We start from the raw sequence: 56,203 nt of genomic DNA, 5'->3' as shown, positions 1-56,203 counted from the left end.
ATACGCCCGGCGATCTGGTTCGTGGAGTTGTAGACCAGCAGGGTCTGTACGGCGGGCAGCAGCGCGCCGTCGGCGGCACCCAGCAAAAAACGCAGGACGCCCAGCTGCCATGGCGTTTGCACCATCGACATCGGGATAAGCAGCAGGACGGAGATCACCAGCGCGCAGATCAGGATTTTCTCGGGACCAACGCGGTCACCCAGTTTACCCAGTCTCGGGGCGCTCTGCAGCGCCGCCACGCCGGGTACGGAGGCAATCAGCCCGCTGATGAACGCAATATTGCTGACGTTACCCGCCAGGTCGCGAACGTACAGCGTCAGAATAGGGGCAATCGACCCGGTAGCCACCTGAATAATCAGGGTTGTCACGAACAGGCTCAGCACCAGTCTGGGATTTTTGAGCGAGGTCAGCACCTCTCTGGCGTGGAGCATCTCTTTTTTTGGCGACAGGCGTGAAGTTTTCCCGGATACAGAGCAGGGTGACGATGAAGCACAGGAACAACACGCTGGCGGTGATGAAAAAAACCGGCCGCAGGCCGTAGTTATCCGCCAGTAATCCGCCGGCCAGCGGTCCCAGCAGAGCACCGCTCACGCCGCCGGTGGAGAGTGTTCCTAGCGCCCAGCCGCTCTTATGGCGGGGGATTTGCGTGGCTATCAGGGCATTCGCGTTGGGAATAAATCCTCCCAGCAGGCCCAGCAGCGCGCGCAGGATCAGAAACTGCCAGACGTTCTGCGCCACGCCCATAAGCGCCATGATAATGGCCATCCCCAGCGCCGAACGCAGCAGCATGATTTTACGTCCCTTGCGGTCGGCAAGGCCGCCCCAGAAGGGCGAGGCCATCGCGGAGAAGAGAAACGTGATGCTGAATACCAGACCGGACCACATATTGAGCGCGCTGTGGCCCGTTACGCCAAGCTGTTCGACGTAGAGCGGCAGGAAGGGCATGACCAGGCTAAAGGCCGCGCCGGTAAGAAAACAGCCAAGCCACGCAACCGCGAGGTTACGCTTCCAGTTTATGGGGGCATCTGAGGGTGACATAACTATCCGCATAATGAGGTGCAGAGCACCTGAAGCATAAAGTAATAAGCCTGCTAATTATGCGCCTGGGTTATGATTGCCGCAATGACGAGGAGCTTTTAAAGCTAAAACGGCATGCGGCCCTGAAGACCGCATGGGGATTAATAGCGGGACGGCGTGCCTTGTGGACGCGTTTTAAAACGGCGGTGCAGCCACATGTACTGCTCGGGCGCCAGCATGATGCACTTCTCCACAACGCTGTTCATCCAACGCGCGGTGGTTTCCGCATCGTCAAGCGGTGGCGCAAGCTCCGGCTCCAGCATCATCAGCTCGTAGCCTGAACCATCCGGCTTACGGCGAGGGACGAAAGGCACGATGGCGGCTTTGGACATCCGCGCCAGCATCCAGGTACCGGTCGTTGTGGCGGCCTCTTCAACGGCGAAGAAGGGAACAAATACGCTGGCCTGTGGGCCATAGTCGTGGTCGGGGGCATACCAGACCACTTCGCCGGATTTCAGCGCGCGGATCATCCCCTTCAGGTCCTTACGGTCGATCATGCTTTTGTTGGAGCGCATGCGGCCGTTGGTCTGGATTAAATCGATGACCGGGTTATCGTTAGGACGATAAACGCCAATGCCGGGCGCCTGCATGCCGAACATGCGCGCCCCGATTTCCAGCGTCAGGAAATGAACGCCGATCAGCAAAACGCCCGTCTGGTTGGCCTGAAGCGTATGCACAGGCTCCATGCCGGTTCCCGTTACCTCGCTCCAGCGGGCCATGCGTTTGTCCGGCCAGAACCACGCCATACCGGTTTCCATGAGCCCCATCCCGACGGATTCGAAATTCTTCGCGACCATATCGTGACGCTCTGGCTCGCTCATCTGCGGAAAACACAGCTCAAGATTGCGGTACGCGATTCTGGCGCGACGCTTCATAAACAGTTGCGCGAAGCGGCCCAGAAATTTACCCAACCGAAAAATAACAGGGTAGGGAAGCTGTACCAGAAGCCATAAAAAGCCGATGCCAAGCCAGGTCAACCAATAGCGGGGATGCAAAAGGGCGGCAGTAAATTTTGGTAACTGGGTCATGTCTTTCCTGTGTTCAAACGTCCTGTTTTGCTAGTGTCTCATTTTTTGAGACATAGCCAAAATATCTGCTTTCGAAGCGTACACGAATACAGCAATTGTTAAGCCTGATTAATCAGGGTGTGTGAAATGTAGCGTAAATTGTGGGGATGTAAATTGGTTTTGTTTGCTATATGATGCCGACCGATTTTTCATTCTCTCTAACGATTCCAGGACTGTACACCATGCCAGTGTTACACAACCGCGTATCGAATGAGATGTTGAAAGCGCGTATGTTGGCTGAAACCGAACCGCGCACAACCATCTCTTTCTATAAATACTTCACGATCGACGATCCGCAGGCGACCCGCGATGCGCTTTATCAGGCGTTTACGGCCCTGAACGTCTTCGGTCGCGTCTACCTTGCCCGTGAAGGCATCAACGCGCAAATTAGCGTACCGGAAAGCAAAGTCAGCGCCTTCCGCGAGTGTCTTTATCAGTTCGATCCGGCCCTCGACGGCTTACGCCTGAACATTGCCCTGGACGATGACGGGAAATCCTTCTGGGTGCTGCGCATGAAGGTGCGTGAACGCATCGTGGCGGACGGTATCGACGATCCTGAGTTTAACGCGGCGGATGTCGGTGAATATCTCAAGGCTGCGGAAGTGAATGCGATGCTGGACGATCCGGATGCCGTGTTCATTGATATGCGTAACCACTATGAATACGAAGTGGGGCATTTCGAGAACGCGATGGAAATCCCGGCCGATACCTTCCGCGAGCAGCTGCCCAAAGCGGTTGAGATGATGCAGGAACATAAAGATAAAAAGATCGTTATGTACTGCACCGGCGGTATCCGCTGTGAGAAAGCCAGCGCGTGGATGAAGCACAACGGCTTTAATAAGGTCTGGCATATTGAAGGCGGCATTATCGAGTACGCCCGCCGCGCCCGCGAGCAGGGTTTACCGGTACGCTTTATCGGGAAAAACTTTGTCTTTGACGAGCGTATGGGTGAGCGTATCTCGGAAGACGTTATTGCCCACTGCCACCAGTGCGGCGCACCGTGCGATACCCACACCAACTGCAAAAACGACGGGTGTCATCTGCTGTTCATTCAGTGCCCGGCCTGTGCCGAGAAGTTTAACGGCTGCTGTAGCGAACTGTGCAGCGAAGAGAGCATCCTGCCGGAAGAAGAGCAGCGTCGCCGTCGCGCAGGACGTGAAAACGGCAACAAGATTTTCAATAAATCACGCGGCCGTCTGAATACCAAACTGGGTATCCCTGACCCGGAATGATAATAACGCCCGGCACGGCGAAAGCCTGCCGGGCGAATCTATTATGATTTCTGCTGTACACCTTCAACGGAAATAATCAGCTCAACGTCCTGAGACGCCGGGCCTAAATCCGTTGTGATATTAAAATCTTTCAGGTGAATTTTACCCGCCGCTTCAAAACCTGCGCGTTTACCGCCCCACGGATCGTCACCCTGACCCAGTAATTTAGCATCCAGCGTGACCGGTTTTGTTACGCCGTTAAGCGTCAGGTTGCCGGTAATATTCAGCTTATCACCCTCTTTTTTCACTTCCGTGGAGGTGAAGGTAGCCTGCGGGTATTTCCCGACATTGAGGAATTCCCCACTGCGCAGATGTTTATCACGTTCAGCATGATTAGTATCCACGCTGTTGGTATTAATGGTTACGTTGACCTTATCGGCGGCAGGATTCTTCTCGTCAAAGGTGAATGTGCCGTCAAAATCTTTAAAGGTACCGTACAGCCAGCTGTATCCCAGGTGCTGAATACGGAAATTGACGAAAGCGTGCTGGCCCTCCTTATCAATTTTATAATCAGCCGCCACGGCGGAACCGGCGGTGAATAACAGAGAACCCAGGGCGATACCCAGCAGGTGTTTTTTCATTTTATGCTCCAGAGTCAACTGACGAGCGGCCAAGCATGCGCTTTAGCGTATCGTCTTTATCAATAAAATGGTGTTTGAGGGCGGCAAGCCCGTGCAGCACGGACAGGATCACGACGCTCCACGCAAGCCAGAGGTGAACGACCCCGGCGGTGTCAGCCTGAGCGCCCGCATCGCTGAGCGTTGCCGGGACGTCAAAAAGGCCAAAGACGCTAATCGGCTTACCGTCCGCCGTTGAGATAAGGTAGCCGCTGATCAGAATGGCGAAGAGCAGCGCATAGAGCGCGATATGCGCGGCGACTGCACTGACGCGGGTAAATTTGCCGTGGGTCTTCGGCGCGGCGGGCGGCGGGGAAATATGTCGCCAGATCACGCGAAAAACCAGACCCAGCATCAGGAGAACGCCAATGCTTTTATGTAACTCCGGTGCCTGGTGATACCAGCCGTCGTAATAGCTGAGCGTGACCATCCAGAGTCCAAGGCCAAACATACCGTAGACGGCAATAGCAAATATCCAGTGCAAACCTATGGATATTATTCCGTAGCGCCGGGAGGTGTTACGCAGTTGCATCAGAATGTCCATTTTCATATTAACCGAAGGGTAAAAATGAACGGGAAGATGTGACATTGCAACTGAAATAATTGTCTATTGATTTGTATTTTATTTATTTCAGCAATTTTGAAAGGAAAGGGCGAAGGTAATTCAATGCCTTCGTGCAAGAGGAATTGAGAGTTTCAATAAAGCTAAATTAATGTCAATTATTGTCAGCCAGGGTTTTCAATAAAATACAATGTAAACAAAATCAATAATAGCCAGCAGCGCCCACAATAAGATATAGAGCATGAAATGCTCGCGAATATTATTCATCAGAAAGCTAACGATCCTGCGCATAATGCCCCGTAATGCAGTGTGAATAAAACGGGCCCCGGTACCTCCAGAGCCCGTGCGGATTATCCGTTAAAACGCGAGAGCGAGAAGGGCGTCAGATCAAACTGCGGCGTGATGCCCTGGGCAAACTGCGCGGCAATCTCGCCCAGCACGGAAGCGAACTTAAAGCCGTGGCCGCTCAGCCCGGTGATCAGCAGGACGTTGTCATGCCCTGGCAGGGTATCAATGATAAAGTCTTCATCCGGCGTGTTGTCGTAGGTACAGGCCGCGCCATAGAGCAAGCCACCGACGCCCGGAAGGATAGTACGCAGGAACGAGAAGGCTTCCGAACCATCCTGTGGACAGGCGCCAAAAGGCTTACGCTCTTCAGGGGAGGCGATCGCCTGGCCACCGTTGTGTTTACCGATTTTCAGCGCGTCTTTCTCGGAAGGGAAACCGTAGAACTGATCGCCATTCGGCAATTCGCCGGTGAAGGCTGGGAATTTATTCTGCGCGCTGTAGCGCCCATCCGACTGGAACCAGGAGAAGACCTTGCGCACCGGCTGGATTGGCAGTTCCGGCAGCAGGCGAGTGACCCAGGTTCCTGCGCTGACAAGCAGGCGGGACGCTGAATAGTCGCCGTCAAGAGTCGTTACCGTGACGCCATTCTCGTCATGGGTGATGGCCTCCACCGGACAGTTAAACAGCTGCGCACAGCCGGCCTTAGCGGCAAGATCGATCCAGGTTTTGATCGCCGTTTCACAATGCAGCACGCCGGAGTGGGCTTCAAAGAGGCCGATGTAATCGTCCGGGACGGTAATTTCAGGCCAGCGCGCGGTAATGCCCGTCGCGTCCAGCTTCTCGACATCAAGATTAAAGGCTTTTGCACTGCGTTCGACGCCGGCGAGAAAATCAGAATGAGCGGGGCCAAGGTTGACGACGCCGGTACGCTCGAAAATACGCTCTTCGGTCTGTTTCGCCAGCTCGTCCCACAGCGTCTGGGCGCGAAGCACCAGCGGCACATAGCGCTCGCCTTCTCCATACGCATGGCGCATGAGACGGGTATCGCCATGATGGCTGCCCTCAGAATGAGGAGGAAGGTGGGCATCGATCATCATGACCTTCAGACCTGCCTGTGTTGCGTAATAACCGGCAGCGGAACCCACGGAGCCGCTACCAATAATGATTAAGTCGTATCTCATATGCATCTCATAAACTGATGTTTTGTTAGCAGAGTAATTAACAACGCGGGGTTAGACAAGGGAGAAATAAATAAGGCACCGCGTGGGTGCCTGTAGAGAGAAAAATGGGCATAAGCTTAGTGCCGTTTATACTCATTTTCCTGATAGTCGCCAGATTCTATTTTTGCAATACCTGCCTCTAAAATAGAAATAAACTGACGGGCGACGTCTGTTGTTAGCCACAGCGTCTGTCCAACTTCCGCTTCTTCACGGTTGAGTTGATTCGGGGTCTGGTAGTGCAAACGCAGCATCAGCGCATCGTAGCTATCTACGGTACTGATATCCCAGCCAACCAGTGGATGGGTCTGGATCACTTCACTATTCTTTTCCATTATAACCCCCTTAATGCGTGTTAGAAGACAACGGCTCTGAGGTTCAATGCATGTTTTTCTGAAAGCATCTTCAGTATACCAAGTAATAAGGGTTCCAACGGGAAAAATAAACAGGTGGCAACACATTTTTCTGCTTTTTAGGATTGTTCGAACAATAAAACACCATCTCGTTCACGATTTTTAAAGAAGATGCCGAATTAATTTGAACTTGCAGGATTTTTAGACAAAAAAAAGCCGGGGCGACCCGGCAAAAAAACACAATGAGGGAGCAGTGTTAATCTGTGATAAACCAGTCGTCTGCGCTTTCCCACGTTTCCTGCAGGATTTCGCTGATGCGATCTTTATCTTCTTTCGCAGCACCAATGACGGAGAGGTTGTTCGCCGCGGCGTAACGCACCGTTACGGCACCCGCGTTGTCGGGAAAGGTGTTGTTAATACGGCGGGATAATTCGCCTGCCAGTGCATCAAGCGCGCCGGCAGGCAGAACAGTTGTTTTGGCTATGGTGACTTCAATACGCATAAATGCCCCCTGTGTAATATACTGTTTATTTATACAGTTATATTATCGGTTTGACAACAAGGGGCATTGATTTTTTAACGTTTTACCGTCCAGTTAACGGTTTCGCCCGCCAGGAATGGGATCAGCGTGTCATCCGTCAGCGCAATGGACTCCTCAACGTGGCTCGCTTTACGCTCCAGTTCGATGAAGGTGTCGTTGACCGGCAGGCCGTAGAAGCGCGGGCCGTTAAGGGAGCAGAACGCTTCAAAATGTTCGAGCGCGTTCATCTCTTCAAAGACGGTCGCGTAGCTGGCCAGTGCCGTTGGGGCGTTGAAGCAGCCTGCACAGCCGCAGCTCGCCTCTTTGCGGTGGCGGGCGTGAGGTGCGGAATCGGTGCCGAGGAACGCGCGGGAGAACCCGCTGGCAACCAGCTCGCGCAGCGCCTGCTGGTGGATGTTGCGTTTGAGGATCGGCAGACAGTACAGGTGAGGACGTACCCCGCCCACCAGCATGTGGTTACGGTTAAACATCAGGTGCTGTGGCGTAATGGTCGCGGCGATAAGATCGTTGCCGTCGCGCACATACTCTGCCGCGTCTTTGGTGGTGATATGCTCAAAGACCACTTTAAGCGCGGGCAGGCGCTGGCGCAGAGGCTCCATCACGGTCTCGATAAAGCGGGCTTCACGGTCGAAGATGTCAATCTCGGCATGCGTGACTTCACCATGGACCAGCAGCGGCATGCCCAGTTTCTGCATGCGTTCCAGAACCGGCATGATGGCATCAATGCTGGTGACGCCGTGGCTGGAGTTGGTGGTGGCATTTGCTGGGTAGAGTTTCGCCGCCGTAAATACGCCTTCGTTAAACCCGCGCTCCACTTCGTTCGGATCCAGCGAGTCGGTAAGATAGCAGGTCATCAACGGGGTAAAATCGTGTCCCGCAGGAACGGCATCCAGGATGCGCTGGCGATATGCCATCGCGGCATCGACGGTGGTGACTGGTGGAACCAGGTTAGGCATGACAATCGCGCGGCCATAAATTTCGCTGGTATAAGGCACGACGGTTTTCAGCATATCGCCATCACGCAGATGGATATGCCAGTCGTCAGGGCGGCGGATTTTAAGAACCTGGGGTTGTGCAGTCATGGAAGCTCCGGCTTGTCAGGAATCAGTCATAAGGATGGCTGTTTTTGCCGGACACAAATCATAAGCGGAAACGTTTTCGTTTGCACACTTTTCCGTAAAAAAAAGGGCGCCGCAGCGCCCTTCAGGTTAATCAGTGAAAGGAATGATAATTTCTCCCGGTTTCACCTCTATGCCTTTTGCATATTTTTTCGCCAGAGCTTCACCCTTGCTTTTGTCTTCGCTTAAGACGTACGCGGGCTGCTGGTTAAAGTAATTACGCAGCGACTGGTTCAGATAGGGCATCAGGGTTTGCAGAACCGGTGCCATCTTGTCCGGCGACACCTGCGCATCGACGACTTCCATCTCCTGCAGGAAAATCGCCCCTTTCTCTTTGTTGAAAACGGGCAGGGCCTTCAGCTTGAGCTTGATGTTGGCCTTCTGATTGCCAAAGAGGGATGACATATCGAGATCCGCATCACCGGCCAGGGTGACTTTGTTTGGCTCTTCACGTCCGATCTGGCTGGTCAGGTTCGTCAGGACGATATGCGCGTCCGCCAGTCCCGGCACGCCAATGTCTTTAGAGAAATTGTTATGTTTTTCCAGCGCCTGATTAATTTCCTGTTCACTGACGGTATATTGCGTGAGCTGGTTACAGCCAACCAGCAGGCCGCTGACTACTAATGCCGCGGCAAAGACAATTTTCTTCATAGTGTTCCTCAACGAAAAATCGGCGCTTCTGTCCTGTTACGCCAGTATGTCAGTGTGAATTGGCAGAAACCAGCAGAAAAAACTGAGAAGTGGGGCGGGAGGGACTCCCGCCCGAGGGAAAGGCTACGCGCCAGGCTCGAGCATCCCGCTCGCGCTGCGTTTCGGGCTGAACTGCCACCACAGAGCAAGGAGCGTCATAAAGCCCACCACGCCGAGCATCATCCACGGGAGTTCGGGCTGGTTTAACGCTTTGCCGGCATCAAACAACCAGCCGCCACCCGCGTAACCTAATGCGCCGCCAAGCGCCAGCCCCAGCCGGCTGAAACCCATATAGCTGCCGCGCGCACGCGCATCCGCAAGCGAGGCGCTCAGCGTTTCACGGGCAGGCTCGGCGATGATCGACCCTATATAGAACGTGCAAATCAGCGTAAACAGCTGCTGGAGAGAGTTCACCAGGCCGATCGGCATCATGCTCAGCGTCATCAGGAGCAGCCCGGCCATCAGGCGATGCTCCAGACGAAAGCGCCGTTCGCTCCAGCGGGCAATCGGATAAAGCAGCGTTAACGACAGGCAGGCTTCGATGGCGTACATCCATTTAACGGCTGCAGGGGTCCCCGCGATATCGTTAACCATGATCGGCAGCATCAGCATGACCTGTACAGCCAGCATGTAGTATCCCGTCAGGGTCAACACATAGGTGACAAAACGCCTGTCGCGCAGGACGCGGCCAAGCCCTTCCCGGACCGGCGCTTTGACCGTCGACAGTTTCCAGGCGGGCAGGAACAGGCCATTGAACAGCGCGCACAGAATAAAGAGCACCGCCCCAGCGGCGCAGACCAGACGGAAGTCATACTGCAGCAGCCAGCTTCCCAGCAGGGCGCCGATAACCGCCCCGGCACTGTCCTGCATCATCAGAATCGAGAAGAAACGGCCGCGGTGCTGGGGGCGAATAAGCTTTACCACTAGCGCGGTGCGTGGCGGATCGAACAGCGTGCCGCCGATACCGGAGAGGAAACAGGAGAACCAGAGCAGCCAGGGCTCCTGGGCGACCGCCATCGTGGCAAAACCTGCCGCGCGCAGCAGCATACCGGTAACGATCATCGGTTTAGCGCCAAAGCGGTCGGCAATGGCCCCGCCAAAGACGCCCAGGCCCTGCTGGACAAACTGGCGTAGCCCCAGGGCAATGCCAACCATTAATGCCGCCCAGCCCATCTGATCGACAAAGCGGATCGATATCAGCGGAAAAACGACAAAAAAGCCGAGCACGACCAGCATGTTATCGACGAGCAGGAAATATTTACCCAGGCTCCTGGCCTGTGATACGCGGGACATTTTCCCTCCAGGGAAAATAAGAAGGTGAGCACGCTAACATTCTGCGGTGTCGCCGCGTTTTTTCCCACCCCCGTGGGTGACAATATTTTTTTATCAAAAGGGTGCTTTGATAGAGAGTTCTCATCGAAAAATGTGAAAAGAGGTGAAAATGGTATGTCACTGTTTTCACAGACGGCACAGGCGCAGGTATAGTAAAGCTAATGGGTCAGCAGAAGTGACGGGAAGGAGTGGTATCGATGTTTGGCTATCGCAGCAATGTGCCAAAAGTGCGTCTGACAACGGACAGGCTGGTCGTTCGTCTGGTGCATGAGCGTGATGCCTGGCGTCTGGCGGATTATTACGCCGAGAATCGCCAGTTTTTAAAACCCTGGGAACCCGTTCGGGATGAGAGCCATTGTTACCCTTCCGGCTGGCAGGCGCGCCTCAGCATGATTACGGAATTTCACAAGCAGGGCAGCGCGTTTTATTTCGCGCTGCTGGATCCTGAAGAGAAAGAGATTATCGGGATCGCTAATTTTTCAAACGTGGTGCGCGGGTCGTTTCACGCCTGCTACCTTGGCTACTCCATCGGCCAGAAATGGCAGGGGCAGGGGCTGATGTACGAGGCGTTAACGGTGGCGATCCGCTATATGCAACGCACGCAGCATATCCATCGCATTATGGCGAACTATATGCCGCACAATCAGCGCAGCGGCAATTTGCTGGCCCGCTTAGGGTTCGAGAAAGAGGGTTACGCCAAAGACTATCTGCTGATAGACGGAGAGTGGCGCGACCACGTTCTGACGGCGTTAACCACCCGGGACTGGACCGCAGGTCGTTAAGGAGAAAAGATGAAGTATCAGCTAAACGGTACAGAAGCGCGCGTGATTGGGTGCTTACTCGAAAAACAGGTTACCACGCCGGAGCAGTATCCGCTCTCCGTCAACGCCGTGACCATGGCCTGCAACCAGAAGACCAACCGCGAGCCGGTGATGAACCTCAGCGAGTATGAGGTTCAGGACGTGCTGGATGCGCTGGTAAAACGCCACTACCTGCGCACCGTCAGCGGCTTCGGCAACCGCGTGACCAAATACGAACAGCGCTTCTGTAACTCCGAATTCGGCGACCTGAAGCTGAGCGGTGCGGAAGTGGCGGTCATCACCACGCTGCTGCTGCGCGGGGCGCAGAAGCCGGGAGAGCTGCGCACGCGCGCTTCCCGTATGCATGAGTTCAGCGATATGCAGGAAGTTGAGCAGACCCTGGAAGGGCTGGCCTCACGTGAAGACGGCCCGTACGTGGTGCGTCTGGCGCGCGAGCCGGGCAAACGTGAAAGCCGCTATATGCACCTGTTCAGCGGCGACGTTGATGTCGCTACCGCTACCGTGGAGAGCGACGCGGGATCCTCAGCAAGTAATGACACTCTTGCCGCGCGCGTAGAAGCGCTGGAAGACGAGGTCGCCGGGCTGAAACAGCGCCTGGATGCGTTGCTGGCACATCTGGGAGACTGACGGTGAAAAAATTACGCGTAGGCGTGGTGGGGCTCGGCGGCATCGCGCAAAAAGCCTGGCTGCCTGTTTTAGGTGCAGCAACGGACTGGACCCTGCAAGGGGCATGGTCACCCACCCGAGAAAAGGCAGAACGTATCTGCGAAACCTGGCGCATTCCGTATGCTGCCTCCCTGCAGGATCTGGCCCGCGAGTGTGATGCTGTTTTTGTGCATACCTCAACGGCAACCCACTATCAGGTGGTAAGCGAGCTGCTCAATTTAGGGGTTCACGTCTGCGTGGATAAGCCGCTGGCGGAAAATGTTCAGGATGCCGAACGTCTGATTGAGCTGGCCGCGCGCAAAAAACTGACGCTGATGGTGGGCTTCAACCGCCGCTTCGCGCCGCTTTACCAGCAGCTTAAGGCGCAGTCGGACACGCTCGCCTCGCTGCGGATGGATAAGCACCGCACCGACAGCATTGGGCCAAACGATCTGCGCTTCACCCTTCTGGATGATTATCTGCACGTTGTGGATACGGCGCTGTGGCTGAGCAACGGTAATGCGCAGCTGAAGAGCGGTACCCTGTTAACGAATGACCAGGGGCAGATGGTCTACGCGGAGCACCACTTTGCCGTTGAGCATCTTCAGATTACCACCAGCATGCACCGTCGGGCGGGAAGTCAGCGTGAATCCGTGCAGGCGGTGACCGAGGGCGCGCTGTACGACATTACGGACATGCGCGAATGGCGGGAAGAGAAAGGCAATGGCGTGGTGACGCTCCCGGCGCCAGGCTGGCAGAGCACCCTCGAGCAGCGCGGTTTCGCAGGATGCGCCCGTCACTTTATCACCTGCGTGCGAAATCAGACGGTTCCTGAAACGTCCGGCGAGCAGGCCATTATGGCGCAGCGCATTGTGGAAAGGCTCTGGCGCGATGCCATGAGCGAATAACTCGCTGTAACATCTGCGGATAGTAATTCGTTGAAATCCGGTTAGACTAAGCGCCGCTTGTTGGCTTTGCCGGGTGGCGCTTACGCTAACCCGGTCTACAAATCCGTATGGTTCTGGAAATTCACGTTAATGAACTTATTAAAATCGCTGGCGGCCGTCAGCTCGATGACCATGTTTTCCCGCGTGCTGGGTTTTGCACGCGACGCCATTGTGGCAAGGGTATTTGGTGCAGGGATGGCCACGGACGCCTTTTTCGTCGCGTTCAAATTGCCGAACCTGCTGCGTCGTATTTTTGCTGAAGGGGCGTTTTCCCAGGCATTCGTGCCCATTCTGGCGGAATATAAAAGCAAGCAGGGTGAAGACGCGACGCGCGTCTTTGTTTCTTATGTCTCCGGGCTGCTGACGCTGGCTTTGGCGGTGGTGACCGTTCTCGGGATGCTGGCCGCGCCGTGGGTGATTATGGTGACCGCGCCCGGTTTTGCCGATACGGCTGACAAATTTGCGCTGACCTCGCAGCTGCTGCGCATTACTTTCCCCTATATTCTGCTCATCTCGCTGGCCTCGCTGGTGGGGGCGATCCTGAACACCTGGAACCGCTTCTCTGTTCCGGCGTTTGCGCCGACGTTTCTCAACGTCAGCATGATCGGTTTTGCCCTGTTCGCCGCGCCGCACTTCAACCCGCCGGTGCTGGCGCTGGCCTGGGCGGTTACCGTCGGCGGCGTGCTGCAGCTGGCGTACCAGCTGCCGCATCTGAAAAAAATCGGCATGCTGGTGCTGCCGCGCATCAATCTCAAAGATGCCGGGGCGATGCGCGTGATCAAGCAGATGGGGCCCGCTATTCTCGGCGTCTCCGTCAGCCAGATCTCGCTTATCATCAACACCATCTTTGCCTCTTTCCTCGTGTCCGGCTCGGTTTCCTGGATGTACTACGCCGACCGTCTGATGGAGTTCCCGTCCGGGGTGCTGGGCGTCGCGCTGGGGACCATCCTGCTGCCGTCGCTGTCGAAAAGCTTTGCCAGCGGCAATCATGATGAATATTGCCGCCTGATGGACTGGGGTTTACGTCTCTGCTTCCTGCTGGCCCTGCCGAGCGCGGTGGCGCTGGGTATTCTTGCCAAACCACTGACGGTGTCGCTCTTCCAGTACGGGAAATTCACCGCCTTTGATGCCGCCATGACCCAGCGCGCGCTGATTGCCTACTCGGTCGGCTTGATGGGGCTGATCGTCGTCAAGGTTCTGGCGCCCGGGTTCTACTCGCGTCAGGACATCAAAACGCCGGTGAAAATTGCCATCGTGACGCTGATTATGACCCAGCTGATGAACCTGGCGTTTATTGGTCCGCTGAAGCATGCCGGCCTGTCGCTGTCTATTGGTCTGGCGGCCTGTCTGAATGCCGGGCTGTTGTACTGGCAGCTGCGCAAGCAGGATATTTTCACGCCGCAGCCGGGCTGGGGAAGTTTCCTGGCACGTCTGATCGTTGCGGTACTGGTGATGTCAGCCGCGCTGCTCGGCATGATGTACGTGATGCCGGAGTGGTCCCTCGGCACCATGCCTTATCGTCTGATGCGGCTGATGGCCGTGGTAGGCGTCGGGGTGGTGGCTTACTTTGCCACGCTCGCGGTGCTGGGGTTCAAAGTGAAAGAGTTTGCCCGCCGTACGGCATAAACGCCAAAAGGGGAGTTCACCTTATGGTGCTCCCCGCTGCATGATTTGTCGCACAGGCGTCAAATCGAAATCTTTTTAACTCCCGCAATACGTGCAGTCGCTGTTTGACCATCCGCACCGTACAGTCCGGTTTCTTTATGCGGTTTCAATACCTCAAGCGCCTGCTGATTACGCTCAATCTGACCTTCCAGTAGCCAGCCGTTGTGCTGGTTAAGGTCGCGCAGGTGCTGGGTTTTTTCGGTAATGGTTTGCCAGCGCTCAATAATATCGTCATTGGCGCTACGCTTAGGATCCTGCTCAGCGCGGCGCTGCTGCTCCAGATAATCCAGCGTCGCCAGTAGCGAACTCTTATCTTCAGTAATACGCTGCAGCGCGCTGCCGTTGATGTGACCGGAAGAGAGATGCTGCTGTTCAGCGTCCATTACCGTTTTCAGGTCGTTAAGAACAACCGTCATTTGATCCAGTATTTCTGACAGTCGACTCATACGGTTAGTTACTCTGTAAGAAACTCTGTGCTTCCTGAATCAGGGCGTCAGCGATTTTGCTGGTGTCCATTTTCAGCTCACCGTTACGAATAGCCGTTTTCAGCGCTTCAACACGTTCCATATTGATATCGTTGCTGCCTGGCTGCATCAGTTTTGCCTGTGCGTCGCTCAGGGTCACGCTGGTGCTGTTGGACGTTGACGGTTTTTCCAGACGCGTTTTCTGCGCAGGAGCGTCATTCGTTTCGCGAGGTTGTACAGCGCTTACCGGCTTCAGGGCTGATGTACGATCAATGCTCATAGTGTTGTCCTCATCGAGGGTTCGCGGCGTTTGCGCCTGACATCATCATTAGTGGAATATTTATCGGCACGCGCCGCGAAATCTTTAAAAAGATTATAGGTTAATCAGAATATTCCCATCAGAATCGACGGTTCCGCTCACCACCTGGCCTGAGGACATTCTGACGCGGGCGTTTTGCGCCACCGCGGCATTGTTTAACGCTTTCCCTTCACTGTTGATGCTAAAGCCATCTCCGTTGGCCACCACCATCACCTGTTGACCCGCTTTTACCCGCCATGACTGACGCAGCATTGAGAGCTGTATCGGCTGGCCGGGTGCGACATCGCGCAGGCTGACGGCGTCCTGTGCCTGGTTCATTTCCAGCATGGTGCGTGGAGGCAGCTGGTCCAGACGGCCGCGTTTTAACGTCACGCTGTTCGTCTGCAGCACGCTGCCGCGCGCAATGGGCACGGCGGCGACAACATAATTGCCCGTCGCCTGAACTGCAACCTGTAAATAGCGTTTTTCGTTCGCGCAGCGTGCCAGCACGTTCACATTTCCCCACAGCCGGGTGGTTCCCGTCACGCTGAATGACGGTTGGTCACAGGTCGGGTACAGATTCGATGGGGTGCGCACGGTAACGTTAACCTCATCGCTAAAGCCCGCCAGCTTTTCAGCAAAAAAAGCCGTCAGCCGATCCTGTAAGCCTTCAGCCTGCACCAGAGGGCTAAAGAGCAAGAAAGTTGCCACCAGGCCACGTTTTAACGTTTGCATCGCAAGTTCCACCGTTTCCAGAGTTGAATGAATTCTACCTGCAGTGGTTTTGCATCAACGCAATAAATAGCGACGCATTTTGCGCTTATTCCGTCGATAGGGGAGACCGGGTGAGATTTAAGCTGTGAACTGAAATTTTGCCATCAGCGGAGGAGACATGCTCGATAAACTCGACGCCGCGTTACGTTTTCAGCAGGAAGCGCTCAATTTACGCGCCCAGCGGCAGGAGATTTTAGCCGCCAACATCGCTAACGCCGATACCCCAGGGTTTCAGGCGCGCGATATTGATTTTTCCAGTGAACTCAAAAAGGTGATGGAGCGTGGACGTGCCGAAGGAACGGGTGTTGCACTTGCCATGACATCCTCTCGCCATATTCCTGCTCAGGCGATGACCGCGCCAGCGACCGATTTACTTTACCGCATTCCCGATCAGCCCTCACTCGACGGTAACACCGTGGATATGGACCGGGAGCGTACCCAGTTTGCCGATAACAGTCTGAAATACCAGACGGGCCTGACCGTACTCGGCGGACAAATCAAAGGCATGATGAACGTCCTGCAGGGGGGGAACTGATAGATGGCCTTGTTGAATATTTTTGATATTGCCGGTTCGGCGTTAACCGCGCAGTCCAAACGCCTGAACGTGGCTGCCAGTAACCTGGCGAACGCCGACAGCGTAACCGGACCAGACGGCCAGCCTTATCGCGCCAAACAGGTTGTCTTTCAGGTCGATGCTGCGCCGGGCGCGGCGACGGGCGGCGTGAAGGTGTCTGATGTGGTAGAGAGCCAGGCGCCGGACAGACTGGTGTATGAGCCGGGTAACCCGCTCGCGGATGCCAGCGGATACGTGAAAATGCCAAACGTGGATGTGGTGGGTGAGATGGTGAACTCCATGTCGGCTTCCCGCAGCTACCAGGCCAACGTTGAAGTGCTGAATACCGTGAAGAGCATGATGCTCAAAACGCTCACTCTCGGCCAGTAAAGGAGACATGCATGTCCATCGCCGTAAATGTGAATGATCCTACGAACTCGGGCGTTAATAACACGAAGAGTACGACGGGTTCTAACTCCCTCACCGGGAGCAATGCCTCCGATCTTCAGGGCAGCTTTCTGACGCTGCTGGTGGCGCAGCTTAAGAACCAGGATCCCACCAACCCAATGCAGAACAACGAACTGACCACGCAGCTTGCGCAGATCAGCACCGTGAGCGGCATTGAGAAACTCAACACCACCCTCGGCTCCGTCTCCGGGCAGATCAACAGCGCCCAGTCTCTGCAGGCGGCAAGCCTGATTGGCCACGGGGTGATGATCCCGGGAACCACGATTCTGGCGGGCACCAGCACCACTGAAGGCAACACCACAACGACCACCACGCCGTTTGGCGTTGAGCTCCAGCAGGCGGCTGAGAAGGTCACTGCAACGATCATGGATGCCAATAACGTGGTGGTTCGCACCATTGATATCGGTGAGCTGAAGGCGGGCGTTCACACCTTTACGTGGGATGGCAGCCTGACCGACGGCACTAAAGCACCAAACGGTTCTTACAAAGTAGCGATCAGCGCCAGCAACGGGACGACCCAGCTGGTGGCGCAGCCGCTGCAGTTCGCGCTGGTCCAGGGCGTGATTAAAGGAAGCGACGGCAACAAACTGGATTTGGGAACCTCTGGTTCCACCACACTCGACGAAGTTCGGCAGATTATCTAAGCCTTAACACTTATCAGGAGTAAGTCATGGCCTTTTCTCAAGCGGTCAGCGGCCTGAATGCTGCGGCCACCAACCTGGACGTCATTGGCAACAACATCGCCAACTCCGCGACCTATGGTTTTAAATCCGGTTCTGCTTCATTTGCGGACATGTTTGCCGGTTCCAAAGTCGGCCTGGGCGTGAAAGTTGCGGGCATCACTCAGGACTTTACCGACGGCACCACCACCAACACCGGTCGTGGTCTGGACGTTGCTATCAGCCAGAACGGTTTCTTCCGTATGGTCGATTCCAACGGTTCTGTGTTCTACAGCCGTAACGGCCAGTTCAAGCTGGACGAAAACCGTACGCTGGTTAACATGCAGGGCATGCAGCTGACGGGCTACCCGGTAGCTGGAACGCCTCCAACCGTTCAGACCGGTGCGAACCCTCAGGCGATTACTATCCCGAATACCCTGATGGCGGCGAAATCAACCACCACCGCGACGCAGCAGATCAACCTGAACTCAACCGATCCTGTTCAAACTGCCCCGTTCGATGCGACCAATCCGGATACCTATAACAAAAAAGGGACCGTGACCGTATTCGACAGCCAGGGTAACGCCCACAACATGTACGTCTACTACGTGAAGACTGCCAACAATAAATGGGATCTTTACACTCAGGACGGCAGCGTTGCGGGTTCTACAGCAGCAAAAGCGGCGCAGATGAACTTTGATGCGAACGGTAACCTGGCGGGTGTCTACAACTACGACGCTGCGGGTGTACTGAGCGCAACGCCAAACGCCACGCCGGCCATTAACATCACCACGGGTTCTGTCAGCGGTGCGACGGCGGCAACCTTCTCCCTGAGCTTCCAGAACTCCATGCAGCAGAACACCGGTGCAAACAGCGTTGTGGCAACCAATCAGAACGGCTACAAGCCTGGCGACCTGGTGAGCTACCAGATCAACGACGATGGCACCGTGGTGGGCAGCTACTCTAACGAACAGTCTCAGGTTCTGGGCCAGATCGTGTTGGCAAACTTCGCGAACAACGAAGGCCTGAAATCTGAAGGCGACAACGTCTGGTCTGCCACTCAGTCCTCCGGCGTGGCGCTGCTGGGTACCGCAGGCACCGGTAACTTCGGCAAGCTGACTAACGGCGCGCTGGAAGCTTCCAACGTGGATATGAGTAAAGAACTGGTGAACATGATCGTCGCGCAGCGTAACTATCAGTCGAACGCGCAGACCATCAAAACCCAGGACCAGATCCTCAACACGCTGGTTAACCTGCGTTAAGCGGCTAACAGGAAAGCGCAATGGATCACGCAATATATACCGCGATGGGCGCGGCAAGTCAGACGCTCAATCAGCAGGCCGTTACCGCCAGCAACCTGGCAAACGCCTCTACGCCAGGCTTTCGCGCGCAGCTTAATGCGCTGCGCGCGGTGCCGGTAGAAGGGTTGTCCCTGCCGACCCGTACGCTGGTGACGGCATCAACCCCTGGCGCAGATATGACGCCTGGGCAGATGGACTACACCTCGCGCCCGCTGGACGTTGCCCTGCAGCAGGACGGCTGGCTGGCGGTGCAAACTGCCGACGGCAGCGAAGGCTATACCCGTAACGGCAATATCCAGGTGAGCGCGACGGGCCAGCTGACGATTCAGGGTCATCCGGTAATGGGGGAAGCGGGTCCGCTGACCGTGCCGGAAGGCTCTGAGCTGACTATCGCCGCGGACGGTACCATTTCGGCGCTGAACCCGGGCGACCCGGCCAATACCGTTGCGCCCGTCGGACGTCTGAAGCTGGTGAAAGCGGAAGCCAAAGACGTGCAGCGCGGCGACGACGGCATGTTCCGTCTGACCCAGGCGGCGCAGGCGACGCGTGGTGCCACGTTACAGGCCGATCCGAGCATCCGCGTGATGTCCGGCGTTCTGGAAGGCAGCAACGTCAAGCCGGTCGAAGCCATGACCGACATGATTGCCAGCGCCCGTCGTTTTGAAATGCAGATGAAGATCATCAGCAGCGTGGATGAAAACGCGGGCAAGGCTAACCAACTTCTGGCTATGAGTTAACAGGACTCCTTATGATCAGTTCTTTATGGATCGCGAAAACTGGCCTGGACGCCCAGCAAACCAATATGGACGTGATTGCCAACAACCTGGCAAACGTGAGCACCAATGGTTTCAAGCGTCAGCGTGCCGTTTTCGAAGATTTGCTTTATCAAACCATCCGCCAGCCGGGCGCGCAGTCTTCTGAACAGACGACGCTGCCGTCGGGTCTGCAGATCGGTACCGGTGTTCGTCCGGTGGCCACCGAGCGTCTGCACAGCCAGGGCAACCTGTCTCAGACCAACAACAGTAAAGACGTGGCAATCAAAGGCCAGGGCTTCTTCCAGGTGCAGCTGCCTGACGGGACCTCTGCCTATACCCGCGACGGTTCATTCCAGGTCGATCAGAACGGCCAGCTGGTGACGGCGGGCGGTTTCCAGGTTCAGCCTGCGATTACCATCCCGGCGAACGCCCTGAGCATCACCATCGGACGCGACGGTGTGGTCAGCGTGACCCAGCAGGGACAGGCCGCGCCGGTTCAGGTCGGGCAGCTCAACCTGACCACCTTCATGAACGATACCGGTCTGGAAAGCATTGGTGAGAACCTCTACACCGAAACGCAATCCTCCGGTACGCCGAATGAGAGCACCCCGGGCCTGAACGGCGCGGGTCTGCTGTACCAGGGTTATGTTGAAACGTCCAACGTGAACGTGGCGGAAGAGCTGGTGAATATGATCCAGGTCCAGCGCGCGTATGAAATTAACAGTAAAGCAGTGTCGACGACCGACCAGATGCTGCAGAAACTGACGCAACTCTAAGGTGTAGCCCGGTGCGGTAAACGCCGCACCGGCTCCCTGTTTTCGAAGATGAAGGCAATGCAAAAAAACGCGGCGTTTCGTTATCCGATACTGACTGTTCTGGCTGTCACCCTCAGCGGGTGTGCTTTGATCCCGTCTAAACCATTGGTCCAGGGTGCGACGACTGCCCAACCCGTTCCTGGCCCCGCGCCAGTGGTAAACGGCTCCATTTTCCAGACCGCGCAGCCGATTAATTACGGCTATCAGCCGCTGTTTGAAGATCGCCGCCCGCGTAACGTCGGCGATACATTGACCATTGTGCTGCAGGAAAACGTCAGCGCGAGCAAGAGCTCGTCGGCGAACGCCAGCCGCGATGGCAAAACCAATTTTGGCTTCGATACCGTGCCACGCTATCTCGAAGGGCTGTTCGGCAACGCGCGTGCTGATGTGAACGCGTCCGGCGGCAATACCTTTAACGGCAAAGGCGGCGCGAACGCCAGCAACACCTTCAGCGGTACGCTGACGGTCACGGTTGACCAGGTACTGGTTAACGGCAACTTACACGTTGTGGGTGAAAAACAGATCGCCATCAACCAGGGCACTGAATTCATTCGCTTCTCGGGCGTGGTTAACCCTCGCACCATCAGCGGCACCAACACCGTTCCATCCACCCAGGTGGCGGATGCGCGCATTGAGTACGTCGGTAACGGCTATATCAATGAAGCGCAAAATATGGGTTGGCTGCAGCGCTTCTTCCTTAATTTATCGCCGATGTAAGCGAGGTGACCCATGTTTAAATCGATCTTCGCCGTGGCGCTCGCGCTGGTGGCAACGTTTGCCCAGGCTGACCGTATTCGCGACCTCACCAGCGTTCAGGGCGTTCGTGAAAACTCCCTGATTGGCTATGGCCTGGTGGTCGGTCTGGATGGTACCGGTGACCAGACGACCCAGACGCCGTTCACCACCCAAAGCCTGAACAACATGCTTTCCCAACTCGGCATTACCGTGCCGGCGGGAACCAACATGCAGCTGAAAAACGTGGCCGCGGTAATGGTCACCGCGTCCTACCCGGCGTTTGCGCGTCAGGGGCAGACCATTGATGTGGTGGTCTCCTCAATGGGTAACGCCAAAAGCCTGCGCGGCGGTACGCTGCTGATGACCCCGCTGAAAGGCGTTGACAGCCAGGTCTATGCGCTGGCGCAGGGGAACATTCTGGTTGGCGGTGCGGGGGCATCCGCAGGCGGAAGCAGCGTGCAGGTGAACCAGCTGAACGGTGGACGTATCACCAACGGTGCGATCATTGAGCGTGAACTGCCGACCCAGTTTGGCGCGGGCAACACCATCAACCTGCAGCTTAATAATGAAGACTTCACCATGGCGCAGCAAATTGCCGATACCATCAACCGCAGCCGCGGCTACGGTAATGCAACGGCACTCGACGCGCGCACCGTGCAGATCCGCACCTCCACCGGCAGCAGCAACCAGGTGCGCATGCTGGCGGATATCCAGAATATGGAAGTGAACGTTCCGGTTCAGGATGCGAAAGTGATCATCAACTCCCGTACCGGCTCGGTGGTGATGAACCGGGAAGTGTCGCTGGACAGCTGTGCCGTGGCGCAGGGGAACCTCTCCGTGACGGTAAACCGCTCCGCGAACGTGAGCCAGCCGAATACGCCATTTGGTGGCGGTCAGACGGTGGTGACGCCGCAAACGCAGATTGATATGCGTCAGAGCGGCGGGTCGCTGCAGAGCGTTCGCTCCAGCGCCAACCTGAACAGCGTGGTGCGTGCCCTGAACGCCCTGGGCGCAACGCCGATGGATCTGATGTCCATCCTGCAATCCATGCAAAGCGCGGGCTGCCTGCGCGCCAAACTGGAAATCATCTAATGCTGACCGATAGCAAACTGTTGACCAGTGCAGCCTGGGACGCCCAGTCGCTCAACGAACTGAAAACCAAAGCAGGCAAAGACCCGGCGGCGAACATCCGCCCGGTCGCCCGCCAGGTGGAAGGGATGTTTGTACAGATGATGCTGAAAAGCATGCGCGAAACCCTGCCGAAAGACGGGATGTTCAGCAGTGATTCAACGCGTCTCTACACCAGCATGTATGACCAGCAGATTGCGCAGCAGATGACCGCCGGTAAAGGCCTCGGTCTGGCTGACATGATTGTGAAACAGACCGAAGCCGCGCAGGGCATTCAGCCTCAGGATCAGACGCAGCAGGTGCCGATGAAGTTCGACCTGGAAACGGTGACCAGTTATCAGAACCAGGCTCTGACGCAAATGGTGCGTAAAGCGATGCCAAAAGCCACGGGCAGCGGCGATGAGCCGCTCTCCGGTGACAGCAAAGACTTCCTGGCGCAGCTTTCTCTGCCCGCGCGTCTCGCCAGCGAACAGAGCGGCGTGCCGCATCACCTGATTCTGGCGCAGGCCGCGCTGGAGTCGGGCTGGGGCCAGCGTCAGATCCGCAAGGAAAACGGCGATCCGAGCTTCAACATCTTCGGCGTGAAGGCCACCTCCAGCTGGAAGGGGCCAACAACGGAGATCACGACCACCGAATACGAGAACGGTGCGGCGGTGAAGGTCAAAGCAAAATTCCGCGTCTACAGCTCCTATCTGGAAGCATTGTCCGATTACGTTGGCCTGCTGAGCCGCAATCCGCGTTATAACGCCGTTACGCAGGCGGCGACGGCGGAGCAGGGCGCTCAGGCCTTACAAAACGCGGGCTACGCGACCGACCCGAACTATGCGCGCAAGCTTACCAGCATGATCCAGCAGCTGAAATCCATGGGCGAGAAGGTCAGCAAAGCCTATAGCACAGATATTGAAAATCTGTTCTGAAAGTTCTCAAGTCCCGGTGGAGGTTGCCGATAACCTTCATCAGGACTCGTGTCTGAACGTATAAAAGGAACCCCCATGTCCAGTTTGATTAACAGCGCCATGAGTGGCCTCAGTGCCGCGCAGTCGGCACTCAATACCGTCAGTAATAATATTTCAAGCTATAACGTGGCAGGTTACACCCGCCAGACCACGGTGCTGGGTGCATCTAACAGCACGCTGACCGGCGGTGGCTGGGTGGGTAACGGGGTTTATGTCTCCGGTGTCCAGCGTGAGTATGACGCCTTCATCACCAACCAGCTGCGCGCCGCGCAGACGCAGAGCAGCGGTCTGACGACCCGCTATCAGCAGATGTCAAAAATTGACGATGTGCTCTCCGATACCACCAACTCGCTCTCCACCACCCTGCAGGATTTCTTTAAAAGCCTGCAAACCCTGGTGAGCAACGCGGAAGACCCGGCAGCACGTCAGACGGTGCTGGGTAAAGCGGGCGGTCTGGTCAATCAGTTCAAAACCAACGATCAGTATCTGCGTGACCAGGATACGCAGGTCAATACCGCGATTGGGACCAGCGTGTCTCAGATCAACAACTATGCCAAACAGATTGCGAACCTGAACGATCAGATCTCCCGTCTGACCGGCGTCGGTGCGGGCGCATCGCCTAACGATCTGCTCGACCAGCGCGATCAGCTCGTGACTGAACTGAACAAAATCGTGGGCGTGGAAGTCTCCGTGCAGGATAGCGGCACGTTTAATATCTCTCTCGGCAACGGTTACAGCCTGGTGCAGGGCAGCAAAGCCAGCCAGCTGGCGGCCGTGAAGTCCAGCGCCGATCCGGCTCGTACGACTATCGCCTACGTCGATGACGTGGCGGGTAATATTGAGATCCCCGAGAAATTTATCACCACCGGTTCTTTAGGTGGTTTACTGACATTTCGTGCTGAAGATCTGGATAAAGCCCGTAACAGCCTGAACCAGATGGCGCTGGCCTTTGCCGACGCGATGAACACGCAGCATGAAGCCGGTTTTGATGCGAACGGTGATGCGGGCGGTAAGCTGTTCAACTTCGGTTCTCCGGCGGTCCTGTCCAACAGCAAGAACGGCGGCTCTGCCGTTGTTACGGCTTCTGTGGCGGACAGCAAACAGGTCCAGGCGACAGACTATAAGCTGCAGTTTAACGGCACTGACTGGACGATCACCCGCACGTCAGACAAAACCAGCTTTACGATGAGCCCGGATGCCAGCGGCAATCTGTCGTTTGATGGCCTTAACGTCAACGTGAGCGGCACGGCAAATACCAAAGACAGCTTTACCGTGAAGCCTGTTTCCAACGTCATCATGAACATGGATCTCGCGATCAGCGACGAGTCCAAACTGGCGATGGCATCTGTGCAGAACGGCGGCGAAAGTGACAACCGTAACGGCCAGAAACTGCTCGATCTGCAAAACGGCAAAGTGGTGGGTGGAAATAAAACCTTCAACGATGCGTATGCCTCTCTCGTCAGTACCGTCGGTAGCTCAACGGCGTCACTGAAGGTGAGCAGCCAGACGAAAGCCAACGTGGAAACGCAGTTAATCAAGCAGCAGCAGACCATCTCTGGGGTAAACCTCGACGAAGAGTATGGCAATTTGCAGCGTTATCAGCAGTATTACCTGGCCAATGCCCAGGTGCTACAAACTGCCAGTACGCTCTTCGATGCAATTATCAACATTCGTTAAGGTTGAGGTGAACAATGCGTATTAGCACCCAGATGATGTACGAGCAGAACATGCGTGGGATCACCGATTCCCAGAGCAGATGGCTGAGCTACGGTGAGCAGATGTCCACCGGCAAGCGCGTCAATCGTCCTTCGGACGATCCTATCGCCGCGTCGCAGGCCATCGTTCTGTCACAGTCTCAGTCGCAAAACAGCCAGTTTGCGCTCGCGCGTACCTTTGCAACGCAGAAGGTCTCGCTGGAAGATAACGTGTTAACCCAGGTCAACACCGCGATCTCAAGCGTGCGCGAGAAGCTCGTTTATGCGTCGAACGGCACATTAAGCGATGACGACCGTCTTTCTCTGGCAACCGATATTCAGGGGATCCGCGATCAGCTGATGAACCTGGCCAACACGACGGATGGTAATGGTCGTTTTATCTTTGCGGGATACAAAACCGAGAGCGCACCGTTTGATGCCGCGACCGGGGATTACAACGGCGGCGCTGAGGCCATCACACAGCAGGTTGATACGGCGCGAAATATGACCATCAGCCATACCGGCCAGCAAATTTTCGAAAGCATTACCAGTAATGCGGAACAGCTGCCGGGCGGTGGATATGGCCAGACCAACATGTTCAAAATCCTGGATTCTGCTATTGCCTCGCTGAAGACACCGATTGAGAACGATCCGGCTGCCGCAACGGCGCAAAGCCAGGTAATTGCCAATGCGCAAATCGGCATCAAAAACTCCCAGAACAATGTCCTGACGGTCGTTGCGGATGTGGGAACCAAGATGAACGAGCTGGAAAAACTCGACACGCTGGGTGATGACCGCGCGCTGGGTCAGACCAAGCAGATGAGTGACCTGGTGGATGTTGACTGGAACGAAGCGATTTCCTCTTACACCATGCAGCAGGCGGCCTTGCAGGCGTCTTATAAAGCGTTTAGCGATATGCAGGGCATGTCTCTGTTCCAGCTGAACAAATAACATCTTGACCTCTTGGAACATGTCTTGAAACTGGGCATGTTTTACTGCCCAATCCGTCTGGATTGGGCATTTTTTTTATGCAACTTCTGCTGATGAGGAGGTGACTCGTGCGCTTTCTATCAGACGGATTGCCAGCGCAATGACGCCACAGACCGTCGCCAGCGCGACCACGCCCGTCCAGCCGGCCAGCGAGTAGATATTGCTGCCTAACGCGGAACCCAGCGCCATCCCGATAAAGACCACCGTAAAGAGCAGGGCGTTGAGGCGACCGCGCGCCTGCGGTTCAAGGCTGTATACCAGGTTCTGGTGAGCGACCAGGCTGGACTGCAGCCCCAGGTCGAACCCGACGGCGGAGATGGCGATCAGAATCAGCTGTCCATGAACGCCCAGCGCGGGCATCAGGAACATCAGGGCGAATGAAGCGGTCACAAGAGCGGCACCAATCTGCGTGACTTTTCCTGCGCCCAGTTTGTCTGCCAGACCCCCTGCCAGCGGGGCAGCTAACGCACCGGCGGCACCTGCAATACCAAAACCACCCGCTACGGCGCTACCCAGGTGATAGCGTTCCAGCAGCATGACCGCAAGCGTAGACCAGAAGGCGCTAAAGGCAATCGACAGAAAGCCCTGAGCCAGCGCCGCACGGCGCAGCGCCGGATAGCGACGCCACAGATGCTCCATTGAGCGCATCAGCGCGGGGTAGCTCAGCGTGGAGTGAATGGCAAAACGGGGAAGCACAAACCACATCATCACCCCGACGAACGCAATGCTCGCCGCCGCCAGCTGGTACATGACGCGCCAGCCAAACGCTTCGCCCACCACGCCGCTCACGGTTCTTGATAATAAGATCCCCATCAGCAGCCCGGTCATTACCGTACCCACGGTTTTCCCCTGTTTACCTTCCGGCGCAAGGATGGCTGCGGCAGGGACAATATCCTGTGCCATGGTGGCGGCCATGCCGATGAGCAGGCTGACCAGCAGCAGAGAGTGGATCTGCCCGGTCAGGCTACAGCCGAGAAGAAACAGCGCCAGCGCCGCACTTTTTATCAGGATTAACGTCCTGCGGTCGTGGCGATCGCCGAGCGGGAGCAGGAACAGGATCCCCAGGGCATATCCCGCCTGGGTGAGCGTCGGAACCATGCCCATTCCTTCGATACTCAGGTGAAGGTCTGCGCCCATCAGCGGCAGCAGAGGCTGGGCATAATAGATAGATGCCACGCTGAAACCTGCACCGATCGCCAGCATTAAGATTACCCAGCGGCTCACGGCATGGGCGGCGGTTGTTGTGTTCATAAGATGTTCCTCATTCGTCGTGTGAGGCTATTTTTTATCAGTACGCCTTGCGACGGTAGCGGGCCCGGTGGTAAAACGCTTATACGTTAAACGTATAAGTGAAAATGCGATGAAAAGAGCTGAGCGTATAGACAGGGTGGAGCTAATGCGGACGTTTGTTCGTATTGTGGAGGCGGGATCCCTCTCTGCGGCGGCACGGCAGCTGGCTACTACCCAGGCCACGGTAAGCAGACGGTTACAGTCGCTGGAGACCATGCTGGGCGTGCGCCTGATATTGCGCACCACCCACACGACGCGGCTGACGGATGACGGCGAGCGCTGTTATCAGCACGCCCGTCGGGTGATTGACAGCTGGCTGGCGCTGGAAGATGAGGTGGGGCAGACGGAAGATGAGCCGGTAGGCGTGCTGCGGGTGCGCGCTCCTCACGCGTTTGGTCAGGACCAGCTTCTGAAACCCGTAACCGAGTTTTTGCAACGTTATCCGCAGCTTTCGATTGAGTGGATGCTCAACGATCGGTCGGCGGATTTTCTAGGCGACAACCTTGACTGTGCGATTCGGGTGGGCGTGGAAGTCGATCCGGCGACCGTGTCCGTGCTGCTGGCCGAAGTGCCGCGCTCGGTAGTGGCTTCACCGGCACTGCTGGCCCGTTTCCCGACGGTTACCACGCCGGAGGATTTGCAGCAGTTTCCCTGGATAGCAATCAGCTCATTCTACCAGCGCCATGTGGAGCTTTTTCACGATGCATCACCCGCCACCGCGCGGATTGCTATTACGCCACGGCTGAGCACCGACAGCCTGTATGTCGCACGTAACACGGCGCTCACCGGGCTTGGCGTGGCGGTGGTATCCAGCTGGACGGTACAGGATGATATTCGGGAAGGTCGGCTGGTGCATTTGCTGCCAGAGTGGCAGCCAGCGGCGTTACCGGTGCATCTGGTTTACCCCTGGTCCCGCTATTATCCGGCACGCTTGCGGCGTTTTCTGGAGTTGATGCGCCAGGTCATGCCGGAGGTCACCGGGATGAGAAAGCCCGTGCAGCAGCCATAAAAAAAGCCGACCATAAGGTCGGCTTTTTACTTTCAGCGTCGTTATTCGACAGACTGCGGACGCGTCGCCGGTGCAGTCGCCTGATGCGTTGCACTGTGGCCGCCTGCAGCGCCTTTACCGTCGAAGCTGAATGCCGGGCGTACCCAGTCGCTGTGACGCGGGGCTTCCGGCACGTAATCCGGTGCCGGGGCGCGCGTCATTGGTGCTGTCGCCACGTGGGCTGCTGCTGGCGCAGAGACAACCGGCTCAGGTTTCACCTCTGGCGCTTTCGCTTCTTCGACAACCGGTTCAACCTGAATCTCAACGTCCTGAACGACTTCTTCAGTGGTGGTTTCAACCAGGGTTTCAGCGGTGTCTTCCACTGCGGCTACAGGTTCAGCCTCTTCAGCGACTTCCTCAGCCACCACGGCATCTTCTTCGGCGATAAGCTGCGGTGCGGCATCAACCGGCGCGGCAATTACTTCTGGATGGGTGGTTTCAACTTCCACTGCGTGAGGTGCTTCAGCTTCAACAACCTCAGGTTCAACCACGGTTGCCGCTTCAGTCACGACAGCTTCTACCGCGGCTGCAATCACCTCTTCGGTTACAGGCTGTTCTTCAACAACCTGCTCCGGGCGAGCAACCGGGTAGCGGATCCAGACTTTGCCGGAGGCCATTTCTGGTGAAGCACAGGCAATGGTCAGCGGCATTGGCGACTGAGTCGGGTAACGCTCGTCACGATAGCGACGACGGCGCTGGCCGCTGACGCGCAGATGACGTGGAGAACGACGTGAACGGCGCGGCATACCGGCGTTATCACGGTTTTCACCATTATCATCCTGCTCAACGTTGTTTTCAACGACCGCTGGCAGGTCAACTTTTGCCACTTGTGTACCGGTTGCGATCTCGCTGGTTTCAACCGCGATAGCGCCTGACTCTTCGGTTGCTTCAGAGGCGAAGCGAACTTTCTGAGAAAGCTGGCGCTGCTTACGACGCGGCATAACCTGAGTACGTTCTTCCTGCTCGCCGTCCTGCTGTTCAACAGGCTCTTCGCGGTTCAGGTTTTTGACTTCCTGCTGTGCCTGACGCTTCTCGTCGTTACGGCGACGGCTGCGTTCACGGCGCGGCTGCTGGTCGTCACGCTGTTTGCTCTTCTCAGACTCATCGCCCGCCTGCTGGCGAATTTCACGATCTTCAACATTCGGCTGTTGTTTCTCGCGACGGTTGCGACGGTTGTCTTCGCGTTGCTCACGGCCTTCGCCATTCTCAGAACGGTTGTCACGGTTGTCACGACGCTCGCTGCGGTCATTGCGATCGCTGCGGTCGTTACGATCGCGGCGGTTGTTCTGACGCTTACGGCGATCCTGCTGACGCTCTGGCTTGGCTGCTTTTGGCTCTTCTTTCGGCTGCTCTGGCTGAACTTCTTCTTCAGCAAACATCTTCTTCAGCGCGCCAAAGAAGCGGCTCAGCAGACCCGGTTGCGCCGGCTGAGCTTTCGCTACCGCGGCTTCTGGTTTCTGCGCTGCAGGTTTGGCAGCAGGTTTTTCCAGAGCTGCTTCCGGTGGTGCTTCAGGCATGATGAAGGTCGCTAACGCAGGCTGCTCTGGCAGTTTGCGCTCGGCTGGCTCTTCATCGGAAGGCAGAGACATCTCTTCTTCATGCAGCTTCGGCAGCAGGTAGCTGAGGGTGGTCGTCTCTTCGCCCTTACGCACGCGCAGCACGTGATAGTGTGGGGTCTGCATCTGGTCGTTTGGCACGATGATGCAGCGAACGCCACCCTGACGCGCTTCAATCGCACTTACCGCTGCACGTTTTTCGTTAAGCAGGTAAGAGGCAACGGGCACCGGCACAATGGCGTGAACCTCTTTGGTGTTCTCTTTCAGCGCTTCTTCTTCAATCAGACGCAGAATGGAGAGGGACAGCGATTCGTTATCACGCACGGTACCGGTGCCGGAGCAGCGCGGACAAACGTGATGGCTGGACTCGCCGAGAGACGGGCTCAGACGCTGACGGGACATCTCCAGCAGGCCAAAGCGTGAGATATGGCTAATCTGGATACGCGCCCTGTCCTGACGCACCGCTTCGCGCAGACGGTTTTCAACCGCACGCTGGTGGCGTACCGGGGTCATGTCGATGAAGTCGATAACAATCAGACCACCCAGGTCGCGCAGGCGGAGCTGGCGGGCGATTTCATCAGCGGCTTCGAGGTTAGTGTTGTAGGCAGTCTCTTCGATATCGCCACCGCGCGTTGCACGCGCGGAGTTGATGTCGATAGCGGTCAGCGCTTCAGTGGTATCGATAACGATAGAACCGCCGGATGGCAGACGCACTTCACGCTGGAAGGCGGACTCAATCTGGGATTCGATCTGATAGTGGCTGAACAGCGGGATTTCACCGGTGTACAGTTTAATTTTGCTGGTGAAATCCGGACGACCCAGCGCGGCGATGTGCTGGCGCGCCAGCTCAAGCACTTTCGGGTTATCGATCAGAATCTCACCGATGTCCTGACGCAGATAATCACGGAAGGCACGCACAATAACGTTGCTTTCCTGGTGGATCAGGAACGGAGCAGGGCGGCTTTCGGCTGCTTTCTGAATGGCTTCCCAGTGCTTCAGACGGAAGCTCAGGTCCCACTGCAGCGCTTCGGCTGATTTGCCAACGCCTGCGGTACGCACGATAAGCCCCATGCCATCAGGCAGTTCGAGGCTTGCCAGCGCTTCTTTCAGCTCGGTACGGTCATCACCTTCGATACGGCGAGAGATGCCACCCGCGCGCGGGTTGTTAGGCATCAGAACCAGATAGCTCCCTGCCAGGCTGATAAAGGTGGTCAGTGCGGCACCTTTGTTGCCACGCTCTTCTTTATCAATCTGAACGATAACTTCCTGGCCTTCACGCAGAACATCTTTGATGTTTGGGCGGCCATGGGCATTGTAGTTTGCGGGGAAATATTCGCGGGCGATTTCTTTCAGAGGGAGGAAACCATGACGCTCAGCACCGTAATCGACAAATGCAGCTTCAAGGCTTGGTTCAATGCGGGTGATTTTGCCTTTGTAAATGTTCGCTTTTTTCTGTTCGTGTCCAGGACTTTCGATATCCAGATCGTACAGACGCTGCCCATCCACAAGGGCGACACGCAACTCTTCTTGCTGAGTTGCGTTGATTAACATTCTTTTCATCGTAACTTACTCGTTATTCTTACATTGACGACAAAGCTGCGGGCAAGGTGACGCTTTCCGGGGTATGAACCGATGGCCTCGTGTCTGTTCACGTCGCCAACCTCACGGTTGTCGCTCGCTTAAGAGGCGCAGAGTGTCGGTTGCCTGTATTTCATACGGAAACACAGCGCAATTATCAGGGGAATTGCCTGGGTAGAACTCTCCAGAGAACAATCCTTATACCGGGAAGTACTGCAACCCGCAGCCCGCTAACTGCCTGAAAGATCAATACGTCTTACGCCATTGCTGCGTGGATGATCGGTCAGACAAAATTGGTCATTCCGTCAACATCCTTACTTAACCAGGATTTAACACGGAAAACAGCCTCATTATTCCACTGCTCGCCGGGTTATAGCAAGATGACTTTTACCAATTATCACCCGGTTACTCACAGTTTCTTCACTTCAGAATGGCGATTGGTTTAATAACCACCAAATCGGTTGCGCGAAACGGGGAGCTGGCCGGATAAAAGTAAATATAAGCATAGAAAAATGAGTGGCGCTAATGGCTGACGATATTTAGAATCGCCAACCATGAAAACAGAGACTCCAGCCGTAAAAATGGTTGCCATCGCCGAAGATGACGCGGGGCAACGTATCGATAACTTTTTGCGCACCCAGTTGAAAGGTGTACCAAAGAGCATGATTTACCGCATCCTGCGCAAGGGCGAGGTGCGGGTGAACAAAAAACGCGTGAAGCCCGAGTACAAACTCGAGGCGGGCGATGAAGTACGTATTCCGCCGGTGCGCGTTGCGGAACGTGAAGAAGAGACCGTTTCACCGAAGCTACAGAAAGTGGCGGCCCTGAGCGATGTGATCCTGTACGAAGATGACCACATTCTGGTGCTCAATAAACCGTCAGGAACGGCTGTTCATGGCGGTAGCGGTCTGAGCTTCGGCGTGATTGAAGGGCTGCGTGCCCTGCGCCCGGAAGCGCGCTTCCTTGAACTGGTGCACCGTCTTGACCGTGACACCTCTGGCGTACTGCTGGTGGCGAAAAAGCGTTCTGCGCTGCGTTCTCTGCATGAACAGCTGCGTGAGAAAGGGATGCAGAAAGACTACCTGGCGCTGGTGCGCGGTCAGTGGCAGTCCCATGTAAAAGTGGTGCAGGCGCCGCTGCTGAAGAACATTCTGCAAAGCGGCGAACGTATTGTCCGCGTGAGCCAGGAAGGGAAACCGTCTGAGACGCGCTTTAAAGTTGAAGAGCGCTATGAGTTTGCCACGCTGGTGCGCTGCAGTCCGGTGACCGGTCGTACTCACCAGATCCGCGTGCATACGCAGTTCGCAGGGCACCCTATCGCCTTTGATGACCGCTATGGCGACCGCGAGTTTGATAAGCAGCTGGCGGGGACGGGACTGTCGCGTTTGTTCCTGCATGCGGCAGCGCTGAAGTTTACCCATCCTAATACGGGAGAAGTCATCCGTATTGAAGCACCGCTGGATGAGCAGTTGAAACGCTGTCTTAAGGTTCTGCGCGGCTAAGGTAAACGTAAAACGGCAACGAATGTTGTCGTTTTTAATGTTTGCTCCCTCTCCCTGTGGGAGAGGGCCGGGGTGAGGGCATCAGGCCGCAGTTTAGTAGGCCCATGCAAGCGAAGCGCCGCTGGGCAAAAGTCACATGGTCAGCGGATTACACTCTTCTCGCCTAAACATCTGACATAGGGCGATCAGCGGTAACCCCACCAGCGTGTTGGGATCGCGACCGTCCAGCTTGTCGAACAGCGCAATCCCCAGTCCTTCGCTTTTAAAGCTCCCCGCACAGTTCAGCGGACGTTCCCGGCGCACATAATCCACAATCTCTTGCTCGCTGAGATGGCGGAAGTGTACGTCGAACGGCTCGCATTCGGTTTGCAGATGACCGGTGGCAGAGTTATAAAGCGCCAGGCCGGTATAAAAGGTCACGATAGTGCCTCGCGCGCGCAGAAGCTGCTGGCAGGCGTTCTCCTCCGTATGGGGCTTGCCGGTGATTTCGCCGTCCAGCACGCAAACCTGGTCTGAGCCTATAATCAAATGTGCGGGATAACGTGCGGCCAGCGACTGCGCTTTCTCTTTAGCAAGACGCATCACCAGATGACGCGGTGATTCGCCCGGCTGTGGCGTCTCATCAACCTCTGGCGCGGCGCATTCAAACGGGATCCCGAGCTTTTCCAGCAGCATTCGGCGGTAGGGAGACGTGGAAGCAAGGACGAGATTTGGCATATTTTTATCACCAGATATAGCGTATCGATGCCAGCCATTTTAAACTACAGGCCGCAATGTGTGCGAATAATTGGCAAAAGGCAGCTCTGGTTGCCTTTTTCTTTGACTCTATGACGTTACAAAGTTAATATGCGCGCCCTATGCAAAAGGTAAAATTACCCCTGACTCTTGATCCGGTTCGTACGGCTCAAAAACGCCTCGATTACGAAGGTATCTATACTTCCGATCAGGCTGAGCGTATTGCCGAATCCGTAGTCAGTGTGGACAGTGATGTAGAATGCTCCATGTCGTTCGCTATCGACAACCAGCGTCTCGCCGTTTTAACCGGTGATGCAAAGGTGACGGTAACGCTCGAGTGTCAGCGTTGCGGGAAACCGTTTGTACAGCATGTTCACACAACGTATTGTTTCAGTCCGGTTCGTTCTGACGAACAGGCTGAAGCACTCCCGGAAGCGTATGAGCCGATTGAGGTTAACGAATTCGGTGAAATCGATCTTCTGGCTCTGGTTGAAGATGAAATCATCCTCACCTTGCCAGTAGTTCCGGTGCATGATTCTGAACACTGTGAAGTGTCCGAGGCGGACATGGTCTTTGGGGAACTGCCTGATGAAGCGCAAAAACCAAACCCATTTGCCGTATTAGCCAGCTTAAAGCGTAAGTAATTGAGGAGTAAGGTCCATGGCCGTACAACAGAATAAACCAACCCGTTCCAAACGTGGCATGCGTCGTTCCCATGACGCGCTGACCGCAGTTACCAGCCTGTCTGTAGACAAGACTTCTGGTGAGAAACACCTGCGTCACCACATCACCGCTGACGGTTTCTACCGCGGCCGCAAGGTTATCACTAAGTAATCACGCGCAAGCGTGATTAGGCTTAGTGAGGATTTCCCCGTGCAAACGGGGAATTTACCGAACCAGGCTGCGACGATACCTTGACACGTCTAACCCTGGCGTTAGATGTCATGGGGGGAGATTTTGGCCCTTCCGTGACAGTGCCTGCAGCATTGCAGGCACTGAATTCTAATTCGCAACTCACACTTCTTTTAGTCGGCAATCCCGACGCAATCACGCCATTACTCGCAAAAGCTGACTTTGAACAACGTTCGCGTCTGCAGATTATTCCTGCGCAGTCAGTTATTGCCAGTGATGCCCGACCCTCGCAGGCGATTCGCAATAGTCGTGGCAGCTCTATGCGGATAGCGCTGGAGCTGGTGAAAGAAGGGCGAGCTCAGGCTTGCGTCAGCGCGGGAAATACCGGCGCGCTGATGGGGCTGTCGAAATTGCTGCTCAAACCTATTGAAGGTATTGAGCGCCCTGCGCTGGTAACGGTGTTACCGCATCAGCAGAAGGGCAAGACGGTGGTGCTCGATTTGGGCGCTAACGTCGACTGTGATAGTACTATGCTGGCTCAGTTTGCCGTGATGGGATCGGTGCTGGCAGAAGAAGTTGTCGGGATCAACACTCCCCGTGTTGCGTTACTGAACATTGGTGAAGAAGAGACCAAAGGCCTGGACAGCATTCGCGAAGCAGCTGAATTGCTCAAACAGGTTCCCTCCATCAACTATATTGGTTATCTCGAAGCCAATGAGTTGTTGACGGGTAAAACGGATGTTCTGGTGTGCGATGGCTTCACCGGAAACGTCACGTTGAAGACCATGGAAGGGGTCGTACGCATGTTTCTTTCTCTGCTGAAATCTCAGGGAGAAGGCAAAAAAAGCGCCTGGTGGCTGATTTTATTGAAGCGTTGGTTACAAAAGAGCCTGACGCGGCGATTCAGTCACCTCAACCCCGACCAGTATAATGGCGCCTGTCTGTTAGGATTGCGCGGCATCGTGATTAAGAGTCATGGCGCCGCCAATCAGCGAGCATTTGCTGTCGCGATTGAACAGGCAGTGCAGGCGGTGCAGCGACAAGTCCCTCAGCGGATTGCCGCTCGCCTGGAATCTGTATTAGCTAAAAGTGACTGAGCGTACATGTATACGAAGATTTTAGGTACCGGCAGCTACCTGCCAAAACAAGTGCGTACCAACGCCGATCTGGAAAAAATGGTAGATACGTCTGACGAGTGGATTGTCACGCGCACAGGTATCCGTGAACGTCGTATTGCCGCGCCAGACGAAACCGTGTCGACCATGGGTTACGAAGCCGCACAGCGTGCTATCGAAATGGCGGGCATTGATAAAGAACAGATTGGTTTGATCGTGGTCGCCACGACGTCTGCCACGCATGCTTTCCCAAGCGCAGCATGCCAGGTGCAGAACATGCTCGGCATTAAAGGCTGTCCGGCGTTTGACGTCGCTGCCGCGTGCGCAGGCTTCACCTATGCGCTGAGCGTTGCCGATCAGTACGTGAAATCCGGTGCCGTTAAATATGCGCTGGTGATCGGTGCTGACGTGCTGGCGCGTACCTGCGATCCAACCGAACGTGGAACGATCATTATTTTTGGTGATGGTGCGGGTGCAGTGCTGCTGGGGCAGTCCGAAGAGCCAGGTATCATCTCTACGCATCTGCATGCTGATGGCAGCTATGGCGAACTGTTGACCCTGCCTAACGCCGATCGCGTTAATCCGGACAACTCGATTTACCTGACTATGGCAGGGAACGAGGTGTTCAAGGTGGCGGTAACCGAGCTTGCACACATCGTTGATGAAACGCTGGAAGCGAATAACCTTGAGCGTACCGCACTCGACTGGCTGGTGCCGCATCAGGCGAACCTGCGTATCATCAGCGCGACCGCGAAAAAGCTGGGCATGTCGATGGATAACGTTGTGGTGACGCTGGATCGTCACGGCAACACCTCTGCGGCGTCGGTACCGTGCGCATTTGATGAAGCGGTACGCGATGGACGAATCAAACGGGGCCAGCTGGTCTTGCTTGAAGCCTTCGGTGGCGGGTTCACCTGGGGTTCCGCGCTGGTTCGTTTCTAGTATAAGGAATAAAAAATGACGCAATTTGCTTTTGTGTTCCCGGGCCAGGGCTCTCAAACCGTTGGGATGTTGTCTGAAATGGCAGCACGCTATCCGGTAATTGAAGAGACTTTCCGTGAAGCTTCTGATGCACTGGGTTATGATTTATGGGCGCTGACCCAGCAGGGGCCGGCCGAAGAACTGAACAAAACCTGGCAGACCCAGCCAGCGCTGCTGACCGCGTCCGTTGCGCTGTGGCGTGTCTGGCAGCAGCAGGGCGGTAAAGCGCCAGCGCTGCTCGCGGGTCACAGCCTGGGTGAATACTCTGCGCTGGTGTGTGCCAGCGTGATCGCGTTTGCTGACGCGGTACGTCTGGTTGAACTGCGCGGTAAATTCATGCAGGAAGCGGTGCCGGAAGGCACGGGCGGCATGTCTGCCATCATCGGTCTGGATGATGCTGCAATTGCAAAAGCGTGTGAAGAATCTGCTGAAGGCCAGGTTGTCTCTCCGGTAAACTTCAACTCTCCGGGCCAGGTGGTTATTGCCGGTCATAAAGAAGCGGTTGAACGTGCGGGTGCGGCCTGTAAAGCAGCGGGTGCTAAGCGTGCGCTGCCGCTGCCGGTCAGCGTGCCGTCTCACTGTGCGCTGATGAAGCCTGCTGCCGAAAAACTGGCGGTTGAGCTGGAAAAAATTACGTTTAACGCACCGACGATTTCCGTTGTGAACAACGTCGATGTGAAATGCGAAACCACGCCGGAAGCGATCCGTGACGCGCTGGTTCGCCAGCTCTACAGCCCGGTACAGTGGACTAAAACCGTTGAGTTTATGGCCGCTCAGGGCGTTGAGCACCTGTATGAAGTCGGCCCAGGTAAAGTCCTCACCGGTCTGACAAAACGTATTGTTGACACCCTGACAGCCTCGGCAATTAACGAGCCGGAAGCGATGTCAGCGGCACTCTCGCAATAAAAGAGGAATACCATGAGTTTTGAAGGAAAAATCGCCCTGGTCACTGGCGCAAGCCGCGGTATCGGGCGTGCAATTGCTGAAACACTGGTTGCGCGCGGCGCGAAGGTGATTGGTACAGCAACCAGCGAGAATGGCGCTCAGGCCATCAGCGAGTATCTGGGTGCAAATGGTAAAGGTCTGGTACTGAATGTGACCGAACCTGCATCTATCGAATCTGTTCTGGAAAATATTCGCGCAGAGTTTGGTGAAGTGGATATTCTGGTAAACAATGCCGGGATCACTCGCGATAACCTGTTAATGCGAATGAAAGACGACGAGTGGAACGATATCATCGAAACCAACCTGTCATCTGTATTCCGTCTGTCAAAAGCGGTAATGCGCGCTATGATGAAAAAGCGTCATGGACGTATTATCACTGTCGGTTCTGTGGTTGGTACCATGGGAAATGCTGGTCAGGCTAACTACGCTGCGGCGAAAGCAGGTCTGATTGGTTTCAGTAAGTCGCTGGCGCGTGAAGTCGCGTCCCGCGGTATTACTGTAAACGTTGTTGCTCCGGGCTTTATTGAAACGGACATGACGCGTGCGCTGACTGATGAGCAGCGTGCGGGTACGCTGGCGGCAGTTCCGGCGGGTCGTCTTGGCGACCCTAAAGAAATCGCCAGTGCGGTTGCATTTTTAGCCTCTGACGAAGCGGGTTACATCACTGGTGAGACCCTCCACGTCAACGGCGGGATGTATATGGTTTAACCACGAGATACACTAAATCATTCTGGTTGGATCAAGGCGGCAAGACCGAGAAGCCTGGGAGCATAGATTACTATGTGACCGGGATTAGAGGGCGCAGCCAACGCAGAGGCAGCCTGGATGATGACGTGTAGAAAAATATTTGCGTTATTAGGGCAAATGGCCTCAAAATAACGTAAAATCGTGGTACGAACTGCCGGGATTTAGTTGCAAATTTTTCAACATTTTATACACTACGAAAACCATCGCGAAAGCGAGTTTTGATAGGAAATTTAAGAGTATGAGCACTATCGAAGAACGCGTTAAGAAAATTATCGGCGAACAGCTGGGCGTTAAGCAGGAAGAAGTTGTGAACTCCGCTTCCTTCGTTGAAGACCTGGGCGCAGATTCTCTTGACACCGTTGAGCTGGTAATGGCTCTGGAAGAAGAGTTTGATACTGAGATTCCGGACGAAGAAGCTGAGAAGATCACCACCGTTCAGGCTGCCATTGATTACATCAACGGTCACCAGGCGTAAGTGAACATCTCCAGGCGGTCATTCGACCGCCTGAGTTTTATCTTTTTTAGTCCCACGAATCTCTTTTTTTATCCCTCCCTGGAGGACAAACGTGTCTAAGCGTCGTGTAGTTGTGACCGGACTTGGCATGTTGTCTCCTGTCGGCAATACCGTAGAGTCCACCTGGAAAGCTCTCCTTGCCGGTCAGAGCGGCATCAGCCTAATCGACCATTTCGATACTAGCGCCTATGCAACGAAATTTGCTGGCTTAGTAAAGGATTTTAACTGTGAAGAGATCATCTCGCGCAAAGAACAGCGCAAGATGGATGCCTTCATTCAATATGGAATTGTCGCTGGCGTTCAGGCCATGCAGGATTCTGGCCTTGTGATTACGGAAGAGAACGCAACCCGTATTGGCGCCGCTATCGGCTCCGGGATTGGCGGTCTTGGCCTGATCGAGGAAAACCATACATCTCTGATGAATGGCGGCCCGCGTAAGATCAGCCCGTTCTTCGTTCCGTCCACGATTGTTAACATGGTGGCGGGTCACCTGACCATCATGTTCGGCCTGCGTGGGCCAAGCATTTCTATCGCGACTGCCTGTACGTCTGGCGTACATAACATCGGCCAGGCCGCGCGCATTATTGCGTACGGCGATGCAGATGCTATGGTTGCGGGCGGTGCTGAAAAAGCCAGTACCCCACTGGGTGTCGGCGGTTTTGGTGCGGCGCGTGCGCTGTCTACCCGCAATGATAACCCGCAGGCGGCGAGCCGTCCGTGGGATAAAGACCGTGACGGCTTCGTGCTGGGCGACGGGGCGGGCATGATCGTACTGGAAGAGTACGAACACGCGAAAAAACGCGGCGCGAAAATTTATGCTGAAATCGTTGGTTTCGGCATGAGCAGCGATGCTTACCACATGACGTCTCCTCCTGAGAACGGCGCGGGTGCTGCGCTGGCGATGGAAAACGCGATTCGTGATGCGGGTATTACCCCAGCACAAATTGGCTACGTGAACGCGCACGGTACTTCTACACCTGCAGGCGATAAAGCTGAAGCTCAGGCGGTTAAGTCTATCTTCGGCGAATCTGCCAGCCGCGTAATGGTGAGCTCCACCAAGTCCATGACCGGTCACCTGTTGGGTGCGGCGGGTGCAGTAGAGTCAATCTACTCCATCCTTGCGCTGCGCGATCAGGCTGTTCCGCCAACCATCAACCTGGATAACCCGGATGAAGGTTGCGATCTGGACTTCGTTCCTCACGAAGCGCGTCAGGTTAGCGGTATGGAGTACACCCTGTGTAACTCCTTCGGCTTCGGCGGCACCAACGGTTCTCTGATCTTCAAAAAGATCTGATCCTGACGTCCCGATAGCTTTTAAAAAGGTCCGCTTGCCGGGCCTTTTTTATTAAGCCTAATCTTCTTGTCGGCTGCATGACATCCTGCCAGACTAAATGCCCACGCATAAGGAGCCACCATGTTTTTAATCAATGGCCTTGAGCAGGACACGCTGCCTGCCAGCGACAGGGCGATACAGTTCGGTGATGGTTGCTTTACGACGGCGCGCATTCTGGACGGCGATGTCTGCCTGCTGGAGGCGCACATTCGACGCCTGCAGCATGGCTGTGAAAAGCTCATGATCCCCTTTACGCACTGGGACACGTTGCGACAGGAAATGTGCCAGTTGGCAAGCGGGAAGGACAGCGGCGTACTCAAAGTCATCATCAGCCGCGGCAGTGGAGGCCGGGGTTACAGCGCCGCATCGTGTATCAACCCTACGCGTATTCTCTCCGTTTCTGCTTATCCCGCGCATTACACTCGCTGGCGAGAAGACGGCATCACGCTGACGCTGAGCCCAGTACGACTGGGACGAAACCCGATGTTGGCCGGGCTTAAGCATCTCAACCGCCTCGAGCAGGTGCTCATTCGTACTCATCTTGAACAGACGGACGCCGATGAGGCGCTGGTTCTTGACAGCGAAGGGTTCATTACGGAATGCTGTGCGGCTAATTTACTCTGGCGGCAGGGGGAAGAGGTGTTCACTCCGTCGCTGGAACACGCTGGCGTAAATGGGTTAATGCGTCAGTTTTGTCTGCAACAGCTGGCACGCTCTGACTTTCGCGTTGTCGAAGTTAGCGCAGGAGAAGCGGCGCTACAGACCGCCGATGAAGTCATCATCTGCAATGCGCTGATGCCTGTTGTACCCGTCCGTGCGTATGGCCAACAACGCTGGTCTTCGCGCGAGCTGTTTCAGTTTTTAGCCCCGATATGTGAGCAAACCAGATAGTCATGAAAAAAATGTTGCGCGTTGTCCTTATCCTCATCGTTGCGCTGGGCGTCGCCGGCGGAGCAGGCGTATGGAAAGTTCGCCAGCTGGCTAACAGCAAGATCCTGGTTAAAGAGGAAACGATCTTTACCCTGAAAGCGGGAACCGGCCGTCAGGCGCTTGGGGAACAGCTCTATGGCGACAAGATTATTAATCGTCCACGCGTATTCCAGTGGCTATTGCGCGTGGAACCTGAGCTGTCACATTTCAAAGCCGGTACCTATCGTTTTACGCCGGGAATGACCGTCAGAGAGATGCTGCAGCTGCTGGAAAGCGGTAAAGAAGCCCAGTTCCCACTGCGGTTTGTGGAAGGGATGCGCCTGAGCGATTACGTCAAACAACTGCGTGACGCGCCGTATATCAAACATACCTTAAAAGACGATAGCTATCAGACGGTGGCAGAAGCGCTGAAGCTTGAACATCCGGAATGGGTGGAAGGCTGGTTCTGGCCAGACACCTGGATGTACACGGCAGGCACGACCGATGTGGCTATCCTGAAGCGGGCGCATAAAAAAATGGTTGCCGCCGTAGATGCCGCCTGGGAAGGGCGGATGGAAGGATTGCCTTACAGCGATCCGAACCAGTTCGTCACCATGGCCTCGATCATCGAGAAAGAGACGGCCGTCGCTGCTGAGCGCGATCGGGTGGCGTCAGTATTTATCAACCGTCTGCGCATCGGCATGCGTCTGCAAACCGACCCTACCGTAATCTACGGCATGGGTGAGAGCTATACCGGCAAGATCTCAAGAAAAGATCTGGAGACGCCAACGGCGTATAATACCTACGTGATTAGCGGTTTACCGCCGGGCCCGATCGCCACGCCGAGCGAGGCGTCGCTCAAAGCCGCCGCGCATCCGGCTAAAACACCGTATCTCTATTTTGTGGCTGATGGAAAAGGGGGGCATACCTTTAACACCAACCTTGCCAGCCACAATCGCTCTGTTCAGGACTATCTGAAGGCACTTAAGGAAAAAAATGCGCAGTAAATACATTGTCATTGAGGGACTCGAAGGGGCGGGTAAAACCACTGCCCGCAACGTGGTGGTGGATACGCTCAAAGCGCTTGGCGTGGGGGACATGGTATTTACCCGCGAGCCGGGCGGCACGCAGCTGGCTGAAAAGCTGCGCAGCCTGGTACTGGATATCAAATCCGTCGGCGACGAAGTTATCACTGACAAAGCCGAAGTGCTGATGTTCTACGCGGCGCGCGTTCAGCTGGTTGAGACGGTGATCAAACCCGCCCTGGCCGAGGGCAAGTGGGTGATCGGCGACCGTCACGATCTGTCGACTCAGGCGTATCAGGGCGGAGGACGCGGCATCGACCAGACAATGCTGGCAACGCTACGTAATGCCGTACTGGGTGATTTTCGCCCCGACCTGACGCTCTATCTGGATGTGACCCCGGAAGTGGGTCTCAAACGTGCCCGCGCGCGCGGCGAGCTGGACCGCATTGAACAAGAGTCGTTTGATTTCTTTAACCGCACCCGTGCGCGCTATCTTGAGCTGGCCGCACAGGACAGCTCAATTTGTACCATCGATGCGACGCAGTCTCTGGACGACGTTACGCGCGACATTCAGCACACCATTACGCAGTGGGTGCAGGAGCAGCAGGCATGAAATGGTATCCATGGTTGCGCCCACACTTTGAACAGCTGATCGGCAGCTATCAGGCGGGTCGGGGGCATCATGCGTTACTGATTCAGGCGTTGCCAGGAATGGGTGATGATGCGTTGATTTATGCCATCACCCGTTTTCTGATGTGTCAGCAGCCGGAAGGGCACAAGAGCTGTGGTAAATGCCGTGGCTGTCAGCTGATGCAGGCGGGCACGCATCCTGACTACTACACCCTTGAGCCTGAGAAGGGTAAAAGCGCGCTCGGTATCGATGCCGTGCGTGAAGTCAGTGAAAAATTGTATGAACACGCGCGACTGGGCGGCGCTAAAGTGGTCTGGCTTAAAGACGCCACGCTGCTTACCGAGGCGGCGGCTAACGCCCTGCTTAAAACCCTGGAAGAGCCGCCGGTTAAAACGTGGTTTTTCCTCTCATGCCGTGACCCGGGACGATTACTGGCAACGTTGCGCAGCCGTTGTCGTCTTCATCACCTTGCAGTACCTCAGGAATCGTGGGCGCTGAGCTGGCTTGAACGAGAGGTGACAACGTCACCTGAAAGCGCGCTGTCCGCCTTACGCCTGAGCAGCGGCGCGCCCGCGGCGGCGCTGGCACTACTGCAGCCTGACGTATGGTCAGAGCGAGAAACGCTCTGCCGGGCCGTAGATGCGTCGCTGAACAGTCACGACTGGCTAAGTTTACTGCCTGCGCTTAACAGCGATCGGGCCGTTGATCGTCTGCACTGGCTGGCCTCCCTACTGCTGGATGCGCTCAAAATCCAGCAAGGTGCAACGCTTCTGACTAACCCGGACGCGTTGCCGCTGGTGAATACGCTGGCGAACCGCCTCTCAGGGAAGATTCTTCACGCGATGCTCCATGACATCTGCCAGAGCCGTGAACAGCTTTTAACCGTGACGGGTCTTAATCGCGAGCTTTTACTGACCGACCAGTTACTGCGTATCGAACATTACCTGCAACCCGGCGTCACACCGCCAGTTTCCCATCTCTGAGAGAGACATTATGTTTTTAGTCGACTCACACTGCCATCTTGATGGCCTGGATTATCAATCCCTGCATAAAAACGTGGATGACGTGCTGGCAAAAGCCGCTGCCCGCGATGTGAAATTCTGTCTTGCGGTGGCGACGACGCTGCCGGGCTACCGCTCCATGCGTGAGCTGGTGGGCGTTCGCGATAACGTGGTGTTCTCCTGCGGCGTGCACCCGCTGAATCAGGACGAGGCCTACGATGTTGAGGATCTGCGCCGACTGGCAGCAGAAGAGGGCGTGGTAGCGATGGGCGAGACCGGGCTGGACTATTTTTACACGCCGGAAACCAAACCGCGCCAGCAGGAGTCCTTCCGCAACCATATTCGCATTGGTCGGGAACTGAATAAGCCGGTTATCGTCCACACCCGCGATGCGCGTGCGGATACTCTGGCTATCCTCCGGGAAGAAAACGTGACGGATTGCGGTGGCGTACTACACTGTTTCACAGAAGACAGAGAAACGGCGGGGAAGCTGCTTGATTTGGGGTTTTATATCTCGTTTTCGGGGATCGTGACGTTCCGTAACGCTGAGCAGCTGCGTGATGCTGCACGTTATGTTCCGCTCGATCGCATTCTGGTGGAGACGGATTCTCCGTACCTGGCACCGGTACCGCATCGCGGTAAAGAGAACCAGCCCGCTATGACGAGAGATGTGGCTGAGTACATGGCCGTACTGAAGGGCGTCAGCATCGATGAGCTGGCCCGCGTGACGACGGAAAACTTTTCCACGCTGTTCCATATCGACCCCGCCCGCCTGCAATCTGTCTGATACACCTGTTTTTTTTAGGCTCGTAATTAATAAGTAAAGCGAGTAAAGTTCACCGCCTCATTTGGGGCGGTGAGTGTGTATTTAGACACATCTGGACATGCTTTTTGTAAATAACTGAAAGTTTTTCGACCGCCTTAAGCTGAAACGTGATAGCCGTCAAACAAACTCAGAGGGAATTATTTTACTCTGTGTAATAAATAAAGGGCGCTTAGATGTCCTGTCCACGGCACGGTACTCCCCCCGGGCCAATGCGTGAAAGCGTAAAAAAAGCACAAATACTCAGGAGCACTCTCAATTATGTTTAAGAATGCATTTGCTAACCTGCAAAAGGTCGGTAAATCGCTGATGCTGCCAGTATCCGTACTGCCTATCGCAGGTATCCTGCTGGGTGTCGGTTCTGCTAACTTCAGCTGGCTGCCAGCCGTAGTGTCCCACGTGATGGCCGAAGCAGGCGGTTCTGTCTTTGCTAACATGCCACTGATCTTCGCGATCGGTGTGGCTCTGGGCTTCACCAATAACGACGGCGTTTCTGCGCTGGCTGCAGTGGTTGCCTACGGCATCATGGTGAAAACCATGGCTGTGGTTGCGCCGCTGGTTCTGCATTTACCGGCAGAAGAGATCGCCGCGAAACACCTGGCGGACACCGGTGTTCTGGGCGGTATCATCTCCGGTGCGATTGCAGCGTATATGTTTAACCGCTTCTATCGCATCAAGCTGCCTGAGTATCTGGGCTTCTTCGCGGGCAAGCGTTTCGTTCCGATCATCTCTGGTCTGGCAGCGATTTTCACTGGCGTGATCCTGTCCTTCATCTGGCCACCAATCGGCTCTGCTATCCAGACCTTCTCTCAGTGGGCTGCTTACCAGAACCCGGTTGTGGCGTTTGGTATCTACGGCTTCATCGAGCGTTGCCTGGTACCATTCGGTCTGCACCACATCTGGAACGTTCCATTCCAGATGCAGATTGGTGAATTCACCAACGCAGCAGGTCAGGTATTCCACGGCGATATCCCACGTTACATGGCGGGCGACCCAACTGCAGGTAAACTGTCTGGTGGCTTCCTGTTCAAAATGTACGGTCTGCCAGCAGCTGCGATTGCTATCTGGCACTCTGCTAAGCCAGAGAACCGTGCAAAAGTGGGCGGTATCATGATCTCCGCAGCGCTGACCTCGTTCCTGACCGGTATCACCGAGCCGATCGAGTTCTCCTTCATGTTCGTTGCGCCGATCCTGTACGTTATCCACGCGATTCTGGCGGGCCTGGCGTTCCCAATCTGTATCCTGCTGGGTATGCGTGACGGTACGTCCTTCTCTCACGGTCTGATCGACTTCATCGTTCTGTCCGGTAACAGCAGCAAACTGTGGCTGTTCCCAATCGTGGGTGCGTGCTATGCCGTTGTTTACTACACCATCTTCCGCGTGCTGATTAAAGCACTGGACCTGAAAACTCCGGGTCGTGAAGATGCGACAGAAGACAGCAAAGCTGGCGCTACCAGCGAAATGGCTCCGGCACTGGTCGCAGCGTTCGGCGGTAAAGAGAACATCACTAACCTGGACGCGTGCATCACTCGTCTGCGTGTGAGCGTTGCCGACGTGGCGAAAGTAGACCAGCCGGGTCTGAAAAAACTGGGCGCAGCGGGCGTAGTTGTTGCAGGTTCTGGTGTACAGGCAATCTTCGGTACCAAATCCGATAACCTGAAAACCGAAATGGATGAGTACATCCGCAGCAACTAAGTTGTGACCTGGGGAGACTAAGGCAGCCGAATGGCTGCCTTTTTTATTTGTGTCTTAAAAAACGCCACTGAGACGCGAGAGCGGTCACTCTTCAGTCAGCTGATGAACATTCAGGAAAGAAATCGAGGGAGGAGGTTGAAAGGACAGGAGAAACTCGCTCATACTCTTGGATTGTGTCACACACCGATCCCGGGAGTGTGTTTACAGCGGACGCATTGCGCCAGATTAAACAAAAAAGGAAAAGGTCATGGCTGAAGAAACGATTTTCAGTAAAATTATCCGCCGCGAAATCCCGTCGGATATCGTCTATCAGGATGAACTGGTGACGGCTTTCCGGGACATTTCCCCTCAGGCCCCGACGCACATCCTTATCATTCCCAATATTCTGATTCCGACTGTAAACGACGTAAAAACCGAGCATGAAGTGGCGTTAGGTCGTATGCTGACGGTGGCTGCCAGAATCGCTGAACAGGAAGGGATTGCAGAAGACGGTTACCGTCTGATCATGAACTGCAACCGTCATGGTGGCCAGGAAGTTTATCATATTCACATGCATCTGCTGGGTGGACGTCCTCTGGGGCCGATGCTGGCACATAAAGGTCTTTGACATGCTGAAAGGGCGTATTGCAGCGCTGGTAATGGCGATGATGATTGTGGGGTGCAGCTCGCGTCCGGCGATCCCCGTGAATGATGAACAGACGCTGGTCATGGAGTCCTCCGTGCTTGCCGCGGGCATCACGGCGCAACAGCCCGCGTTGACCATCAGTGAAATCAACTCATCTGCCTCCTCTACGCTCTTTAATGAAAGACATGAACCGGTGACGGTCCACTACCGTTTTTTCTGGTATGACGTAAGAGGTCTTGAAATGCATCCGCTGGAGGCGCCGCGCAGCGTCACCATTCCGGCCAGGTCGTCGGTAACGCTCTATGGCAGCGCCAACTATCTGGGTGCGCATAAGGTGAGACTTTATCTTTATCTCTGAGGGGTGAACCTTGATTAAAAATTTGAGCCGCTATGCGCTCGTGACAGCTTTCGCTCTGTTTCTTGCAGGGTGTGTGACCCGAACTGAACAGCCTGCGCCTGTGGAAGAGGCTAAACCGGGTACTGAACAGCCGACACCGCCAACGCAGCAGCAGCCAACCGTGCCGTCTGTACCGTCTATTCCGGCGCAGCCAGGCCCGATTGAACATCCGGACCAGACGTCACAGCCCACGCCGCGCGTGCGCCATTACGACTGGAACGGGGCGATGCAGCCGATGGTAGGCAAAATGCTGCAGGCGCAGGGCGTGACGGCGGGCAGCGTATTGCTGGTCGACAGCGTGAACAACCGTACCAACGGTTCGCTGAACGCGGGTGAAGCCACGGAAACCCTGCGTAATGCTCTGGCTAACAACGGCAAGTTTACGCTGGTCTCGGCTCAGCAGCTCGCCGTCGCCAAACAGCAGCTGGGCCTGTCGCCGCAGGATAGCCTCGGTACCCGCAGCAAGGCGATCGGCATTGCACGTAACGTTGGCGCGCAGTATGTGCTTTACTCTAACGCCACCGGTAACGTGAATACCCCAGCCCTGCAGATGCAGCTGATGCTGGTTCAGACAGGCGAAATTATCTGGTCAGGTAAAGGTGCGGTTACGCAACAATGACGGCACGCGTGAAGAGATTCTGACGCGCTATTTTCCTCAGTACCGCCTTATCGCGCCGCAGGCCCATTCCGGGCTTGGCGGCGCGAGTTGCATTATAGAACAGGGCGAACGACGTCTGGTCTTGCGGCAAAATCACGACCCCGACGCGCCTGCCTCCCATTTCCGTCGTCAGTTTCGTGCCCTGAGACGTCTTCCGGCGGATCTCGTACCTGCCCCTCGTTTTTTTAGACAGGGCTGGATGGCCGTCGACTATCTGGAAGGTGAAGTTAAAAGCGCGCTGCCGGACACGCCGGAGCTTGCGGCGGTGCTGTATCATCTGCACCGGCAGCCACGTCTGGGGTGGCGAACGACGTTATTCCCGCTGCTTGAACATTACTGGCAGCAAGCCCTGCCTGACAGGCGTACTCCAGTGTGGCTGGCACATCTTAAGCGGCTGCGTAAAACGGGCGAGCCGCAGCCGATTCGGCTCACGCCGCTGCATATGGATGTTCATGCCGGGAATATTGTTCATACGCCAGCGGGGATCAGGCTTATCGACTGGGAGTATGCCGGAGATGGCGATGTGGCGCTGGAGCTGGCGGCCGTCTGGACGGAGAGTGAAGCCGCGCGGCAGATGCTCATCAGGGGCTACTCCCGGGTGGCACATATTGACCCCGACGCGCTGAGGCGTCAGGTCAGACGCTGGCGACCATGGGTCATCATGTTAATGGCAGGCTGGTTTGAAATGCGCTATCGGCAGTCCAGAGACAAACAATTTATTGCGCTGGCAGACGATGCCTGGCGTCAGTTACAAACTAAAGGATAAGAGAGGTGGATGTGGGTCCAGTCATGTTGGATGTTGAAGGGTTTGAGCTGGATGCGGAGGAGCGTGAAATTCTGGCGCATCCGCTGGTGGGTGGCCTGATCCTGTTTACCCGCAACTATCACGATCCGGCGCAGCTGCGCGAGCTGGTGCGTCAGATCCGCGCCGCGTCGCGTAACCATCTGGTGGTGGCCGTCGATCAGGAAGGCGGGCGCGTGCAGCGTTTTCGCGACGGTTTTACCCGTCTCCCGGCAGCCCAGTCATTCGCCGCGCTGCTCGGCACGGAAGAGGGTGGAAAACTGGCGCAGGAGGCCGGCTGGCTGATGGCCAGCGAAATGATTGCCATGGATATCGACATCAGCTTTGCCCCGGTGCTGGATGTAGGGCATATCAGCGCTGCCATTGGCGAGCGCTCATACCATGAAGACCCGCGTATTGCGCTGGCAATGGCAACCCGGTTCATCGACGGCATGCACGATGCAGGAATGAAAACCACCGGGAAACACTTCCCGGGTCACGGGGCGGTGACGGCGGATTCTCACAAAGAGACCCCGCGCGATCCGCGCCCGGAAGCGGAAATTCGCGCCAAAGATATGTCGGTTTTCCAGTCGCTTATCACCTATAACAAGCTGGATGCCATTATGCCCGCGCACGTGATTTATAGCGACGTCGACCCGCGTCCTGCCAGCGGTTCTCCGCACTGGCTGAAAACCGTTCTGCGTCAGGAACTGGGCTTCAACGGCGTGATTTTCTCTGACGATTTGTCGATGGAAGGGGCCGCGATCATGGGCAGCTACGCTGAACGCGGTCAGGCATCGCTGGATGCAGGTTGCGATATGATCCTGGTCTGCAATAATCGTAAAGGTGCCGTTAGCGTGCTGGATAACCTGTCGCCGATCAATGCAGAGCGTGTTACACAATTGTATCATAAAGGTTCATTTAGCCGTCAGGAGCTGATGGATTCGGCGCGCTGGAAGACGGTCAACGCCCGGCTTGAAGACCTGAATGAGCGCTGGCAGGCACATAAAGCCAGCCTGTAAACCCTCCCGGAAGGCGTAGCGTGGTGAGAAGACGATGATCATCTATTTACACGGTTTTGACTCAAACAGTCCTGGTAATCATGAGAAGGTGCTGCAGCTGCAGTTTATCGATCCGGATGTACGGTTGATCAGCTACAGCACGCGTCATCCGAAGCATGATATGCAGCATCTGCTCAAAGAGGTGGACAAGATGTTGCAGCTCAACGTCGACGATCGCCCGTTGATTTGCGGCGTAGGGCTGGGCGGCTACTGGGCGGAGCGGATTGGCTTCCTGTGCGACATTCGCCAGGTGGTGTTCAATCCTAACCTGTTCCCGAACGAGAACATGGAAGGCAAAATTGACCGTCCGGAAGAGTATGTCGATATTGCGACCAAGTGCGTGAGCAACTTCCGTGAGAAAAACCGCGACCGCTGCCTGGTGATCCTTTCCCGTAATGATGAAGCGCTCAACAGCCATCGGGCAGCAGAGCTCCTGCATCATTACTATGAGATCGTCTGGGACGAAGAACAGACCCACAAGTTCAAAAACATCTCCCCGCATCTGCAGCGTATCAAAGCGTTTAAAACGCTGGGTTAATCAATTTCCCGCATGCATCAAAGCCCGGCCGCGAAAGCGTGCCGGGCTTTCTTTTTGACCAGAATTGTCTACTTTTAAGCCATCAAAACTTGACGCATATCAATTTTGGTATGACCAATGCGCCTGACGTGGTATTCTCAATGCACCTGAATGGTTTCAGTGCTGTAACCTGTTGTTAATTAAGGGTTATTTTTATAACTTTTAATTAACAATTGGTTAATAATTTGAGGGGGTCACGTTGACTACGCCATTGAAAAAGATAGTGATTGTAGGCGGTGGTGCTGGCGGGCTGGAGCTGGCTACACAGCTAGGCAAGAAGCTGGGTCGCGGTAAAAAAGCCAAAATTACGCTGGTGGATCGTAACCATAGCCACCTGTGGAAACCGCTGCTGCACGAAGTGGCGACCGGTTCTCTGGATGAGGGCGTGGACGCGCTCAGCTATCTGGCGCACGCCCGTAACCATCATTTCCAGTTCCAGCTGGGCTCGGTGGTGGACATCAACCGTGAAAGCAAAACCATCACCCTGGCAGAGCTGCGCGATGAAAAAGGGGAGCTGCTGGTTCCCGAGCGTAAACTGGCGTACGACACGCTGGTCATGGCGCTGGGCAGTACCTCCAACGACTTCAACACGCCGGGCGTTAAAGAGCACTGTATCTTCCTCGATAACCCGCACCAGGCGCGTCGTTTCCATCAGGAAATGCTGAACCTGTTCCTGAAGTACACCAGCAATATGGGTGCGAACGGTAAGGTGAATATCGCTATTGTCGGCGGCGGCGCGACGGGCGTTGAGCTGTCAGCGGAGCTGCACAATGCGGTGAAGCAGCTGCACAGCTACGGTTACAAAGGGTTAACTAACGAAGCGCTGAACGTCACGCTGGTTGAAGCCGGTGAACGCATCCTGCCTGCGCTGCCTCCGCGTATTTCCGGTGCGGCGCACAATGAGCTCACCAAACTGGGCGTGCGGGTGCTGACGCAAACCATGGTGACTAGCGCCGACGAAGGCGGCCTGCACACCAAAGACGGCGAATATATCAAAGCGGATCTGATGGTCTGGGCGGCAGGTATCAAAGCGCCTGACTTTATGAAAGAGATCGGCGGTCTGGAAACCAACCGCATTAACCAGCTGGTAACCGAGCCAACGCTGCAAACCACGCGCGATCCTGAAATCTTTGCCATCGGTGACTGTGCCTCCTGCGCGCGTCCTGAAGGTGGATTCGTGCCGCCGCGCGCGCAGGCCGCTCACCAGATGGCAAGTCTGGTGCTGCACAACATTCTGGCGCAGTACAAAGGCAAGCCAATGAAAGCCTATGTCTACAAAGACCACGGTTCACTGGTGTCGCTGTCAAACTTCTCTACTGTCGGCAGCCTGATGGGCAACCTGATGCGCGGCTCAATGATGGTAGAAGGGCGCATTGCCCGCTTCGTGTATATCTCCCTGTACCGCATGCACCAGATTGCGCTGCACGGCTACTTCAAAACCGGGCTGATGATGCTGGTGGGCAGAATCAACCGCGTGATCCGTCCGCGTCTGAAGCTGCACTAATCTTTCACTCCCTCCGGGCCCTCCGGAGGGAGTTTTTAGCATTTCATGCTGTAGATCACAGTTTGACTGCTTAAGAGTTCTCCTAAATACAATATATCTCCTCTCAACGCCCCTTTTTTGATCCTTTATCTTATTGGCGAAGCCGTGCCTCCATTGCAAAATTGTTACCAATAGCAACAAAGGAGGAAGTCCCGTGAATAAATCAATGTTGGCGGGTATAGGGATTGGCGTCGCGGCTGCGTTAGGTGTGGCTGCCGTTGCCAGTCTCAACGTATTAGATCGCGGCCCGCAGTATGCACAGGTGGTTTCTGCTACACCGATTAAAGAAACCGTAAAAACGCCTCGTCAGGAGTGCCGTAACGTCTCCGTGACGCACCGTCGTCCGGTGCAGGATGAAAACCGCATTGCCGGTTCTGTTCTGGGTGCGGTAGCGGGTGGCGTAATTGGTCACCAGTTTGGCGGCGGCCGGGGTAAAGACGTGGCGACTGTGGTCGGCGCGCTGGGTGGCGGCTATGCCGGTAACCAGGTGCAGGGCGCGATGCAGGATAATGATACCTACACCACGACTCAGCAACGCTGCAAAACCGTCTATGACAAGTCGGAAAAAATGCTGGGCTATGACGTGACCTACAAAATTGGCGATCAGCAGGGCAAAATCCGCATGGATAAAGACCCGGGCACGCAAATTCCACTGGATGGAAACGGCCAGCTGGTTCTGAATAACAAAGTGTAAAAAAGATGTTCTCTGAATTTAGCTCCTCATGCGCTCAGGCTGAGGAGCTTTTTTTTGCTTCAGATTTTCAGTAGCTCAGGCCACAGCCGCAGCGTGGTTTCGCTAATATGCTGCAGTTTTTCCAGCGTGGCCCCTTCGCGGGCGCTGATCGACATCCCCTGCAAAATACAGCTCAGGTATTGTGCCAGCAGCTGAGGGTTGCATTGCGCGGGGATTTCACCGCGCTGCTGGCGCTGAGCCAGAAATGCGCTGAGGGTCTCCTCCTGCATGGCATGCCGTGATTTCACCGTATTGGCAATCTCTTTAGAGGACGCCGCCAGGGTGGCAGAGGTGTTAATCATAAAGCAGCCCGCAGGCGTCTCTTTACTGGTGAAACAGGTCGCGACGGCGGTGAAATAGTCCCGAAGCGCCTGTTCAACGCTTTTCTCTTCGCAGAACAGCTGGGCTTCGTGTTTCGCCGCAAAGCGCGAAATGTATCTGTCCAGCACCGCCCTGAACAGCCCCTCTTTATTGGTAAATTCGGCATACAGCGTCGGCGCTTTGGCTCCGGTAGCTTCTACCAGATCGGAAAGCGAGGTTGCTTCATACCCATGTTGCCAGAAGAGAGTCATGGCCTTATCAAGCGCTGCATCCCTGTCAAACACTTTTGGTCGGCCACGGCTTTTCTTCGCACAACTCGTGACATCGGTTGTCATTTGCCGTTGGTCCTCTGTTGGTTTGGTGAATGACCATTATAAAAATAAACGCAACCCACCACCAGTGCAGAATGCTTAAAAATAAATTAATCATATATGTATGAAAAATAACAATTTTAAAATTAAGTTAACGATCGTTATAAAATCATGTTGACGCGTGACCTGGATCACATTTATGATTTACCTATCGATCGTTAACTAAATGATTAACGACCTCCAAATTCATCTGCTAAAGGTAAATATCATGAAAAACGTAAAAACTCTCATCGCTGCCGCTGTCCTGAGTTCACTCTCTTTCGCAAGCTTTGCTGCTGTACAGGTACAATCCACCCCTGCTGACCAGCATAAAGTCGGGACAATCTCTGCGTCTGCAGGTACTAACCTGGGTTCCCTGGAAGATCAGCTGGCGCAAAAAGCGCAAGAGATGGGGGCAAAATCTTACCGCATCACCTCAGTGACCGGTCCTAACACCCTGCACGGCACTGCTGTCATCTACAAATAAGCCGTGCATGAACCCTCATTTATGCCACTGCAATAAAAAACGCCCTGCTGAGCAGGGCGTTTTTTTATTTCTGATTTACATCGACTGCGGGACGACACCGTGATGCCGGGTGACATCGGTCGGCATGCCTGACCGGGCTTCCATCGCACGTTCCATCACCACGCTGTTGGTATTCGCATTCGTTTTGAAACTTACCATCGCGGCATTCAGGTTAATGGGCAGCGTCTGCGGATCGTCACCAATGTTTTTCGATAACGGCTGATGGATCTCAACCAGCCGCACGCCGCCGGGCTCCTCTGAAACTTTAATCGGCGTATTGATAATATTCACTTTGGTTCCCGGCGTAACGACGTTAAACAGCGTTTTGATATCGTCATCGCGCAGACGAATACAGCCGGAGCTGACGCGCATGCCGATGCCAAAGTCCGCATTCGTTCCGTGCAGCAGGTAGACGCCGCCGTATGCCGCGAGGCGTATCGCGTGGTGCCCCATCGGGTTATCCGGACCAGCCGGCACCACGGCAGGAAGATCGATCCCCTGGGCCTTATAGCGGGCACGAATGTTGGCCGTCGGGGTCCAGGTTGGATTCGCGCGTTTATCCGAGACGGTGGTGACCATCGTCGGCGTCAGCGTGTCGCCGCCCAGCTGACCAATACCGATAGGGTAGACGGTGACTTCATTTTTACCCGGTGGGTAATAGTACAGGCGCAGTTCGGCCAGGTTTATCACCATCCCCTCGCGCGGGGCGTCCGGCAGGATAGTCTGTAACGGGATGGTCAGTACGCTGCCCGCGCGCGGGACATACGGGTCGACGCCGGGGTTCGCCTGCAGCAGGGCCAGAAAACCGACGTTATATTTTTTGGCAATCGCTTCCAGTGAACCACCATTATTTTCAACCACATGAAAGCGGTTTTCACCCACCACCTTGCTGCCGGGAGGGGGAAGGGGCCAGGTGTTTGCCCGGGCGGGAAGCGCCACCGCGACGGTGGCTGCCAGCGCCAACAGGGTCATCCAGCGAGTAAAACGCGAAGAGGTCATCATCACCATAATCCATGCAAATGATAAGGTTATTGTTTTATAAGACGTTAAACATAATTATGGCGAATGGGTATGTCGGGAAGATCGGGTGAAGTGCAAAGAGTTTGTAAATTGTCCCCCCGTAGCGCCGGGCTAACAGGGGGAAGGGATCCCCATAAAATAATGCCTGAACGGACGACCCCCTCACCCTTGAGGGAGAGGGTTGGGGTGAGGGGGAACATACGGCTCTGGTGGTCATTCCGTTCACTTCATGTTCCTTGCTACTCTTTAACGACATAACCGGTGAACGTGCCAGGGGGGCTCAATCGCCACCACCCTGGTGACCCGGGCTCCCGGCAGTAAATCGCCGCTTCGCGGTGCACTCGGCTTATTCCTTCCGGCTTATCGGGGACGGGCGGAGGCAACGTCCATGTAAAGCCCGCCCCCTCGGCGCATCCCTGCGCCTCGCCCCGGCCTGCAAGGAAACGCCTCAGCGATTTACAGCCGGACCAGGGGGGCGCTGTAAGCTGTTCATTCCCGGAAGCAACTTTCATCGCTTCCGGTTAATAAACTACATGAAACTCCTCAGCTAACAGGGGAAAGGCAAGTTATGCGATCGCGTTCTCTTCCAGCTGACGCATAAAGTTACGCACCCAGTCCATACGGGTTTTGCGCTCCGTCAGCTCCTGGGTAAATTTCAGACGGGTTGGACCATCCAGACGGAAATGCTGCGGCTGTTTTTGCAGCAGGCCGATTAGCCACATCGGGTTGACGTGATTCTTCTCGGCGAATTCAATCACGCCGCCTTTTTCATTGCCTTCAAGCTTGCGGATCCCCAACTTTTGCGCCTGCTGGCGCAGCCTCGCGATATCCAGCAAATTTCTCGCCGGATCGGGCAGCAGACCAAAGCGGTCAATCAGCTCCACCTTGATCTCTTCCAGCTCGTTCTCCTTCTTCGCGCTGGCGATGCGCTTGTAGAACGACAGTCGGGTATTCACGTCCGGAATAAAATCGTCCGGCAGCAGGGAAGGCATACGCAGCTCGACCTCGGTCTGCTGGCTGGTGAGATCTTCCAGCGACGGCTCGCGTCCGGCCTTCAGGGCATCAACCGCGTTTTCCAGCAGCTCCATATAGAGCGAGAAGCCGATGGTCTCCATGGAGCCGCTCTGGTCTTCACCCAGCAGCTCGCCGGCACCGCGGATCTCGAGATCGTGCGTCGCCAGCGCAAAGCCAGCGCCCAGGTCTTCCAGCGAGGCGATGGCTTCCAGACGCTTTTGCGCGTCGGTGGTCATCGCTTTCGGATGCGGCGTCAGCAGCCAGGCGTAGGCCTGATGGTGCGAACGCCCGACGCGGCCGCGCAGCTGGTGAAGCTGCGCCAGGCCAAAGTGATCCGCACGCTCAATGATGATGGTGTTCGCCGTCGGAATGTCGATCCCGGTCTCAATGATGGTGGTGCACACCAGCACGTTAAAGCGCTGGTGGTGGAAGTCGTTCATTACCCGTTCCAGCTCGCGCTCGCGCATCTGCCCGTGACCGATAGCTATGCGCGCTTCCGGCACCAGCTCCGCCAGC

60 protein-coding genes and 1 pseudogene (2 of these 61 running past the window's edge) are annotated in these 56,203 nt (G+C 55.6%); 41 read left to right on the top strand and 20 right to left on the bottom strand.

Annotated elements, in window-relative coordinates; genetic code table 11:
- Together mdtG and AC27FC_RS07385 are read right to left on the bottom strand one after the other, a co-directional pair.
- Positions 1 to 1,038, bottom strand: a pseudogene (gene mdtG / locus AC27FC_RS07390) (multidrug efflux MFS transporter MdtG) (it extends 181 nt beyond the left edge of the window).
- Between the two features lie 140 nt (positions 1,039 to 1,178).
- Complete coding sequence (locus tag AC27FC_RS07385; protein ID WP_023311120.1) at positions 1,179 to 2,105, bottom strand: Kdo(2)-lipid IV(A) acyltransferase; 927 nt, start codon at positions 2,103 to 2,105, stop codon at positions 1,179 to 1,181.
- A 221-nt stretch (positions 2,106 to 2,326) separates the two neighbouring features.
- Between AC27FC_RS07385 and trhO the strand changes: the two genes are divergently transcribed.
- Positions 2,327 to 3,376 carry an oxygen-dependent tRNA uridine(34) hydroxylase TrhO gene (gene trhO / locus AC27FC_RS07380; protein WP_196354603.1) on the top strand — a complete coding sequence of 350 codons (1,050 nt, stop codon included), beginning with the start codon at positions 2,327 to 2,329 and terminating at the stop codon, positions 3,374 to 3,376.
- Between the two features lie 41 nt (positions 3,377 to 3,417).
- Here the strand turns inward: trhO and AC27FC_RS07375 are convergent, their stop codons facing one another.
- The 9 genes from AC27FC_RS07375 to mdtH form a co-directional block, all read right to left on the bottom strand.
- Positions 3,418 to 3,996, bottom strand: a complete 579-nt coding sequence (locus AC27FC_RS07375) for a YceI family protein (protein ID WP_033145193.1) — start codon at positions 3,994 to 3,996, stop codon at positions 3,418 to 3,420.
- A gap of 1 nt (position 3,997) precedes the next feature.
- Positions 3,998 to 4,564: a cytochrome b gene (locus AC27FC_RS07370; RefSeq protein WP_048975871.1), complete on the bottom strand. Its 567-nt coding sequence runs from the start codon at positions 4,562 to 4,564 to the stop codon at positions 3,998 to 4,000.
- 207 nt (positions 4,565 to 4,771) lie between these two features.
- Positions 4,772 to 4,885, bottom strand: coding sequence for a YceO family protein (locus tag AC27FC_RS07365; protein WP_032638658.1), 114 nt, complete (start codon positions 4,883 to 4,885; stop codon positions 4,772 to 4,774).
- A gap of 59 nt (positions 4,886 to 4,944) precedes the next feature.
- Positions 4,945 to 6,063, bottom strand: coding sequence for an N-methyl-L-tryptophan oxidase (gene solA / locus AC27FC_RS07360; RefSeq protein WP_196354601.1), 1,119 nt, complete (start codon positions 6,061 to 6,063; stop codon positions 4,945 to 4,947).
- Between the two features lie 116 nt (positions 6,064 to 6,179).
- Positions 6,180 to 6,434, bottom strand: a complete 255-nt coding sequence (gene bssS / locus AC27FC_RS07355; protein WP_008500827.1) for a biofilm formation regulator BssS — start codon at positions 6,432 to 6,434, stop codon at positions 6,180 to 6,182.
- A gap of 274 nt (positions 6,435 to 6,708) precedes the next feature.
- Positions 6,709 to 6,954: a DNA damage-inducible protein I gene (gene dinI / locus AC27FC_RS07350; protein ID WP_008500826.1), complete on the bottom strand. Its 246-nt coding sequence runs from the start codon at positions 6,952 to 6,954 to the stop codon at positions 6,709 to 6,711.
- A 74-nt stretch (positions 6,955 to 7,028) separates the two neighbouring features.
- Complete coding sequence (gene pyrC / locus AC27FC_RS07345; protein WP_033145198.1) at positions 7,029 to 8,075, bottom strand: dihydroorotase; 1,047 nt, start codon at positions 8,073 to 8,075, stop codon at positions 7,029 to 7,031.
- 126 nt (positions 8,076 to 8,201) lie between these two features.
- Positions 8,202 to 8,762: a lipoprotein gene (locus AC27FC_RS07340; RefSeq protein ID WP_023311126.1), complete on the bottom strand. Its 561-nt coding sequence runs from the start codon at positions 8,760 to 8,762 to the stop codon at positions 8,202 to 8,204.
- Between the two features lie 123 nt (positions 8,763 to 8,885).
- Entirely contained in the window at positions 8,886 to 10,094 is a 1,209-nt protein-coding gene (gene mdtH, locus AC27FC_RS07335) for a multidrug efflux MFS transporter MdtH (protein ID WP_196354599.1), read from the bottom strand.
- Between the two features lie 236 nt (positions 10,095 to 10,330).
- Between mdtH and rimJ the strand changes: the two genes are divergently transcribed.
- The 4 genes from rimJ to murJ all read left to right on the top strand — a co-directional run bounded on the left by rimJ (position 10,331) and on the right by murJ (position 14,172).
- Complete coding sequence (gene rimJ, locus AC27FC_RS07330) at positions 10,331 to 10,915, top strand: ribosomal protein S5-alanine N-acetyltransferase (RefSeq protein ID WP_008500822.1); 585 nt, start codon at positions 10,331 to 10,333, stop codon at positions 10,913 to 10,915.
- A gap of 9 nt (positions 10,916 to 10,924) precedes the next feature.
- Positions 10,925 to 11,581 (top strand): YceH family protein, encoded by a 657-nt coding sequence (locus AC27FC_RS07325; protein ID WP_487159886.1) that lies wholly within the window; start codon positions 10,925 to 10,927, stop codon positions 11,579 to 11,581.
- 2 nt (positions 11,582 to 11,583) lie between these two features.
- On the top strand, positions 11,584 to 12,507 hold the full coding sequence (locus AC27FC_RS07320; protein WP_196354595.1) for a Gfo/Idh/MocA family protein: 924 nt from the start codon (positions 11,584 to 11,586) through the stop codon (positions 12,505 to 12,507).
- Between the two features lie 129 nt (positions 12,508 to 12,636).
- A complete protein-coding gene (gene murJ, locus AC27FC_RS07315) occupies positions 12,637 to 14,172 on the top strand; it encodes a murein biosynthesis integral membrane protein MurJ (protein WP_048975864.1) in 1,536 nt (511 codons plus the stop codon).
- A gap of 59 nt (positions 14,173 to 14,231) precedes the next feature.
- On the opposite strand, the gene flgN is transcribed toward murJ, so the two are convergent.
- The 3 genes from flgN to flgA all read right to left on the bottom strand — a co-directional run bounded on the left by flgN (position 14,232) and on the right by flgA (position 15,708).
- On the bottom strand, positions 14,232 to 14,657 hold the full coding sequence (gene flgN, locus AC27FC_RS07310) for a flagella biosynthesis chaperone FlgN (protein WP_008500818.1): 426 nt from the start codon (positions 14,655 to 14,657) through the stop codon (positions 14,232 to 14,234).
- A 4-nt stretch (positions 14,658 to 14,661) separates the two neighbouring features.
- Entirely contained in the window at positions 14,662 to 14,955 is a 294-nt protein-coding gene (gene flgM / locus AC27FC_RS07305) for a flagellar biosynthesis anti-sigma factor FlgM (protein ID WP_023311133.1), read from the bottom strand.
- A 93-nt stretch (positions 14,956 to 15,048) separates the two neighbouring features.
- The gene (gene flgA / locus AC27FC_RS07300; RefSeq protein ID WP_196354593.1) at positions 15,049 to 15,708 is read right to left on the bottom strand and encodes a flagellar basal body P-ring formation chaperone FlgA; all 660 of its coding nucleotides are present in this window, start codon (positions 15,706 to 15,708) and stop codon (positions 15,049 to 15,051) included.
- 157 nt (positions 15,709 to 15,865) lie between these two features.
- On the opposite strand from flgA, the gene flgB reads away from it, so the two are divergent.
- The 11 genes from flgB (at position 15,866) to flgL (ending at position 25,762) form a co-directional block, all read left to right on the top strand.
- On the top strand, positions 15,866 to 16,282 hold the full coding sequence (gene flgB, locus AC27FC_RS07295; RefSeq protein ID WP_023311135.1) for a flagellar basal body rod protein FlgB: 417 nt from the start codon (positions 15,866 to 15,868) through the stop codon (positions 16,280 to 16,282).
- 3 nt (positions 16,283 to 16,285) lie between these two features.
- A complete protein-coding gene (gene flgC / locus AC27FC_RS07290; RefSeq protein ID WP_008500814.1) occupies positions 16,286 to 16,690 on the top strand; it encodes a flagellar basal body rod protein FlgC in 405 nt (134 codons plus the stop codon).
- A gap of 11 nt (positions 16,691 to 16,701) precedes the next feature.
- Positions 16,702 to 17,412 carry a flagellar hook assembly protein FlgD gene (gene flgD, locus AC27FC_RS07285; RefSeq protein WP_029740349.1) on the top strand — a complete coding sequence of 237 codons (711 nt, stop codon included), beginning with the start codon at positions 16,702 to 16,704 and terminating at the stop codon, positions 17,410 to 17,412.
- Positions 17,413 to 17,438: 26 nt separating this feature from the next.
- A complete protein-coding gene (gene flgE / locus AC27FC_RS07280) occupies positions 17,439 to 18,689 on the top strand; it encodes a flagellar hook protein FlgE (RefSeq protein WP_039261882.1) in 1,251 nt (416 codons plus the stop codon).
- A 20-nt stretch (positions 18,690 to 18,709) separates the two neighbouring features.
- Positions 18,710 to 19,465 (top strand): flagellar basal body rod protein FlgF, encoded by a 756-nt coding sequence (locus AC27FC_RS07275; RefSeq protein ID WP_033145205.1) that lies wholly within the window; start codon positions 18,710 to 18,712, stop codon positions 19,463 to 19,465.
- An 11-nt stretch (positions 19,466 to 19,476) separates the two neighbouring features.
- A complete protein-coding gene (gene flgG / locus AC27FC_RS07270; RefSeq protein WP_008500810.1) occupies positions 19,477 to 20,259 on the top strand; it encodes a flagellar basal-body rod protein FlgG in 783 nt (260 codons plus the stop codon).
- 57 nt (positions 20,260 to 20,316) lie between these two features.
- The gene (gene flgH, locus AC27FC_RS07265; protein WP_024909015.1) at positions 20,317 to 21,015 is read left to right on the top strand and encodes a flagellar basal body L-ring protein FlgH; all 699 of its coding nucleotides are present in this window, start codon (positions 20,317 to 20,319) and stop codon (positions 21,013 to 21,015) included.
- A gap of 12 nt (positions 21,016 to 21,027) precedes the next feature.
- Positions 21,028 to 22,125 carry a flagellar basal body P-ring protein FlgI gene (locus AC27FC_RS07260; protein WP_029740346.1) on the top strand — a complete coding sequence of 366 codons (1,098 nt, stop codon included), beginning with the start codon at positions 21,028 to 21,030 and terminating at the stop codon, positions 22,123 to 22,125.
- Positions 22,125 to 23,078, top strand: coding sequence for a flagellar assembly peptidoglycan hydrolase FlgJ (flgJ, locus tag AC27FC_RS07255; RefSeq protein WP_487159880.1), 954 nt, complete (start codon positions 22,125 to 22,127; stop codon positions 23,076 to 23,078). The genes AC27FC_RS07260 and flgJ overlap by 1 nt, the downstream gene beginning before the upstream one ends.
- 75 nt (positions 23,079 to 23,153) lie before the next feature.
- Positions 23,154 to 24,794: a flagellar hook-associated protein FlgK gene (flgK, locus tag AC27FC_RS07250; protein ID WP_039261885.1), complete on the top strand. Its 1,641-nt coding sequence runs from the start codon at positions 23,154 to 23,156 to the stop codon at positions 24,792 to 24,794.
- Positions 24,795 to 24,808: 14 nt separating this feature from the next.
- Complete coding sequence (gene flgL, locus AC27FC_RS07245) at positions 24,809 to 25,762, top strand: flagellar hook-associated protein FlgL (RefSeq protein WP_033145208.1); 954 nt, start codon at positions 24,809 to 24,811, stop codon at positions 25,760 to 25,762.
- 75 nt (positions 25,763 to 25,837) lie between these two features.
- Here flgL and AC27FC_RS07240 read toward each other — a convergent pair whose 3' ends face one another.
- Positions 25,838 to 27,052, bottom strand: coding sequence for an MFS transporter (locus tag AC27FC_RS07240; RefSeq protein WP_196354591.1), 1,215 nt, complete (start codon positions 27,050 to 27,052; stop codon positions 25,838 to 25,840).
- A gap of 145 nt (positions 27,053 to 27,197) precedes the next feature.
- Between AC27FC_RS07240 and AC27FC_RS07235 the strand changes: the two genes are divergently transcribed.
- Entirely contained in the window at positions 27,198 to 28,100 is a 903-nt protein-coding gene (locus AC27FC_RS07235) for a LysR substrate-binding domain-containing protein (protein ID WP_074399113.1), read from the top strand.
- 41 nt (positions 28,101 to 28,141) lie between these two features.
- Here the strand turns inward: AC27FC_RS07235 and rne are convergent, their stop codons facing one another.
- On the bottom strand, positions 28,142 to 31,255 hold the full coding sequence (gene rne, locus AC27FC_RS07230) for a ribonuclease E (protein ID WP_094934962.1): 3,114 nt from the start codon (positions 31,253 to 31,255) through the stop codon (positions 28,142 to 28,144).
- Between the two features lie 572 nt (positions 31,256 to 31,827).
- Here rne and rluC point away from each other — a divergent pair.
- Positions 31,828 to 32,775 (top strand): 23S rRNA pseudouridine(955/2504/2580) synthase RluC, encoded by a 948-nt coding sequence (gene rluC, locus AC27FC_RS07225; protein ID WP_024909023.1) that lies wholly within the window; start codon positions 31,828 to 31,830, stop codon positions 32,773 to 32,775.
- A 132-nt stretch (positions 32,776 to 32,907) separates the two neighbouring features.
- Here rluC and AC27FC_RS07220 read toward each other — a convergent pair whose 3' ends face one another.
- Positions 32,908 to 33,492 (bottom strand): Maf family protein, encoded by a 585-nt coding sequence (locus AC27FC_RS07220; RefSeq protein ID WP_094934963.1) that lies wholly within the window; start codon positions 33,490 to 33,492, stop codon positions 32,908 to 32,910.
- A gap of 140 nt (positions 33,493 to 33,632) precedes the next feature.
- On the opposite strand from AC27FC_RS07220, the gene yceD reads away from it, so the two are divergent.
- The 22 genes from yceD (at position 33,633) to AC27FC_RS07110 (ending at position 52,417) form a co-directional block, all read left to right on the top strand.
- Positions 33,633 to 34,154 (top strand): 23S rRNA accumulation protein YceD, encoded by a 522-nt coding sequence (gene yceD, locus AC27FC_RS07215; RefSeq protein ID WP_014883375.1) that lies wholly within the window; start codon positions 33,633 to 33,635, stop codon positions 34,152 to 34,154.
- Positions 34,155 to 34,170: 16 nt separating this feature from the next.
- Positions 34,171 to 34,344 carry a 50S ribosomal protein L32 gene (rpmF, locus tag AC27FC_RS07210; protein WP_003857964.1) on the top strand — a complete coding sequence of 58 codons (174 nt, stop codon included), beginning with the start codon at positions 34,171 to 34,173 and terminating at the stop codon, positions 34,342 to 34,344.
- A gap of 80 nt (positions 34,345 to 34,424) precedes the next feature.
- Positions 34,425 to 35,459 (top strand): phosphate acyltransferase PlsX, encoded by a 1,035-nt coding sequence (gene plsX / locus AC27FC_RS07205; RefSeq protein WP_060568787.1) that lies wholly within the window; start codon positions 34,425 to 34,427, stop codon positions 35,457 to 35,459.
- 6 nt (positions 35,460 to 35,465) lie between these two features.
- A complete protein-coding gene (locus AC27FC_RS07200) occupies positions 35,466 to 36,419 on the top strand; it encodes a beta-ketoacyl-ACP synthase III (RefSeq protein ID WP_487159875.1) in 954 nt (317 codons plus the stop codon).
- Between the two features lie 15 nt (positions 36,420 to 36,434).
- Complete coding sequence (fabD, locus tag AC27FC_RS07195; RefSeq protein ID WP_094934964.1) at positions 36,435 to 37,364, top strand: ACP S-malonyltransferase; 930 nt, start codon at positions 36,435 to 36,437, stop codon at positions 37,362 to 37,364.
- A gap of 12 nt (positions 37,365 to 37,376) precedes the next feature.
- Positions 37,377 to 38,111 carry a 3-oxoacyl-ACP reductase FabG gene (fabG, locus tag AC27FC_RS07190; RefSeq protein WP_008500795.1) on the top strand — a complete coding sequence of 245 codons (735 nt, stop codon included), beginning with the start codon at positions 37,377 to 37,379 and terminating at the stop codon, positions 38,109 to 38,111.
- A gap of 277 nt (positions 38,112 to 38,388) precedes the next feature.
- Positions 38,389 to 38,625, top strand: a complete 237-nt coding sequence (acpP, locus tag AC27FC_RS07185; RefSeq protein ID WP_003857954.1) for an acyl carrier protein — start codon at positions 38,389 to 38,391, stop codon at positions 38,623 to 38,625.
- Positions 38,626 to 38,716: 91 nt separating this feature from the next.
- Positions 38,717 to 39,958 carry a beta-ketoacyl-ACP synthase II gene (gene fabF, locus AC27FC_RS07180; RefSeq protein WP_024909028.1) on the top strand — a complete coding sequence of 414 codons (1,242 nt, stop codon included), beginning with the start codon at positions 38,717 to 38,719 and terminating at the stop codon, positions 39,956 to 39,958.
- Positions 39,959 to 40,078: 120 nt separating this feature from the next.
- Positions 40,079 to 40,888, top strand: a complete 810-nt coding sequence (gene pabC, locus AC27FC_RS07175; RefSeq protein ID WP_094934966.1) for an aminodeoxychorismate lyase — start codon at positions 40,079 to 40,081, stop codon at positions 40,886 to 40,888.
- 2 nt (positions 40,889 to 40,890) lie between these two features.
- Complete coding sequence (yceG, locus tag AC27FC_RS07170) at positions 40,891 to 41,913, top strand: cell division protein YceG (protein ID WP_487159870.1); 1,023 nt, start codon at positions 40,891 to 40,893, stop codon at positions 41,911 to 41,913.
- Positions 41,903 to 42,544: a dTMP kinase gene (gene tmk / locus AC27FC_RS07165; protein ID WP_087822338.1), complete on the top strand. Its 642-nt coding sequence runs from the start codon at positions 41,903 to 41,905 to the stop codon at positions 42,542 to 42,544. The genes yceG and tmk overlap by 11 nt, the downstream gene beginning before the upstream one ends.
- On the top strand, positions 42,541 to 43,545 hold the full coding sequence (gene holB / locus AC27FC_RS07160; RefSeq protein WP_094934967.1) for a DNA polymerase III subunit delta': 1,005 nt from the start codon (positions 42,541 to 42,543) through the stop codon (positions 43,543 to 43,545). The genes tmk and holB overlap by 4 nt, the downstream gene beginning before the upstream one ends.
- 10 nt (positions 43,546 to 43,555) lie before the next feature.
- Entirely contained in the window at positions 43,556 to 44,350 is a 795-nt protein-coding gene (locus AC27FC_RS07155) for a metal-dependent hydrolase (RefSeq protein WP_029739870.1), read from the top strand.
- Between the two features lie 297 nt (positions 44,351 to 44,647).
- On the top strand, positions 44,648 to 46,081 hold the full coding sequence (gene ptsG / locus AC27FC_RS07150; protein ID WP_023311158.1) for a PTS glucose transporter subunit IIBC: 1,434 nt from the start codon (positions 44,648 to 44,650) through the stop codon (positions 46,079 to 46,081).
- A 247-nt stretch (positions 46,082 to 46,328) separates the two neighbouring features.
- Entirely contained in the window at positions 46,329 to 46,688 is a 360-nt protein-coding gene (hinT, locus tag AC27FC_RS07145; RefSeq protein ID WP_033145218.1) for a purine nucleoside phosphoramidase, read from the top strand.
- Position 46,689: 1 nt separating this feature from the next.
- On the top strand, positions 46,690 to 47,064 hold the full coding sequence (locus AC27FC_RS07140) for a YcfL family putative periplasmic lipoprotein (protein WP_023311159.1): 375 nt from the start codon (positions 46,690 to 46,692) through the stop codon (positions 47,062 to 47,064).
- Between the two features lie 13 nt (positions 47,065 to 47,077).
- Positions 47,078 to 47,722, top strand: coding sequence for a penicillin-binding protein activator LpoB (lpoB, locus tag AC27FC_RS07135; RefSeq protein ID WP_103791505.1), 645 nt, complete (start codon positions 47,078 to 47,080; stop codon positions 47,720 to 47,722).
- On the top strand, positions 47,703 to 48,527 hold the full coding sequence (thiK, locus tag AC27FC_RS07130) for a thiamine kinase (RefSeq protein WP_064672285.1): 825 nt from the start codon (positions 47,703 to 47,705) through the stop codon (positions 48,525 to 48,527). The genes lpoB and thiK overlap by 20 nt, the downstream gene beginning before the upstream one ends.
- An 11-nt stretch (positions 48,528 to 48,538) precedes the next feature.
- The gene (gene nagZ, locus AC27FC_RS07125) at positions 48,539 to 49,564 is read left to right on the top strand and encodes a beta-N-acetylhexosaminidase (protein WP_069303902.1); all 1,026 of its coding nucleotides are present in this window, start codon (positions 48,539 to 48,541) and stop codon (positions 49,562 to 49,564) included.
- A 34-nt stretch (positions 49,565 to 49,598) separates the two neighbouring features.
- Entirely contained in the window at positions 49,599 to 50,141 is a 543-nt protein-coding gene (gene ycfP, locus AC27FC_RS07120; protein ID WP_008500781.1) for an alpha/beta hydrolase YcfP, read from the top strand.
- 238 nt (positions 50,142 to 50,379) lie between these two features.
- Positions 50,380 to 51,684 carry an NAD(P)/FAD-dependent oxidoreductase gene (locus AC27FC_RS07115; RefSeq protein WP_023335290.1) on the top strand — a complete coding sequence of 435 codons (1,305 nt, stop codon included), beginning with the start codon at positions 50,380 to 50,382 and terminating at the stop codon, positions 51,682 to 51,684.
- A 193-nt stretch (positions 51,685 to 51,877) separates the two neighbouring features.
- Positions 51,878 to 52,417 carry a glycine zipper 2TM domain-containing protein gene (locus AC27FC_RS07110; RefSeq protein ID WP_008500779.1) on the top strand — a complete coding sequence of 180 codons (540 nt, stop codon included), beginning with the start codon at positions 51,878 to 51,880 and terminating at the stop codon, positions 52,415 to 52,417.
- A 59-nt stretch (positions 52,418 to 52,476) separates the two neighbouring features.
- Here the strand turns inward: AC27FC_RS07110 and AC27FC_RS07105 are convergent, their stop codons facing one another.
- The gene (locus AC27FC_RS07105) at positions 52,477 to 53,112 is read right to left on the bottom strand and encodes a TetR/AcrR family transcriptional regulator (protein ID WP_029739866.1); all 636 of its coding nucleotides are present in this window, start codon (positions 53,110 to 53,112) and stop codon (positions 52,477 to 52,479) included.
- 244 nt (positions 53,113 to 53,356) lie between these two features.
- On the opposite strand from AC27FC_RS07105, the gene bhsA reads away from it, so the two are divergent.
- Complete coding sequence (gene bhsA, locus AC27FC_RS07100; RefSeq protein ID WP_023616599.1) at positions 53,357 to 53,614, top strand: multiple stress resistance protein BhsA; 258 nt, start codon at positions 53,357 to 53,359, stop codon at positions 53,612 to 53,614.
- A 75-nt stretch (positions 53,615 to 53,689) separates the two neighbouring features.
- On the opposite strand, the gene ldtC is transcribed toward bhsA, so the two are convergent.
- The gene (gene ldtC / locus AC27FC_RS07095; RefSeq protein ID WP_196354587.1) at positions 53,690 to 54,655 is read right to left on the bottom strand and encodes a L,D-transpeptidase LdtC; all 966 of its coding nucleotides are present in this window, start codon (positions 54,653 to 54,655) and stop codon (positions 53,690 to 53,692) included.
- Between the two features lie 584 nt (positions 54,656 to 55,239).
- A protein-coding gene (gene mfd / locus AC27FC_RS07090) for a transcription-repair coupling factor (protein WP_094935718.1) crosses the window boundary here: on the bottom strand, positions 55,240 to 56,203 show its final stretch. It continues 2,483 nt past the right edge of the window; 964 of the gene's 3,447 nt are visible here — the last part of the coding sequence; its start codon lies off the right edge, out of view; the stop codon is at positions 55,240 to 55,242.

This window comes from Enterobacter sp. C3_dUdeg (assembly GCF_057536195.1).
The sequence above is the reverse complement of the archived record's forward strand: the minus strand, read 5'-3'. Positions and strand labels throughout refer to the sequence as shown.

Bases quoted from the DNA above. Each gene is read 5' to 3' on its own strand.
- AC27FC_RS07235 (WP_074399113.1), top strand. From the start codon at position 27,198: ATGCGGACGTTTGTTCGTATTGTGGAGGCGGGATCCCTCTCTGCGGCG.
- trhO (WP_196354603.1), top strand. From the start codon at position 2,327: ATGCCAGTGTTACACAACCGCGTATCGAATGAGATGTTGAAAGCGCGT.
- yceG (WP_487159870.1), top strand. From the start codon at position 40,891: ATGAAAAAAATGTTGCGCGTTGTCCTTATCCTCATCGTTGCGCTGGGC.
- flgH (WP_024909015.1), top strand. From the start codon at position 20,317: ATGCAAAAAAACGCGGCGTTTCGTTATCCGATACTGACTGTTCTGGCT.
- AC27FC_RS07375 (WP_033145193.1), bottom strand. From the start codon at position 3,996: ATGAAAAAACACCTGCTGGGTATCGCCCTGGGTTCTCTGTTATTCACC.
- flgN (WP_008500818.1), bottom strand. From the start codon at position 14,657: ATGAGTCGACTGTCAGAAATACTGGATCAAATGACGGTTGTTCTTAAC.
- rluC (WP_024909023.1), top strand. From the start codon at position 31,828: ATGAAAACAGAGACTCCAGCCGTAAAAATGGTTGCCATCGCCGAAGAT.
- AC27FC_RS07325 (WP_487159886.1), top strand. From the start codon at position 10,925: ATGAAGTATCAGCTAAACGGTACAGAAGCGCGCGTGATTGGGTGCTTA.
- fabD (WP_094934964.1), top strand. From the start codon at position 36,435: ATGACGCAATTTGCTTTTGTGTTCCCGGGCCAGGGCTCTCAAACCGTT.
- rimJ (WP_008500822.1), top strand. From the start codon at position 10,331: ATGTTTGGCTATCGCAGCAATGTGCCAAAAGTGCGTCTGACAACGGAC.
- ptsG (WP_023311158.1), top strand. From the start codon at position 44,648: ATGTTTAAGAATGCATTTGCTAACCTGCAAAAGGTCGGTAAATCGCTG.
- flgA (WP_196354593.1), bottom strand. From the start codon at position 15,708: ATGCAAACGTTAAAACGTGGCCTGGTGGCAACTTTCTTGCTCTTTAGC.
- ldtC (WP_196354587.1), bottom strand. From the start codon at position 54,655: ATGATGACCTCTTCGCGTTTTACTCGCTGGATGACCCTGTTGGCGCTG.
- flgD (WP_029740349.1), top strand. From the start codon at position 16,702: ATGTCCATCGCCGTAAATGTGAATGATCCTACGAACTCGGGCGTTAAT.
- pyrC (WP_033145198.1), bottom strand. From the start codon at position 8,075: ATGACTGCACAACCCCAGGTTCTTAAAATCCGCCGCCCTGACGACTGG.
- ycfP (WP_008500781.1), top strand. From the start codon at position 49,599: ATGATCATCTATTTACACGGTTTTGACTCAAACAGTCCTGGTAATCAT.
- AC27FC_RS07155 (WP_029739870.1), top strand. From the start codon at position 43,556: ATGTTTTTAGTCGACTCACACTGCCATCTTGATGGCCTGGATTATCAA.
- yceD (WP_014883375.1), top strand. From the start codon at position 33,633: ATGCAAAAGGTAAAATTACCCCTGACTCTTGATCCGGTTCGTACGGCT.
- AC27FC_RS07370 (WP_048975871.1), bottom strand. From the start codon at position 4,564: ATGCAACTGCGTAACACCTCCCGGCGCTACGGAATAATATCCATAGGT.
- flgJ (WP_487159880.1), top strand. From the start codon at position 22,125: ATGCTGACCGATAGCAAACTGTTGACCAGTGCAGCCTGGGACGCCCAG.
- murJ (WP_048975864.1), top strand. From the start codon at position 12,637: ATGAACTTATTAAAATCGCTGGCGGCCGTCAGCTCGATGACCATGTTT.
- AC27FC_RS07260 (WP_029740346.1), top strand. From the start codon at position 21,028: ATGTTTAAATCGATCTTCGCCGTGGCGCTCGCGCTGGTGGCAACGTTT.
- rpmF (WP_003857964.1), top strand. From the start codon at position 34,171: ATGGCCGTACAACAGAATAAACCAACCCGTTCCAAACGTGGCATGCGT.
- AC27FC_RS07385 (WP_023311120.1), bottom strand. From the start codon at position 2,105: ATGACCCAGTTACCAAAATTTACTGCCGCCCTTTTGCATCCCCGCTAT.
- hinT (WP_033145218.1), top strand. From the start codon at position 46,329: ATGGCTGAAGAAACGATTTTCAGTAAAATTATCCGCCGCGAAATCCCG.
- AC27FC_RS07200 (WP_487159875.1), top strand. From the start codon at position 35,466: ATGTATACGAAGATTTTAGGTACCGGCAGCTACCTGCCAAAACAAGTG.
- bhsA (WP_023616599.1), top strand. From the start codon at position 53,357: ATGAAAAACGTAAAAACTCTCATCGCTGCCGCTGTCCTGAGTTCACTC.
- AC27FC_RS07275 (WP_033145205.1), top strand. From the start codon at position 18,710: ATGGATCACGCAATATATACCGCGATGGGCGCGGCAAGTCAGACGCTC.
- AC27FC_RS07340 (WP_023311126.1), bottom strand. From the start codon at position 8,762: ATGAAGAAAATTGTCTTTGCCGCGGCATTAGTAGTCAGCGGCCTGCTG.
- pabC (WP_094934966.1), top strand. From the start codon at position 40,079: ATGTTTTTAATCAATGGCCTTGAGCAGGACACGCTGCCTGCCAGCGAC.
- holB (WP_094934967.1), top strand. From the start codon at position 42,541: ATGAAATGGTATCCATGGTTGCGCCCACACTTTGAACAGCTGATCGGC.
- AC27FC_RS07220 (WP_094934963.1), bottom strand. From the start codon at position 33,492: ATGCCAAATCTCGTCCTTGCTTCCACGTCTCCCTACCGCCGAATGCTG.
- dinI (WP_008500826.1), bottom strand. From the start codon at position 6,954: ATGCGTATTGAAGTCACCATAGCCAAAACAACTGTTCTGCCTGCCGGC.
- AC27FC_RS07140 (WP_023311159.1), top strand. From the start codon at position 46,690: ATGCTGAAAGGGCGTATTGCAGCGCTGGTAATGGCGATGATGATTGTG.
- bssS (WP_008500827.1), bottom strand. From the start codon at position 6,434: ATGGAAAAGAATAGTGAAGTGATCCAGACCCATCCACTGGTTGGCTGG.
- AC27FC_RS07365 (WP_032638658.1), bottom strand. From the start codon at position 4,885: ATGCGCAGGATCGTTAGCTTTCTGATGAATAATATTCGCGAGCATTTC.
- rne (WP_094934962.1), bottom strand. From the start codon at position 31,255: ATGAAAAGAATGTTAATCAACGCAACTCAGCAAGAAGAGTTGCGTGTC.
- flgM (WP_023311133.1), bottom strand. From the start codon at position 14,955: ATGAGCATTGATCGTACATCAGCCCTGAAGCCGGTAAGCGCTGTACAA.
- flgL (WP_033145208.1), top strand. From the start codon at position 24,809: ATGCGTATTAGCACCCAGATGATGTACGAGCAGAACATGCGTGGGATC.
- AC27FC_RS07240 (WP_196354591.1), bottom strand. From the start codon at position 27,052: ATGAACACAACAACCGCCGCCCATGCCGTGAGCCGCTGGGTAATCTTA.
- mdtH (WP_196354599.1), bottom strand. From the start codon at position 10,094: ATGTCCCGCGTATCACAGGCCAGGAGCCTGGGTAAATATTTCCTGCTC.
- solA (WP_196354601.1), bottom strand. From the start codon at position 6,063: ATGAGATACGACTTAATCATTATTGGTAGCGGCTCCGTGGGTTCCGCT.
- flgC (WP_008500814.1), top strand. From the start codon at position 16,286: ATGGCCTTGTTGAATATTTTTGATATTGCCGGTTCGGCGTTAACCGCG.
- flgG (WP_008500810.1), top strand. From the start codon at position 19,477: ATGATCAGTTCTTTATGGATCGCGAAAACTGGCCTGGACGCCCAGCAA.
- flgK (WP_039261885.1), top strand. From the start codon at position 23,154: ATGTCCAGTTTGATTAACAGCGCCATGAGTGGCCTCAGTGCCGCGCAG.
- flgB (WP_023311135.1), top strand. From the start codon at position 15,866: ATGCTCGATAAACTCGACGCCGCGTTACGTTTTCAGCAGGAAGCGCTC.
- tmk (WP_087822338.1), top strand. From the start codon at position 41,903: ATGCGCAGTAAATACATTGTCATTGAGGGACTCGAAGGGGCGGGTAAA.
- AC27FC_RS07105 (WP_029739866.1), bottom strand. From the start codon at position 53,112: ATGACAACCGATGTCACGAGTTGTGCGAAGAAAAGCCGTGGCCGACCA.
- fabG (WP_008500795.1), top strand. From the start codon at position 37,377: ATGAGTTTTGAAGGAAAAATCGCCCTGGTCACTGGCGCAAGCCGCGGT.
- flgE (WP_039261882.1), top strand. From the start codon at position 17,439: ATGGCCTTTTCTCAAGCGGTCAGCGGCCTGAATGCTGCGGCCACCAAC.
- acpP (WP_003857954.1), top strand. From the start codon at position 38,389: ATGAGCACTATCGAAGAACGCGTTAAGAAAATTATCGGCGAACAGCTG.